Annotated in this window: 60 protein-coding genes and 2 pseudogenes (1 of these 62 cut by a window edge); 52 read left to right on the top strand and 10 right to left on the bottom strand. The window is 62.8% G+C overall.

The features are described from left to right. The 4 genes from AC27KI_RS01690 to AC27KI_RS01675 all read left to right on the top strand — a co-directional run. A protein-coding gene (locus tag AC27KI_RS01690; RefSeq protein ID WP_487087668.1) for a M20/M25/M40 family metallo-hydrolase crosses the window boundary here: on the top strand, positions 1-475 show its 3' end. The gene continues 839 nt to the left of window position 1, outside the view; only the last 475 of its 1,314 coding nucleotides appear in the window; its start codon lies off the left edge, out of view; its stop codon occupies positions 473-475. 862 nt (positions 476-1,337) lie between these two features. After that, positions 1,338-1,640 (top strand): hypothetical protein, encoded by a 303-nt coding sequence (locus AC27KI_RS01685; protein ID WP_487087670.1) that lies wholly within the window; start codon positions 1,338-1,340, stop codon positions 1,638-1,640. A 42-nt stretch (positions 1,641-1,682) separates the two neighbouring features. Further along, positions 1,683-3,353, top strand: a complete 1,671-nt coding sequence (locus tag AC27KI_RS01680) for a hypothetical protein (RefSeq protein WP_487112266.1) — start codon at positions 1,683-1,685, stop codon at positions 3,351-3,353. A gap of 255 nt (positions 3,354-3,608) precedes the next feature. Beyond that, positions 3,609-4,637 carry an OmpA family protein gene (locus AC27KI_RS01675; RefSeq protein WP_487087674.1) on the top strand — a complete coding sequence of 343 codons (1,029 nt, stop codon included), beginning with the start codon at positions 3,609-3,611 and terminating at the stop codon, positions 4,635-4,637. Between the two features lie 330 nt (positions 4,638-4,967). Here AC27KI_RS01675 and AC27KI_RS01670 read toward each other — a convergent pair whose 3' ends face one another. Both AC27KI_RS01670 and AC27KI_RS01665 read right to left on the bottom strand, forming a co-directional pair. Next, on the bottom strand, positions 4,968-6,008 hold the full coding sequence (locus AC27KI_RS01670) for a tyrosine-type recombinase/integrase (protein WP_487112264.1): 1,041 nt from the start codon (positions 6,006-6,008) through the stop codon (positions 4,968-4,970). Between the two features lie 13 nt (positions 6,009-6,021). Beyond that, positions 6,022-6,213 (bottom strand): annotated as a pseudogene (locus AC27KI_RS01665) (Arm DNA-binding domain-containing protein); the annotation flags it as partial. A gap of 460 nt (positions 6,214-6,673) precedes the next feature. On the opposite strand from AC27KI_RS01665, the gene AC27KI_RS01660 reads away from it, so the two are divergent. Next, entirely contained in the window at positions 6,674-7,771 is a 1,098-nt protein-coding gene (locus tag AC27KI_RS01660; protein ID WP_487087678.1) for a hypothetical protein, read from the top strand. A gap of 312 nt (positions 7,772-8,083) precedes the next feature. Here AC27KI_RS01660 and AC27KI_RS01655 read toward each other — a convergent pair whose 3' ends face one another. Then, positions 8,084-8,728: a hypothetical protein gene (locus tag AC27KI_RS01655; RefSeq protein WP_284424970.1), complete on the bottom strand. Its 645-nt coding sequence runs from the start codon at positions 8,726-8,728 to the stop codon at positions 8,084-8,086. A 452-nt stretch (positions 8,729-9,180) separates the two neighbouring features. Between AC27KI_RS01655 and AC27KI_RS01650 the strand changes: the two genes are divergently transcribed. Then, positions 9,181-10,068, top strand: coding sequence for a LysR family transcriptional regulator (locus tag AC27KI_RS01650; RefSeq protein WP_487112262.1), 888 nt, complete (start codon positions 9,181-9,183; stop codon positions 10,066-10,068). Between the two features lie 17 nt (positions 10,069-10,085). Here AC27KI_RS01650 and AC27KI_RS01645 read toward each other — a convergent pair whose 3' ends face one another. After that, positions 10,086-10,301: a hypothetical protein gene (locus AC27KI_RS01645; RefSeq protein ID WP_487112260.1), complete on the bottom strand. Its 216-nt coding sequence runs from the start codon at positions 10,299-10,301 to the stop codon at positions 10,086-10,088. A 93-nt stretch (positions 10,302-10,394) separates the two neighbouring features. Between AC27KI_RS01645 and AC27KI_RS01640 the strand changes: the two genes are divergently transcribed. From AC27KI_RS01640 to AC27KI_RS01585, 12 genes are all read left to right on the top strand, one after another. Further along, complete coding sequence (locus AC27KI_RS01640; protein ID WP_272548365.1) at positions 10,395-10,544, top strand: hypothetical protein; 150 nt, start codon at positions 10,395-10,397, stop codon at positions 10,542-10,544. Positions 10,545-10,549: 5 nt separating this feature from the next. Further along, entirely contained in the window at positions 10,550-10,762 is a 213-nt protein-coding gene (locus AC27KI_RS01635) for an AlpA family transcriptional regulator (protein WP_272548366.1), read from the top strand. Between the two features lie 37 nt (positions 10,763-10,799). Further along, entirely contained in the window at positions 10,800-11,663 is an 864-nt protein-coding gene (locus tag AC27KI_RS01630) for a ParA family protein (RefSeq protein ID WP_487087774.1), read from the top strand. Then, positions 11,647-11,907 carry a type II toxin-antitoxin system HicA family toxin gene (locus tag AC27KI_RS01625; protein WP_284424974.1) on the top strand — a complete coding sequence of 87 codons (261 nt, stop codon included), beginning with the start codon at positions 11,647-11,649 and terminating at the stop codon, positions 11,905-11,907. The genes AC27KI_RS01630 and AC27KI_RS01625 overlap by 17 nt, the downstream gene beginning before the upstream one ends. After that, positions 11,900-13,612, top strand: coding sequence for a ParB family protein (locus AC27KI_RS01620; protein ID WP_487087683.1), 1,713 nt, complete (start codon positions 11,900-11,902; stop codon positions 13,610-13,612). Before AC27KI_RS01625 ends, AC27KI_RS01620 begins: the two co-directional genes overlap by 8 nt. 11 nt (positions 13,613-13,623) lie before the next feature. Then, entirely contained in the window at positions 13,624-14,184 is a 561-nt protein-coding gene (locus AC27KI_RS01615) for a DUF2857 domain-containing protein (protein ID WP_272548370.1), read from the top strand. 2 nt (positions 14,185-14,186) lie between these two features. Next, a complete protein-coding gene (locus AC27KI_RS01610; RefSeq protein ID WP_487087776.1) occupies positions 14,187-15,383 on the top strand; it encodes an STY4528 family pathogenicity island replication protein in 1,197 nt (398 codons plus the stop codon). Positions 15,384-15,790: 407 nt separating this feature from the next. Next, entirely contained in the window at positions 15,791-16,609 is an 819-nt protein-coding gene (locus tag AC27KI_RS01605) for a PFL_4669 family integrating conjugative element protein (protein WP_487087778.1), read from the top strand. Then, positions 16,606-17,124 carry a DUF3158 family protein gene (locus tag AC27KI_RS01600; protein WP_487087685.1) on the top strand — a complete coding sequence of 173 codons (519 nt, stop codon included), beginning with the start codon at positions 16,606-16,608 and terminating at the stop codon, positions 17,122-17,124. Before AC27KI_RS01605 ends, AC27KI_RS01600 begins: the two co-directional genes overlap by 4 nt. Further along, the gene (locus tag AC27KI_RS01595; protein ID WP_272548374.1) at positions 17,121-17,519 is read left to right on the top strand and encodes a single-stranded DNA-binding protein; all 399 of its coding nucleotides are present in this window, start codon (positions 17,121-17,123) and stop codon (positions 17,517-17,519) included. Before AC27KI_RS01600 ends, AC27KI_RS01595 begins: the two co-directional genes overlap by 4 nt. A gap of 278 nt (positions 17,520-17,797) precedes the next feature. Beyond that, on the top strand, positions 17,798-19,822 hold the full coding sequence (locus AC27KI_RS01590) for a DNA topoisomerase III (protein WP_487087687.1): 2,025 nt from the start codon (positions 17,798-17,800) through the stop codon (positions 19,820-19,822). 258 nt (positions 19,823-20,080) lie between these two features. After that, positions 20,081-21,847, top strand: a complete 1,767-nt coding sequence (locus AC27KI_RS01585; RefSeq protein ID WP_487112258.1) for a DNA cytosine methyltransferase — start codon at positions 20,081-20,083, stop codon at positions 21,845-21,847. Positions 21,848-22,161: 314 nt separating this feature from the next. Here AC27KI_RS01585 and AC27KI_RS01580 read toward each other — a convergent pair whose 3' ends face one another. Then, a complete protein-coding gene (locus AC27KI_RS01580; protein ID WP_487112256.1) occupies positions 22,162-23,010 on the bottom strand; it encodes a hypothetical protein in 849 nt (282 codons plus the stop codon). A gap of 217 nt (positions 23,011-23,227) precedes the next feature. On the opposite strand from AC27KI_RS01580, the gene AC27KI_RS01575 reads away from it, so the two are divergent. The 24 genes from AC27KI_RS01575 to AC27KI_RS01460 all read left to right on the top strand — a co-directional run bounded on the left by AC27KI_RS01575 (position 23,228) and on the right by AC27KI_RS01460 (position 43,279). Beyond that, a complete protein-coding gene (locus AC27KI_RS01575; protein ID WP_487112254.1) occupies positions 23,228-23,740 on the top strand; it encodes a hypothetical protein in 513 nt (170 codons plus the stop codon). Positions 23,741-24,096: 356 nt separating this feature from the next. Next, the gene (locus AC27KI_RS01570) at positions 24,097-24,375 is read left to right on the top strand and encodes a type II toxin-antitoxin system RelE/ParE family toxin (protein WP_272548378.1); all 279 of its coding nucleotides are present in this window, start codon (positions 24,097-24,099) and stop codon (positions 24,373-24,375) included. Between the two features lie 9 nt (positions 24,376-24,384). Next, positions 24,385-24,669 carry a HigA family addiction module antitoxin gene (locus tag AC27KI_RS01565; RefSeq protein WP_272548379.1) on the top strand — a complete coding sequence of 95 codons (285 nt, stop codon included), beginning with the start codon at positions 24,385-24,387 and terminating at the stop codon, positions 24,667-24,669. Between the two features lie 416 nt (positions 24,670-25,085). After that, positions 25,086-25,337: a hypothetical protein gene (locus AC27KI_RS01560; protein WP_487087694.1), complete on the top strand. Its 252-nt coding sequence runs from the start codon at positions 25,086-25,088 to the stop codon at positions 25,335-25,337. Positions 25,338-25,364: 27 nt separating this feature from the next. Beyond that, complete coding sequence (locus AC27KI_RS01555; RefSeq protein WP_487087696.1) at positions 25,365-25,757, top strand: hypothetical protein; 393 nt, start codon at positions 25,365-25,367, stop codon at positions 25,755-25,757. Positions 25,758-25,855: 98 nt separating this feature from the next. Then, the gene (locus tag AC27KI_RS01550; RefSeq protein ID WP_487087698.1) at positions 25,856-26,566 is read left to right on the top strand and encodes a DUF5983 family protein; all 711 of its coding nucleotides are present in this window, start codon (positions 25,856-25,858) and stop codon (positions 26,564-26,566) included. Between the two features lie 128 nt (positions 26,567-26,694). Further along, positions 26,695-27,711, top strand: coding sequence for a hypothetical protein (locus tag AC27KI_RS01545; protein ID WP_487087700.1), 1,017 nt, complete (start codon positions 26,695-26,697; stop codon positions 27,709-27,711). Positions 27,712-27,991: 280 nt separating this feature from the next. Next, complete coding sequence (locus AC27KI_RS01540) at positions 27,992-28,792, top strand: GTPase (RefSeq protein ID WP_487087702.1); 801 nt, start codon at positions 27,992-27,994, stop codon at positions 28,790-28,792. Between the two features lie 84 nt (positions 28,793-28,876). Next, on the top strand, positions 28,877-29,251 hold the full coding sequence (locus AC27KI_RS01535; protein ID WP_487087704.1) for a DUF3085 domain-containing protein: 375 nt from the start codon (positions 28,877-28,879) through the stop codon (positions 29,249-29,251). Positions 29,252-29,648: 397 nt separating this feature from the next. After that, entirely contained in the window at positions 29,649-30,203 is a 555-nt protein-coding gene (locus AC27KI_RS01530; RefSeq protein WP_487087706.1) for an STY4534 family ICE replication protein, read from the top strand. A 111-nt stretch (positions 30,204-30,314) separates the two neighbouring features. Beyond that, entirely contained in the window at positions 30,315-30,923 is a 609-nt protein-coding gene (locus AC27KI_RS01525; protein ID WP_487087708.1) for a DUF3275 family protein, read from the top strand. A gap of 108 nt (positions 30,924-31,031) precedes the next feature. After that, entirely contained in the window at positions 31,032-31,682 is a 651-nt protein-coding gene (locus AC27KI_RS01520) for a hypothetical protein (protein WP_487087710.1), read from the top strand. A 54-nt stretch (positions 31,683-31,736) separates the two neighbouring features. Next, positions 31,737-32,864, top strand: coding sequence for a DUF6094 domain-containing protein (locus tag AC27KI_RS01515; RefSeq protein ID WP_487087780.1), 1,128 nt, complete (start codon positions 31,737-31,739; stop codon positions 32,862-32,864). Positions 32,865-32,977: 113 nt separating this feature from the next. Next, positions 32,978-33,304 (top strand): methyltransferase, encoded by a 327-nt coding sequence (locus AC27KI_RS01510; protein WP_487087712.1) that lies wholly within the window; start codon positions 32,978-32,980, stop codon positions 33,302-33,304. Between the two features lie 86 nt (positions 33,305-33,390). After that, positions 33,391-33,687, top strand: coding sequence for a hypothetical protein (locus AC27KI_RS01505; protein WP_487087714.1), 297 nt, complete (start codon positions 33,391-33,393; stop codon positions 33,685-33,687). 103 nt (positions 33,688-33,790) lie between these two features. After that, complete coding sequence (locus tag AC27KI_RS01500; protein ID WP_487087716.1) at positions 33,791-36,070, top strand: DEAD/DEAH box helicase family protein; 2,280 nt, start codon at positions 33,791-33,793, stop codon at positions 36,068-36,070. Positions 36,071-36,231: 161 nt separating this feature from the next. Beyond that, entirely contained in the window at positions 36,232-36,852 is a 621-nt protein-coding gene (gene pilL2 / locus AC27KI_RS01495) for a PFGI-1 class ICE element type IV pilus protein PilL2 (RefSeq protein WP_487087718.1), read from the top strand. Beyond that, the gene (locus AC27KI_RS01490; RefSeq protein ID WP_487087720.1) at positions 36,849-37,493 is read left to right on the top strand and encodes a hypothetical protein; all 645 of its coding nucleotides are present in this window, start codon (positions 36,849-36,851) and stop codon (positions 37,491-37,493) included. Before pilL2 ends, AC27KI_RS01490 begins: the two co-directional genes overlap by 4 nt. A gap of 9 nt (positions 37,494-37,502) precedes the next feature. Further along, positions 37,503-38,234: a TIGR03759 family integrating conjugative element protein gene (locus AC27KI_RS01485; protein WP_487087722.1), complete on the top strand. Its 732-nt coding sequence runs from the start codon at positions 37,503-37,505 to the stop codon at positions 38,232-38,234. After that, a complete protein-coding gene (locus AC27KI_RS01480) occupies positions 38,219-38,833 on the top strand; it encodes a transglycosylase SLT domain-containing protein (RefSeq protein WP_487087724.1) in 615 nt (204 codons plus the stop codon). Before AC27KI_RS01485 ends, AC27KI_RS01480 begins: the two co-directional genes overlap by 16 nt. Further along, the gene (locus AC27KI_RS01475; RefSeq protein WP_487087726.1) at positions 38,830-39,789 is read left to right on the top strand and encodes a phosphoadenosine phosphosulfate reductase domain-containing protein; all 960 of its coding nucleotides are present in this window, start codon (positions 38,830-38,832) and stop codon (positions 39,787-39,789) included. The genes AC27KI_RS01480 and AC27KI_RS01475 overlap by 4 nt, the downstream gene beginning before the upstream one ends. Positions 39,790-39,808: 19 nt before the next feature. After that, positions 39,809-40,351, top strand: a complete 543-nt coding sequence (locus AC27KI_RS01470) for an integrating conjugative element protein (protein WP_487087728.1) — start codon at positions 39,809-39,811, stop codon at positions 40,349-40,351. Positions 40,352-40,361: 10 nt separating this feature from the next. Further along, positions 40,362-42,533, top strand: coding sequence for a type IV conjugative transfer system coupling protein TraD (traD, locus tag AC27KI_RS01465; RefSeq protein ID WP_487087730.1), 2,172 nt, complete (start codon positions 40,362-40,364; stop codon positions 42,531-42,533). Next, positions 42,530-43,279: a TIGR03747 family integrating conjugative element membrane protein gene (locus tag AC27KI_RS01460; protein WP_487087732.1), complete on the top strand. Its 750-nt coding sequence runs from the start codon at positions 42,530-42,532 to the stop codon at positions 43,277-43,279. Before traD ends, AC27KI_RS01460 begins: the two co-directional genes overlap by 4 nt. A 57-nt stretch (positions 43,280-43,336) precedes the next feature. Here AC27KI_RS01460 and AC27KI_RS01455 read toward each other — a convergent pair whose 3' ends face one another. From AC27KI_RS01455 to AC27KI_RS01440, 4 genes are all read right to left on the bottom strand, one after another. After that, positions 43,337-43,672 (bottom strand): hypothetical protein, encoded by a 336-nt coding sequence (locus AC27KI_RS01455; protein WP_487112252.1) that lies wholly within the window; start codon positions 43,670-43,672, stop codon positions 43,337-43,339. Beyond that, complete coding sequence (locus AC27KI_RS01450) at positions 43,623-44,411, bottom strand: hypothetical protein (protein WP_487087736.1); 789 nt, start codon at positions 44,409-44,411, stop codon at positions 43,623-43,625. The genes AC27KI_RS01455 and AC27KI_RS01450 overlap by 50 nt, the downstream gene beginning before the upstream one ends. Continuing rightward, complete coding sequence (locus AC27KI_RS01445; RefSeq protein WP_487087738.1) at positions 44,392-44,625, bottom strand: hypothetical protein; 234 nt, start codon at positions 44,623-44,625, stop codon at positions 44,392-44,394. The genes AC27KI_RS01450 and AC27KI_RS01445 overlap by 20 nt, the downstream gene beginning before the upstream one ends. 303 nt (positions 44,626-44,928) lie before the next feature. Continuing rightward, positions 44,929-45,948, bottom strand: a complete 1,020-nt coding sequence (locus AC27KI_RS01440) for a secretion protein EspV (protein ID WP_487087740.1) — start codon at positions 45,946-45,948, stop codon at positions 44,929-44,931. 22 nt (positions 45,949-45,970) lie between these two features. Between AC27KI_RS01440 and AC27KI_RS01435 the strand changes: the two genes are divergently transcribed. Then, entirely contained in the window at positions 45,971-46,270 is a 300-nt protein-coding gene (locus tag AC27KI_RS01435) for a hypothetical protein (RefSeq protein ID WP_487087742.1), read from the top strand. On the opposite strand, the gene avrBs1 is transcribed toward AC27KI_RS01435, so the two are convergent. Beyond that, positions 46,239-47,582: an AvrBs1/Avra family type III secretion system effector gene (gene avrBs1 / locus AC27KI_RS01430; RefSeq protein ID WP_487087744.1), complete on the bottom strand. Its 1,344-nt coding sequence runs from the start codon at positions 47,580-47,582 to the stop codon at positions 46,239-46,241. The two genes, AC27KI_RS01435 and avrBs1, sit on opposite strands and share 32 nt — an antisense overlap. Before the next feature lie 606 nt (positions 47,583-48,188). On the opposite strand from avrBs1, the gene AC27KI_RS01425 reads away from it, so the two are divergent. The 9 genes and pseudogenes from AC27KI_RS01425 to AC27KI_RS01385 all read left to right on the top strand — a co-directional run bounded on the left by AC27KI_RS01425 (position 48,189) and on the right by AC27KI_RS01385 (position 55,907). After that, positions 48,189-48,551, top strand: coding sequence for an integrative conjugative element protein, RAQPRD family (locus AC27KI_RS01425; RefSeq protein ID WP_487087746.1), 363 nt, complete (start codon positions 48,189-48,191; stop codon positions 48,549-48,551). Then, positions 48,548-48,781, top strand: coding sequence for a TIGR03758 family integrating conjugative element protein (locus tag AC27KI_RS01420; protein ID WP_272548406.1), 234 nt, complete (start codon positions 48,548-48,550; stop codon positions 48,779-48,781). The genes AC27KI_RS01425 and AC27KI_RS01420 overlap by 4 nt, the downstream gene beginning before the upstream one ends. A gap of 17 nt (positions 48,782-48,798) precedes the next feature. Further along, positions 48,799-49,172: pseudogene (locus tag AC27KI_RS01415) on the top strand (TIGR03745 family integrating conjugative element membrane protein). A gap of 10 nt (positions 49,173-49,182) precedes the next feature. Beyond that, positions 49,183-49,578: a TIGR03750 family conjugal transfer protein gene (locus tag AC27KI_RS01410; RefSeq protein ID WP_487087750.1), complete on the top strand. Its 396-nt coding sequence runs from the start codon at positions 49,183-49,185 to the stop codon at positions 49,576-49,578. Next, complete coding sequence (locus tag AC27KI_RS01405) at positions 49,575-50,267, top strand: PFL_4703 family integrating conjugative element protein (protein ID WP_487087752.1); 693 nt, start codon at positions 49,575-49,577, stop codon at positions 50,265-50,267. Before AC27KI_RS01410 ends, AC27KI_RS01405 begins: the two co-directional genes overlap by 4 nt. Beyond that, the gene (locus AC27KI_RS01400) at positions 50,264-51,172 is read left to right on the top strand and encodes a TIGR03749 family integrating conjugative element protein (RefSeq protein WP_487087754.1); all 909 of its coding nucleotides are present in this window, start codon (positions 50,264-50,266) and stop codon (positions 51,170-51,172) included. Before AC27KI_RS01405 ends, AC27KI_RS01400 begins: the two co-directional genes overlap by 4 nt. Further along, positions 51,162-52,613 (top strand): TIGR03752 family integrating conjugative element protein, encoded by a 1,452-nt coding sequence (locus AC27KI_RS01395; protein WP_487087756.1) that lies wholly within the window; start codon positions 51,162-51,164, stop codon positions 52,611-52,613. The genes AC27KI_RS01400 and AC27KI_RS01395 overlap by 11 nt, the downstream gene beginning before the upstream one ends. Further along, complete coding sequence (locus AC27KI_RS01390) at positions 52,594-53,028, top strand: TIGR03751 family conjugal transfer lipoprotein (protein WP_487087758.1); 435 nt, start codon at positions 52,594-52,596, stop codon at positions 53,026-53,028. The genes AC27KI_RS01395 and AC27KI_RS01390 overlap by 20 nt, the downstream gene beginning before the upstream one ends. After that, positions 53,028-55,907, top strand: coding sequence for a conjugative transfer ATPase (locus tag AC27KI_RS01385; RefSeq protein WP_487087760.1), 2,880 nt, complete (start codon positions 53,028-53,030; stop codon positions 55,905-55,907). The genes AC27KI_RS01390 and AC27KI_RS01385 overlap by 1 nt, the downstream gene beginning before the upstream one ends. Positions 55,908-56,299 lie beyond the last annotated feature (392 nt).

Genomic DNA, 56,299 nt, shown 5'->3' with positions numbered 1-56,299 from the left:
CGGTGGCGGTACCTCCGTCAACTCGATTCCGGTGAGCAGTTGGATGGAAATCGACATGCGCTCGGAATCGGTAGACGAACTCAAGCGTGTGGAAGACCGCATGCTGAAGATCGTGCAAGAAGCCGCCGATGGCGAGAACTTTGCCCGGTCCACTAAAAACGCCAAGATCACGGTGGAGGCCAAGCTCATCGGCGACCGCCCTGCCGGCAATACCGACATGAAGGCCGACATCGTGCAGATTGCCAAGGCAGCCATCGAGGCCGGTGGATACACGCCGGACTTGAACTGGAGTTCGACGGATTCCAATATGCCGATGAACCTGGGTATTCCAGCGCTGACCATCGGCCGTGGCGGCATCGGCAGGAACGGCCGGACCCATTCGCTGGACGAATGGGAAGACGTCGAGAAGGGCCCGATGGTCAAGGCCATGGCCACCTCGCTCAGCATCGTGCTCTCCGCCACCGGTATGGAATGAGAAAGACACCATCATTCTGCCGGAGAATGGAACCAATCAGGACTGATGTCTTCGAGTACATCGAGCGGTGCTGCGACCCGTTAGGAAGCTCGGCCAGCTTGTGACGCCCGACCGTCTTGCCGCAGTTCAGCCCTGCTGGCTGCGGCGCAATGCGGGACTTTTTTACAAGCGCGACGGATGTCATCAGGCCATTCCTCAGATCGGCTAAAACAGCCGGCGTGATCTGGATCTGGAGGCGGTCACGCCGGTGCGGCAGACGCCATCCGTCCAAGAATCGAGACAGCAAAACGGCTCTTCTCCGACATTGGGTTTTTGACGCAGGTCGTCACGAGGCGAAGTGAGATCATTGACGGGAAGTCGCCACTCCCCTGGGCGCTTTGCCCTGCTTGCACGCTCAACAGACGAAGTCAACGAACGTCATTCGTTCACCAAAGCGACGTGCTTCGCCAGGCAGGCGGCGAGCCCGACAACCACCAGCTCAATACATCGGGTTACGAACCTCCTACCACCGTTGGGTATGCAACGAAGCCTTGCGGCCCTTATAACCTGTGCTCCCACGCGTTACGAAGGCAATGCAGTGCACTGCAATGCACTGCAGTGCAGTGCACAGGGTCCATGGAGTCTTCCTTTATGGGGGCGAACCTTTCTCGCCACCATCTTTTGACGCGTGGTGTCTCGTACGCCAAACGTGCAAGCTGTCGTGGTGACGTGTCGCGAATTGCCTTTCATGTCTCGAAATGGCGCTGTGACGGCACGTCCTAGCCTTCAGAAATTCCAAAAAAACCATGAAACGCCATCCCATCTTCAACGCCATATCGGTCCTGCTCTGCGCACTGTCCATGTCCGGCGTAGCACCCGCGGAGTGATCTCCGGCATCCGACCCGCCAACACTGACGTCGAGAACGGTAAGGTCCTGAAGGTCCGCTTTCGCGGGGCCAACAACGGCGACAGCTTGTTGAGCGTGCATGTGCTGCTGGCGCCCGGCGGCATGTGGACCGCCGCGGTGACCGCCGACGCCGGTGGCATCGCGCAACTGACCGCCAGCGATCGCAACTGCACGCGACCACAACTGGCTCGAAACGAGCGACAGCCGGCGAAACAGGTGCTTATCACAGCCGTGATCCGCAACCTGCCATGCGCTCTTTTGCACAAGATTGACATCTGAACCATTCCATTGACTCCTGAACGCCGCCGCCTCTGGGCGGCGGTGGCTCTTTCGCTCTATGCAACGCTTTTCGCGCTGGTGACGGCCGTAGCAGCCTGGCGCACCTTTACGCCCGTACCGAACTGGGACATGTGGGGTGCGCTGGATTTTTACGCCGACGTACGCGACGGCGCCGGCTGGCAAGCCTGGTGGAAGCTTTTCAATGAACACCGCATCGTGCTGGCCAAGGCGCTGTTCTGGATGGAGTACCGCTGGTTCGGCGGTACGCAGGCTTTCCTGATCGGGACCAACTACCTACTGGTGGTAGGCAGCATCGCCACGTTTTGGGCTTTCCTGAAAGCGCACATGGGGCCGATGCCCCGCACCACGTCGGTGTCGGCCGTGGTGCTGCTATCCGTCTGGTTGATGTCGTGGGTGCAGTACGAGAACCTCACCTGGGCATTCCAGAGCCAGTTCTTCCTGGCCCAGTGGCTGCCGCTGGCCGGGCTGTACTGCCTGTACCGCGCCACGCAGGCCCCGAACGGCCTGCGCTGGTTCATCGGTGGCTGCACGCTCGGCGTGCTGAGCATCGGGACCATGGCCAACGGCATCATGGCCCTGCCGATGATGGTGCTCTATGCCACCGTAGCGCGCATGGGCTGGCGCCGCGTGACGGTACTGGCGGTGCTCGCTGCGCTGGGCATCGGTGTCTACATGGCAGACTTCGTCGCGCCGGCAGACCGCCCCGGCTTGCTGACCATGCTTCAGACCCGGCCCTTGGGGGTGTTGCAGTACACACTGCAATATCTGGGCAGCCCGTTTCAGCACTTGGCGCGGCGGATGGAGCCGCTGTGGATCAGCCAGGCCTTCGGCGTGCTGTTTGCTGTGTTGGCGCTGGCGCGGCTGGTGCCTGCGCTAAGGGCCCCGCGGGCCCACGCGGTGGACCTGTCGCTGCTCACCTTCGTCGGTTTCGTGGCGGGCACCGCGTTCGTCACCGCCAGTGGCCGCCTGCAGATCGGCATGGATGGATCGCTGACGAGCCGCTACACCACGCCCTCGATGATGGCCTGGGCGGCCCTTGGCATACTCTACGCGCCACGCGTCATGGCCCTGCGCGGCCTCGCCCGGGCCGGCGTTACGCTGCTGCTGGTGGCGGTACTGGCGCAGATGTTGTCGGTGCAAGCCCGCCAAACCAAACGCAGCGATGGTCCCCACCTTCGCATGACCGGAGCTCTCGCGCTGGCGATGGGCGTGCATGATGAGCAGCGTATCGGCATGCTGATCTGGGACCGGGCCCTGGCCGAGCGCATCATGGCCAAGACAAGGCCCCATGGTTTCTCGGTCTTTGGCCAGCCCCCGCTCTCCGACGCCGCAACGGCTCTCGGCTCGCAACTGGAGATGCCGCCCGCTCGCTGCACGGCCTTCGTGGACTCGGTGCAGCGCGTGCCCGGGGACCCGCGCTTCGTATTGCTGAGCGGCGCGCTGCTGCCCGAGGGCGAAGGTCCCTCGCCCCAATCGATGCGCCTCGTCGCGCCCGACGGCACCGTGGTGGGCATGGGTGTGCCCCACCGCTGGCGCAAGCTGAGCGCGCCAGGTGGCGTCCGCGCGCCCGCGCGTTACCTGACCTTTACCGCCTATCTGAAGGCAACGCCCGAGACACTGCCGGCCGATTTGACGCTGACCGCGCCTGGCACCGCCTGCTCGGTGGCCGTGAGAGTGCCGCAGCCGCAATGAGATAGTCGTCGAAGGCCACGAACAACCTCTCCAAGCCTGCACTACGCACCGAGTCTCGCCGGGTGGTGAGCACGGCTTAATGCACAGCTGCGGCGATCGCATAGATCAGATACGCCATGTCAGAGTCGCCCAGCGCTAAAGCGTGCTTCGCCGTGCACCACTCGTCACACCAGTCGTTTTCTGCATCGTTTCGCAACATGACCAGCGAGGCTGGCAGCTACACTATTTTTTTGTCCCTTGGCAAGGAATATCTCTGTGCACAAAACAGTAGCAACGACGTTGCTTATAGCCATTTCCTTAGGTCTTGGCGCATGCAAAAAGCAAGACCAAACGGCGCCAAACATTCACGCAACTCCACCCGCGGCTGCCGCCGCCAGCACGCAAGACTCGAACCCTGCGAAAGCATCTGCCAGTAAAGCGTTCGAGCCCTCCAGCCTGCCTGTGTCGAGCGCACCGCTGGGGGCCTTTCCCTACATCGCACTTCCCAGCGGATATGTCACTGGCAGCACGCCGGACGTCACCGGCTTCGATCAGGTGCCCTTCTGGACAGGCGATCACTTGGAGCCTGTAGAAGGCCAGGTATGGTCGGCGCACATCAGCGCCGCCGAGGGCCAGACATTCTCGGACTTGGAACTCCAGCGCAACATCGAATCGGTCGTTTCTTCGCTGGGAGGCAAGAAGATCTTTGACGGCAAGATTCCGGAAGAGGCTGCACAGAAAATCAAAGAATGGCCACGCGACTTAGCACTCAAGTACAACAGTGGCTTGGGCGATATCTGGAACAACGCTACGCAAGTATTTGTTGTGCGACGGGCTGATCGCAATATCTGGATTCACCTGTGCAGCTACCAGTTCGGCGGCGGACTTCTCATCGCCGAAACCAAGCCGCTGAAAGTTACCGCTGGCTTATTGCCGGCCAGCGAACTGAAGTCCCAGATCGACAAGACTGGCAAGGTGGCGTTGCACGTCAACTTTGCCACGGACAAGACCGAAATCCTCCCCGACTCGCGGCCACAGATCGAGCAGGTCGTGCAGTTGCTCAAGCAGGATGCATCACTGAAGTTGGCCGTTAATGGCTACACCGACAACACGGGCGATCCAGCGCACAACAAAACGCTGTCAGAGGGCCGCGCCAAGGCTGTCGTCGTCGCCCTTACTGCACAGGGAATTGATGCGGCGAGATTGTCGTCTGCCGGTTTTGGTGATGCCGATCCGTTGGCCAACAACGCTACCGAAGATGGCAGGTCGCAAAACCGCAGGGTCGAACTGGTGAAGCAGCAATAGGCCTTCCCAGTGATAGGTAAACTGCAGGGTGACTCCGTTTCCACGTGGGCCAGCCGAAAATTCACGTTTTCCGGAGTTCGCCAGCAGGCTCAACGCAACCATCGCGGCGACGCGAAAACAACGGACAGAGAACCGGCCCACTGCATCGCATTCGTTTGTTTATGAGCGCGCACGCACGGCCACATTCCCAACATCACCTGTTTGCGCAAAAAGTTGTCCCAGCATTTGCAATGCATCGTCTTTAGGCCGCAGTTGCCCCGAGGCAAGCGCCTTCAGAAGGCCTCGATCACTTCCAGGCTTTCTGGTGCTACCGGCGATGCGCCCGCTTCCTCAACCTGCTCTCCCGCCTCCCAGCGATCCAGGCGATTGGCCCAGTCCTGCATCATCAGGCGCCGTTGCTCCACGTAGGCCGCATGGTTGGTTGTAGGCGGCCCGGATCTGGTTGGGATCGGCGTGCGACAGCTGCGCATCGATCCATTCCACACGGTAGCCTAGCTCATTGAGAACAGTGGAGATCGTGCCCCGGATGCCGTGGCCAGTCAGCTGCTCTTCGTAGCCCATGCAACGCAGCGCGCCATTGAGCGTGTTCTCGCTGATGGGCTTTTTGAGGTCGTCCCGATTGGGCAGCAGATAGCGCTGCGCCGGCCGCCTTGCCTGGGCATCGAGCAGGTCGCGGACGATGGCAATGGCCTGGGTCGACAGCGGCATCACGTAGGGCGGCACAGTCTTGCCTTCCTTGCGCATCTTTAAATGCAATTGCTTGACGATCACAGCGGAGATAGTCCAAAGGCCTCGTTCCAGATCGAACTGCTCCGGCACCGCCGAGCGCAAATCGCCCGTTCGAACGCCGGTCAGGAACAACAATTGAATGCCCTGGCGAGTGGTCTTTAAGCCACGGTACTTGCGCAACCTCCGCAGAAACGCGGGCAGTTCCTCCTTGCGCAGGAACGGGTTATGGCTCACCGGCGGATTGGGCACTGCCACGATGTCCAGATCGCTGGCAGGTTTCGCAGGCAGACCCTTCTCCACCATCGCGGAGCGGAACATCTGGTTGAACCAGGTGCGCACCTTCTCCGCAGTGGTCAGCGCATGGCGGCGCTCGATCTTGCGCAACACTTCCAACAGATGCGCCGGCGTCACGTCAAAGATGGACACCGTGCCAAGCCAAGGGAGCACGTCCTTGTCGAAGATGCGATTGATCTGCGACAGTGTGCTCTGGCGGCCGGTTTTCAGGCTCAATGCCTTGAAATCCCGCCACGACTGGAACACGGCTTGGAAAGCATGGGTCGGCGCCGCCAACGCCTTTTGTTCGGCTTGGCGAAGAATGGACACGCGGATCGACCCCATTGGCAAGCTGCGCCCGAAATTCATCCCGGCGGGCTCTCGCCTCCTTGAGGCTGATCTCCGGGTACGGACCGATGGCGATGCGAGGCTGCTGGCCCGGCCATGAGAAACGGAAGTGCCACTTCTTCTTGCCTTTGGCACTCACGAAGAGCAGCAAGCCGTGCGCGTCGTTGAGGGTGTAGTCCTTGCCAGTGGTCCTGGCCTGCCGCACGGCAGTATCTATCAAAGCCATCGAACTCTCCTTCAGGATGAGGAGAGGTGTACCGACGTCGATGGAAGCAGCACAGCCAAAAACCGGACAACCCAGCGCCCGAATTTTCAGTACTAATTTATGTACTAAAAATGCGTGGATGGGGGTGAATTTCAGCAGACTTTGCTGGATGCTCCACAGACAGAAACCACTGTGGGATCAAGAAGCTATGGACTTCACTGGAAGTCCATAGCATGAAAATTGGAGCGGGTGAAGGGACTAGAACCTAGCCTTTAACCGCTTGATTTCTAACAACTTTCTCATATCCCAGGCTTTGGGATGGACACGATTATAGACTTGTTTTTACCCATAGGCAAACGTATTGCTCGAAAGAGCCGAAAGGTCGTAGCCTTCAGGATGGTGGACGGATCATGAGGCCACCGACATCTGCTCGACACGGACGACCAGATCTAGCCCAGCGACAACTACCGAAAGCCAAAAAATGACATTGACGCTCGGTCGTGGACGCCCCACTCCCATGGTGTTCAGTGGCCTCTTCCTGCCATCGGTGGAATGGGAAATGAAGGCAGAAGGATTTCCATGGCACGAGATGGAGTCCGAGCCCGGTGATTTCGGCACCCTCGCACGAAATCTGCGTCGAAGGGACGTCTCACCGCAACGGCTCATGAAGCAGGCCATTGAGGCCTTGAAGGCACTGGGGCAGGACAACGAAAGGGCGATCACATTCGCAAACGCACTGGAAGCCGGCTTACATGCCGGCGCGCTTGAGTCGAACGAAATTGCTGATCGCATTTCGGGCGAGCTTCCCGGCTTGTGGGGATGCTTCATCGCTGGCATCCGTGAAGAGCCGACCTACCCTACTGCTTTCATGAGGGCCTATGTCGAGATCGAACTCGCCTCCAAAAGGGCTGATGCCGCGTTGGTGGTGGGCGACTTTCGCAACGCCGCCGCGCTTGTTCGTGCCGACCCAATGCTGAACCTCTTCTGGCGCAACCATGATTTGGACGTTCTTGCCACAGCCCAAACCGAGAGAGAGACACTTCGACCTCGACTGCATGCTTGGCTGCAACTCCAACTCAGTGTCGTAGCAAGACAAGCAGTTCGTCACCCAGGTGCGATACAAGCGCAGGAACTGTGTGGAAAGTACAGCGATCTACTCACAGGCCATCAAATTCAACCCGGCGTCTCCTGGCTCAGGATGGCTAAAAGACTCGCAGGCGCAGCAAGTCTCGCGCAGTTGCGCGAACAATTGCTGCTGAATAGTACCGATCCGGCTTCGCTGCCCAGCGAAGCGACGTTCAAGCGATGGAATCGGGGCATCATATTTCCCCAACGGACCGATCAACTACGGACATTCATCGAGAGGGTGGCAGCAAGAGGACACATCTACAGGCCAGTGTTGGCGGCAAACAAAATCTGTGATGCACTGGTAAGGATGTATGTCACAGCCCACCGTCTCAACCATGTGGGCTTTTTCGCATCGCTTCTCTGGCAAGAACCTGCGACGCACGTGCAAAGATCCTTCGATGAGTGGTGCGATCACCATCGCGGCACGCCGCGCGCAGAGCGCGGCGCTTGAGCGTCACTTTTGACGCGGCCGATTGACGCTTCTCTTTTTCCCGGACGGTCCCTTGTCGGGGCCTGCTGGCCAACCGCCCGCGTTTCCGGGACCCAAGCCTTTTCCGAGTCCGGGACGGGGAGCGTCTGTACGAATTGCAGGATCTCGGGGCTTCTGCGCAATCGCTTTAGGAGTTGATTTCATATCGATCTTCAATGACGCGGCAATGGCACCGCAGAAGAAATTCTGAAATCAAAAGCTGCCTTGCGCGGGATCATCTTTTCGGCAACTGTCGTGTTTTCACGCGAGCGTCATGCGTGAGCAAGCGACTGCTCAGGCCTTCTTGTCCGTAATTGCATTGATTCCTTTAATTGCAAATTTTTTGGAATAGAGCGGAGACGTGTAGTAAGAGCCTTTTTTCGTCGCGAGAGTTATCAGATTTTTCATCGCGCCCTCAAGGCCTTCTTCGGCATATGCGATAGATTGGGTGTTTCCGAATGGCTTGTCTGGCTCATAAGTCGTGCAAGGCACTGTTGGATGGCCTATCTCTTTGAGATACTCATCAAAGGCATTCTGACTTATGGCCAAGCCGAAAACACGCCAAGCGTACTTCTTCCCCCAATAGTAGCCAGTCACTTTACCCTTGGGCGTTACTCGCCGGTCATTATTGGCTTTTTCAATCGCGTAATTTTCAGCAGATACTTTCTGCGCCACCGCATGGCTAATCGCTGGGTCCACCTCGGAAATCTCCGAAATAAACGCCGTATCAACAATATTCAGTCCATTCCGATCCGGCCTGAAACCGATATTGTAATGTTTCCCATCCACGACCCTTGGCGTTGATGCTCCTTCAAATTGGTACACAGTCGCCGTTGTTGCAGGTGTAAATTTGTGCAGGTAGCTTCCGCTCGGTTGCTGAACGATCGTGTAGTTCGTCACAATAAGATTATGAATTGTATGCAGGTCGCGCGGCTTCATAATTGCAAATCCTTTGCAAAAAATTATTCATAAAAGATAGCTTATTGAAATTCAAAGTGGATACAACCAACGTTCATACAAAAATATAAGTTAGCTTGAGGCCTTATTACCGAAAGAGCTTACCCTACGAAACTGAACTTCACGGAGAGTAGCACAGCAGAAACGAGGGCACGAGAGACCACGTTAGCACAATGGGCTCACATAAATATTCGCCTGAAATGACTGGGTGAAATGAGCATCTCATTCCACGCCAATTCTGCAGCCTCTCCCTAATCTGCTGCTTGAAATTTTGGTGCTTAGATCTATGCGCCGTTTACGCGCGGCGGTTGTCCTTCAATCGCCCATTTCAGATGCAGCATCCGCAAGGCTGATTCGAGCGCGAATAATTTCGCGCCCCCTAAAGGGGCACTACTCGAACAACCAAAGGAGGTTTCATCATGAGAATACGCCACTTGAAATATTTCCTGATCGTTGCGCAGGAACAGAGTTTCGTTCGCGCCGCTGCAAGAGCGAATATCGAGCCGTCACCGTTATCGCGGGCAATCAAGGATCTGGAAGAGCAATTGGGCGTGCAACTGCTGAACAGAACGAAGGGCCGGATCACCCTCACCTGGTGCGGAGAGGTATTTCGGGACGAGGCCCGCCGCATAATCGAATACATAGAGAGCGCTAAAACCCGCGTTGCAGCGGCATCCCTCGGATTCAAAGGCCGCTTGCGGGTAGGCATTACCGACAGTCTCGCCCAGCCGCGTCTGACACGACTTCTTTCACAAAACCGGGAGGAAGAACCCAGTACGGAAGTTCGCATTACCGAAATGACCGTCAACGAAATGCAGATCGCGCTTCGATACGACCAGATCGACATCGGCTTCACCATGGATGAGGAACCCATTGATGGCTACCTCAAACACACAGTGTGGACGGAGCGCCCAGCAATAGCGATCCCCAAACATCACCCGATCCTGTCACAGGACAAAGTTTCCATGCGGGAAGTGGTCCGTTACCCACTGATCATGTGCCACCCGGAACGATGGGCGGGTGGCTACAAAGTCATACAGCGCTGGATCACCGATCACGATCTCGCATCACCGACCGTCGCAGAACATGCCGCTTGCCATGAGGCCATGATGATGCTCGTCGCGGCAGGATACGGGTTGGGCATCGGCATGCAGTCCCAAGCCGCCCTGTATGACCACCCGACCGTCATCGTCCGGCCCATGGTGGACGAAATCCCGGATGTCCCTACCTTCATCGTTATCTCCGAAGAAAACACCTCACCGGACACGACTCGATTTATCCAACGTGCAAGAGAAATCGGAATGGCCACGCCGAGCGATTAATGGTCAACATGAAATTTTCATGACATATCCCCTGCATTTTCCATCGGCCTGATGACAAAAAAAGTCACCTGCTTGTATGGCAGGTGCCGTTTTCCATTGTTTTCAAAACGATTGAAGGTTCGTTCAGTTTTTCTGCCAATAGCGGCAAGCCACCTTGAGATCACCTTTTTGTGTAAAGCACCGACATTTTTAAGTCGTTCTGGCGACGTATTGCGGCAGAACATGGTGCTCAAGCGCCTGGCATCCTGACAGGCAATACCAAGCTCTTCATTCGCGCGCGATCGCTACTTAATATGTAGCGCCCTGACCCAAACCGTGAGAGTTGAATGACGAGCGAACTGGCTGGTAATCACGTTTCTGATTGCGACGGAATGAATGCGGTATCCATTGCAACCGCATTGTTTACTGATTTTCGGCAATGGCATCCATTTAATGCGGATCACGCCCAAGAAGTGCCACTGAGCATCAAGGAGTGATCGCAATGTCCGAACAGAGCAGCCCGCCAGATACCGGGCGCAAAATCCTTCGCCGTGCGGAGGTGGAAGCCAAAACGGGTTTCAAACGCGCGCACCTGTACAACCTGATGAAGGATGGCAAGTTTCCGAAAGCCGTCCGGCTAGGGGTGCGTGCCGTGGGCTGGGATTCCACGGAGATCGACCAGTGGATCATCGACCGTCTCAATGACCGCGCATGACCCGGCTCCCATTCGTTGTGAAGCGGAGCGAACCGCCATGCAGGTGATTTCGGTGATTTCGACCAAGGGCGGCGTCGGGAAAACTACCGTCGCGGCCAATCTCGGCGGGTTCATCGCGGACGCGGGTTTGCGCGTGCTGTTGCTGGACCTGGACATGCAACCCACCCTCTCGTCGTACTACGAGCTCACCAGCCGTGCCCCGTCCGGCATTTACGAGTTACTGGCTTTCAACGAGCGCGACCTCACGCGGCTGGTCTCGCACACCGCGATCGAACGCCTGCATGTGGTTTTGTCCAACGACGAGCATCGGCAACTGAATACGCTGCTTTTGAATGCTCCGGATGGACGGCTGCGGTTACGCCATCTGCTCCCGGTATTTCGACCCCACTACGACGTGGTGCTGATAGACACCCAGGGGGCCCGAAGCGTCCTCCTGGAGATGGCGGTGCTCGCGTCGGAATGCGTGGTCTCACCCGTGACGCCGGAAGTGCTCGCAGCCCGAGAGTTGCGGCGCGGGACGCTGCAGCTCATCGAAGATATCGCCCCATACCGGCATCTTGGCATCCCCGTGCCACCGCTGCACCTGCTGATCAATCGGGTGCCTGCGGTTTCGGCCAATGCCCGACTGATCCAGCAGACGCTGCGCCTGGTGTTCGGAGAACATCCCGGCGTCCATGTCCTCGAAACAGAGGTGCCTGCCATCGAGGCGTTTCCGCGCGCCGCCACACGCGGATTGCCCGCCCATCGGGTGGAATATCGCCGCCCCCAGGGACGCCTCACCCCAGCGGCATTCGAGATCGTCCGCGCCCTGGCTTCGGAGTTGTGCCCCCAGTGGAACGAACGTTTTGTCGCGGTGAACGGCAAGCCCGGCGGGAGATTTGCCCATGCCAAACGCCCATGAGCTTGCCCGCGGCCACAAACGATTGCTGCCTCTCATCGAGTTTGCGCTGAAGGAGGGGTGGGAAGTCACACGCACCGCCGGGGGGCACCTCCGGTTTTTCAAAGCCGGGCTGGCTCCCATCTTCACCAGCTCGACCCCGAGCGATCACCGCTCCGCTAGCAATGCACACGCCCGGCTGCGCCGCGCGCAGCGCCAGGCAGACACATCGCGCGATACCGGCAGACACGAGGCACCCCATGGCTGAGATTTCCCCACAGGACATGGCATCGCGGTTGCTGCAGGACCGTTTCACCCGCACCGGGCCTGTGGCAGACGCGCTGACGGACCCGATCGCCGATACGCCGATGATCGTGACACTGGACGAGTTGCGCCCCTACGAGCTCGATCCCCGGATCACGCGCAATCCGCTGTACGACGACATCCTGGCGTCGATCCGCGAGCGTGGTCTGGACACACCGCCGCCGATCACCCGCCGACCTGGCGCGACCCACTACATCATCCGCAATGGTGGCAATACCCGCTTGGCAGTCCTGCGGGAGTTGTGGGCGCAGACCAAGGACGAGCGGTTCTTTCGCATCGGTTGCCTCTTTCGCCCCTGGCCCCAGCGCGGCGAGATCGTCGCGCTGACCGGCCACCTCGCGGAAAACGAACTCCATGGCGGCCTGTCTTTCATCGAGCGGGCGCTCGGCATCGAGAAGGTTCGGGAGCTCTATGAAGAAGAGGATGGCAAGCCGCTGTCGCAATCGGAACTGGCGCGGCGGCTGAAATCAGATGGCTATCCGGTTCCCCAACCCCACATCAGCCGCATGCAGGAGGCGATTCAATACCTGCTGCCTGCCATTCCGAATGTCCTCTACGGCGGTCTCGGTCGGCACCAGGTCGAACAACTCACGGCCCTGCGCAGGACGGGAACGAAGATTTGGGAGGCGCGTGCAGCATCGAGCCGGCTCGACCTGGATTTTCCGACGCTGTTCCAGGATGTGCTGTCGGTCTTCGACGCGAGCCCAGGCCAGTTCAACGTGCAGCGCGTGCAGGACGAACTGGTGGGACAGATGGCCGATCTGCTGGGCGAGAAGTACGATACGCTCGCCTTCGATATCACGGCCTCGGACAAGCGCTGGCAGTTGCTCAGCAGTGAACCGGGCAGCGTGCCGGCCATCCCCGCGATGCCGGCCCCGCCCGAGCTGCCCCCTCCCCCACGCCCATCGCCTGCGACATCTCCCATCGCAGCGCTGCCTGCGCCCCGCACGGAACCATCGACCGAACCTTCCGAGGCGGTCTCGCCACCCGAACCGCTCACAGTTCAAGCGCGCACCGGCGCTTTCGACGAGGCGGACGATCATGCAGCGCGGGTGCGTGGGCATGTGGTTTCCCCGGCACCGACGTCCGATCGATTGCAGTCCATCCAGCGCCTGGTGGCCGACCACCTTGGCGAGGCACCGCCGGACTTCGAGAGCAATGTGCTGCAAGCCATTCCGGTGCAGGCGGGTGGCCTCTATCCGGTGAGCGACATCTGGTACATCGATCCGGGCCTGGACACGCCGGAACGGCTGAGAACCCTCATCGCGCAACTGGCGCTGGAAATCGCCGACGAGGCGGAACTGTCCGCTGAAATCCTTCCCAGCGAAGACGGTATCGGCTTCCATTGCGCCCAGGACAGCGAATCGATCGGCGAGCGCGCCAGTGCGCCCTTCCCGCGCACGATCCTCTCGCTCCTGCATGCCCTGAGCGCACCGTTTGAGCACGCACGGTTCGTTGCCCCGCACATCGACACGGTGCATCTGGCAAACCATCTCGGCCCCCTGCTGCAAGGGCCGAGCCTCAAGGTACAGTTTCCGCGATTGAGCGACAACGGCCTGGTGAAACTGTTTCGGCTGGTGCGCCTAGCGCGGCGGCTGCTGGACATCGAAGCCTCCCTGCATGGCGACAGCGCCATGCCGTCCCCGTAGGACGGGCCGCGATGTCCGGTCCGCATCCGCTGAACCAGGCCGTGATTGCACAGGCCCTGCACGACCTTCGCAACGGCCAGCTGCGCAAAGCCAAATCCATGGGCTTCGATGACCAGGACCTCGATGCCCTGAAGCACCCGGCCATGGCGAGCGTGCTGGCGAATGCAACGGTGTCTTGGTGTTCGGTCGAGGTCAACCGCGATGTGCTGCGCCGCCTGCTGCATCAGGTGAACGACGTGGCCAAGGAGATCGAGGCGGTGGACCGGATGCTGCGCCTGGGTGCCAGTACCGAGATGATCAGCAAGTTCTACGGATTGACGCATCAAGAGGTCGCGCTGCGCAGATCGGTGATCGGCTTGCCCAAGCGCAAGGGTCGGTATCCGGTCCTGACGGAACAGCAGGACGCACAGCTGTGGGAATCCTGGTCGGACCTCATCAAGGAGCGGGGCATCGCGCTGAACAACGACACGGCCATGCTCGCCATCGCGGCGGATTTTTCGGAATCCACGGGGGTGCCGGTCTCGGTGATCTGGAGCGCCATTCGCGGATGGATCGATGAAGGGCTGGTTTGAACATGACAGCACCGCGCAGACCAGGCGGGCCGGTCCTGCTGGGAGAACTGCTCGACCAGGCGCTGCAGCGGATGCAAGTCGAACCCGCAACCCCGCCGGAAAAAGCCGCGCCAGCCCTGCCCCCATCCGATGGCTTCATTTTCAGCGGCAATCGCCATGACAGCGTGCCGAGGGCGCTGCTGCTGGACCGGCGTCTCACGCCCCTGGAGCGCAATGCCTGGCAGGTGTTTCGCCTGCTGCTCAACGACGATGGCATCACGGCCTTTCCGACCTATGACCAACTGTGCCCTTATCTGGCCTCCATGCCCTGCGCTGCCAAGGCATCGCATGAGACCGTTGCACGCGCGCTGACCCTCTTGCGCCTGACCCGCTGGGTCAGCCTGGTCCGGCGGCGGCGCGATGCCAGGACCGGGCGAATGCTGGGCAATCTCTACGTCCTTCACGACGAACCGCTCACGCCCTATGAAGGCATCCAGCTCGACCCCGACTACCTGGGGCTGGTCAGCCATGCGCTCGATCACGCCAGCAAGTCCATCCAGCGGGTCGGCGTGCACACGCTCAAGGAGATGGCCGAGGACCCGATGCTCAACGGGCGGATACTGCCGAGCCGTCTGCAGGTGCTGACCCAACGCCTCGCCGCCCAGGGGTGGGGGGAGACGATCGGTTATCCACAGGCTGGGGACAGTCACGATTCCGAAGACGGGTCGAGCGGCCTTCTTCGGAATCGGAAACCACCGGGTTCGGATTCCGAAGTGGGTCAAAAAGCCCGCCAAACCGGCACGCTTCGGAATCCGAACGAGGACCGTACTGTACGTAAAGAAGAGATAGAAAAAGAAATACGTACAGTACCCCGCACGCGAGGCGCCCTGCTCCTGCCCGAGCGCTTCAAGGCCCTGAAGTCGGAACAGCAGAACGGGGCGCTCGCCGCCCTGCAGTCGGTCGATCCCGCGTTGCACCAGGCCGTGCTGGATGAGTGGGATGCACGCTGCCGCGAAAGCACGGTGCGCAATCCCGCAGGCTATCTCTTTGCCCTCATCCAGCGCGCGTTGCGCGGGGATTTCAAAGCCTGGGCCGCATCGAAGGCACCTCCCGCCGCCACCGCTCCCACCGCGGCCGAGCCGGCCCCGTCCCGCCCGGCAGACCCGGAGGTGGCACGGGCGCACATCGCCAAGATCCGGGCCCTGCTGCGGATGCCGTGACGCGGTGCAGTCTTGAGGTTCGCAATCGCACGCTGGATCGTCCACTGGGTTCCATGCTGGGCTATACCCCGGGTATAACCCGGCGCGCCACCCTCCATCGACGGCGGGGCATGCGCCCACATCGGCGGACTGATCGAGCGGCGCGCGCTTTGCGGCGCGCACCCTGTCGCGAGACCTTTAGCGCTCCACGCGCCTGTGCCGGCGTCCACCGAAGGCCAGGCTCGCCTATACCCTGGGTATAGCGCGACATGCAGCCTTCCTGGCTGGAGGATCAATGACGCTCGGGAGGCCGTCGCCCCTGTGCATGCGGGCACAAACAGGCGTTCGAGGGATGCGGTTTGATCACTGACGGCCTTCCCGCGCTCGCAGATGCTGAAACCTCGTCTCCACCAACGAGGGTTGCCAGCATGGCCAACGAAACGGAACCATTGCAGTTGAACCTGGGGTCGCTGCGCAGTGCGATGTCGCTGACGCTGCACACCCACCACGCCTCCCGCATCTGGCATGGCAGGGCCGCCGCGGAAGGCAAGCCCGGCATCATCGGTCTCAACGGCTTCGTCGGCATCATGAACAAGTTGAAGCGTGGATCGGAACAGGACGATCCTTATTCCGACTGGTGGATGCTTCGGATCGAGGACAAGCTCAACGCCACCAAGGAACAGTTGCAGACCCTGCGCGAACAGGTGGACCGTGCCTTGGCCGACGTTCCACCCGCCCTGAGCCTGGGTGAGAACCTCAACGTCCAGCCCGTCAAGCTGCCGCTGTTCGTCGCCTCGCAGTTGGGCTTCATGGCGGTCTATTTGTTGGCGGACTACGACGATCTGGCACGCCGCCTGATCCTGGCCCACCACACCGCGCTGATCGATCGCGGGACATTGGAACGCTGGCTCAACGAAGGCGCCCACGCCTTGCGCAGCCTGTTTTCGCTGGCACAGCAATACCGATACTCCGGGACGACCCGCAACGACTTCTCCACCGGCAACGCCGCCGCGCGCGTGGCGCGGGAGAAATTCGGCGATCTGCCGCAGGACATTCTGGACGGCTCGCGCCGCTCGCGCTTCGCCCCACCGCCCGTGCGCCGGTCCGCGCCGGCGTCTGCCACCACGCGCTCCCGTGAACCGGAAGAGGCACCCATCATGGATACCGATGCAGCGCCCACCGGCACCGACGCGACGCCGCAGGACGAGGACGCCCCCTCCGACAGCGACAGAGAGGAGCCGACATGAGCGCGCTGCATCGCTTTGCTCCGCTGGAACAGCCAGCCTTCCAGGCGCTGGAACATGCAGCCTACCTAAAAGGCCTTTTAAGACCCTTTAAAGGTAAGGGGGCGCTGGAGGACTGGGCCAGCCATTGCGGTGGTCTGCGCGACAGCCTCGTTGCACTGGCCGAGCGCCGTTTGCTGCCACAGGTGCAAGGCTTTCCGTTCGATCGGCTGGCCGCCCATCTGGCCCCGCAGAACACCGGGGCCGGCACGACGTTCCTGCGCTGGCGCAACGTCGATCGCTCCCGCATGGGGGTTGCGTTGTGGGAGGGACTGCTTGCCGATCCCGCGATGCCTGCCGCGCTGATCGATGACCTGTACGCCATCGAGGTTCAGCGCATCGTGCTGAACATGCAGGTCAGCCTCACCCACAGCATCGCGCGGCAGGCCACCGACTGCGCCAACAAGGTGGCCCACGCCGACACGATCTACCAGCGGCGAATCCGCGCCATCGCCCACCCCGAGGAGTCACACCCATGAGCACGCATTTCCATGGCGAGGGCAATATCGGCTCTGCGCCCGAGTACGACGAGTACCCCAACGGCAACGAGGAGCCGCGTCGGGTCCTGCGCCTGAACGTGTATTTCGACAACCCGATTCCGGGCAAGGACGGCTACGAGGACCGTGGCGGATTCTGGAGGCCGGTCGAATGGTGGCACCGCGATGCCGAACACTGGGTCCACCTGTTCCAGAAAGGCATGCGCATCGCCGTCAACGGGCGTGAGGAACGCAACGACTGGACCGATGAGGACAACAATCCGCGCACGACCTATCGCATCAACGCCCGAACGGTAGGCATCCTGCCCTACCGCATCGAGTCGGTGACCCTCAGCGCCCGGCCATCGGGACACGAGACGGAACCGCAGGCCGATTGAACGGGGTCTGCGAGGGCGGCTGCCGCAACCGTTATCCGCCCTCCATGCGCCAGACGTCGGCGATGCCTCAACGATTGCGGCCTGCGCCAGCGGCGGTCGTCCAGACAGATGCGCCAGCTTGTCTATCCGACCATCGGCGAACCCAACCCGCTCCCCCTGCCGCAGCCGCCCAACAAGCGGGGCGCTATCGGCTTCCGCTTCTTTGCTGTCAACGGCAGCCAGTGTGGACATGCTGGTGTCCTATTCAACGAACGCCACGCCATTTCCGGGGAGGCTCCATGGCTTTGTATCTTTGCGAAAAGCACTCGCAGGCCAAGGACATTGCCCGGGTACTGGGTGCCACCCGGCGCGGCGATGGCTGCTACATCGGTCCCCGCGACACCGTGACCTGGTGCATCGGCCATCTGCTGGAGGCAGCACCGCCCGAAGCCTACGGCGATCAGTACAAACGCTGGTCCATCGAGCAACTTCCGATCGTTCCAACGCGCTGGCGCAGCGAGGTCAAGGCCTCCACGGCCAAGCAATACAAGGCGGTCCAGCAATTGATCGCTCGGGCCACCGATCTGGTCATTGCCACGGACGCCGACCGGGAGGGCGAGATGATCGCTCGCGAAATCATCGATCTGTGCGGCTACCGGGGTCCCATCCAGAGGCTGTGGCTGTCGGCCCTGAATGACGCATCCATCCGCAAGGCACTGGGCGCGCTCAAGCCCTCTGGCGAAACGCTGCCGCTGTACCATGCGGCCCTGGCGCGATCGCGTGCGGACTGGCTGATCGGAATGAATTTGAGCCGCCTGTTCACCCTGCTCGGCCAACAAGCCGGCTACCAGGGCGTGCTGTCGGTCGGCCGCGTTCAAACGCCGACGTTGCGCCTGGTGGTGGACCGGGATCGCGAGATCGCGGGTTTCGTTTCCGTGCCCTACTGGGCCGTCGAAGTCCAACTGTCGCATGCCGGCCAGTCGTTCGCCGCGCACTGGGTGCCGCCCGATGGCAGTACCGATGCTGCGGGACGGTGCCTGCGGCCATCCTTGGCCAGGGAAGCCGCCGACCGCATCCGGCAGGACCGTGGGGCGCTGGTGGTCTCGCTGGAGACCGAGCGAGTGAGCGAAGCGCCACCGCTGCCGTTCGACCTGGGAACACTTCAGGAGGTCTGCTCGCGCCAGTTGGGCCTGGACGTGCAGGACACGCTGGACATCGCACAGGCTCTGTACGAAACGCACAAGGCCACCACCTATCCCCGCTCCGATTCCGGCTACCTTCCAGAGAGCATGCTCCCGGAAGTTCCGGCGGTACTCGACGCGGTGCTGGCGACCGATCCCGGCCTGCGGCCATTGATCGAACGCCTCGACCGCACCCAGCGCTCACGCGCATGGAACGACAGCAAGGTCACGGCCCACCACGGCATCATTCCCACGTTGGAGCCAGCGAAACTTGCCGCCATGTCGGACAAGGAACGCGCGGTCTATGGCCTGATCCGCTCCCATTTCCTGGCGCAGTTCCTGCCCCACCACGAATTCGACAGGACGACCGCCCGGTTGTCCGCAGGCAGCCAATCCTTGCAGGCGACCGGCAAACAGATCGTCGTTCCCGGCTGGCGGATCGCGCTGCCCGGCCATGCGGCGAACGGGGCCGAGGACGCGGACGATTCACAGGGACCGCGCAGCCAGGTCTTGCCACCGCTCGCGCAGGCAAGCCGTTGCAGCATCGAACAGGTCGATGTGAAGGCGCTCAAGACGCTGCCTCCCAAGCCCTACACGCAGGGCGAACTGGTCAAGGCGATGAAAGGGGTTGCCAAGCTGGTGACCGATCCGCGCCTCAGGCAGAAGCTGAAAGAGACCACGGGAATCGGCACCGAAGCAACCCGTGCCAGCATCATCAACGGCCTGCTCGGCCGAAACTATCTCCTCAAGAAGGGCCGTTCCATCCGCGCATCCGATGCTGCTTTCACACTGATCGATGCCGTGCCCTCGGCCATCGCCGATCCCGGCACCACCGCGGTCTGGGAGCAGGCGCTGGACATGATCGAGACGGGGCAACTGACCCTGGACGCCTTCATCGACCGGCAATCGGCCTGGGTGGCGCAACTGGTGGAGCAGTACCGCAGCGCGAGCCTGTCCCTCCCCGTACCCCAAGGTCCCGCCTGTCCTCTCTGCGGCAGTCCCACGCGGCAACGCAACGGCAAGTCCGGTGCATTCTGGTCCTGCAGCCGGTATCCCGAATGCAAAGGCACGGCAGCGCTGGGTTCGCCCGGCGGCAAGCCCTCTGCCCCGCGCCAGCGCGGGCCCCGTTCCAAAGCGTCCTGAACCAGTCACGTCGTGCCCCGGCCCGCGTTCCCTGCGGCCGTTGGGCGTGGCCCCGCATCACTGGCGGGGCACACCAAACATGCCCTCGCCTTCTGCAATGGCATGTGCCTCCCCGGCCGTTCGTGTGGCCGGGTGAGAGGAAGGCGTCTTTATCGACCCCGCTCCCCGCGGACCTCTGTTCCGCTTTCTCTACGTTGCACCCGAAGGGTCTCCTGGCACCTCGCGCATGAGGTGCCAGGAGACCCTTCGGGATCGACGGTGTTCGATGCCGGTGCCCGCCGGCGAAAAAAAACGGGCTCCCTTTGTGCGCGGATGTGCGCCGAACGGTTCCGACCCCAGCCACGAAACGGGTCGGGTGCGATCGCTGAGGCAACGGCAGGCTCTACCGATGGCCACGCCCTGCAGCAGCCCACGGGTGGCTTCTTGTTCTCTCGCCGCGGGCGCCCTGCCCGCGGCACCTCTGTCGCCTCGATCCCGACCGCAAGCAGTGCACGGGACCGCCGTACCAGCGGCGCAATCGCTGTGCCCACTCAAGGAGACCACCCCATGACACATCCCCCCATCGAATACGGCAGCGTGTGCAGCGGCATCGAGGCGGCAAGCCTCGCATGGCAACCGCTCGGCTGGCACCCCGCCTGGTTCTCGGAGATCGATCCGTTCCCGATGGCCGTTCTGGCGCACCGGCACCCTGGCGTTCCCAACCTCGGGGACATGGCGCAGATCGCCGCCCGGGTGCTGGCGGGCACCGTTGCGGCCCCCGACATCCTCGTCGGCGGCACGCCATGCCAGGCATTCAGCATCGCAGGATCACGCCAAGGCCTCGCGGACCCGCGCGGCGCCCTCACCCTCAAATACACGGAGCTCGCCAATGCCATCGACCAAGCCCGCCAGGCGCAACGCCGGCAACCCGCGGTCATCGTCTGGGAAAACGTCCCCGGCGTCCTGTCCGACCGTTCCAATGCCTTCGGATGCCTTCTGGGCGCCTTGGCCGGCGAGAGCTGCCCGCTGCAGCCGGCAGGGGGCCGATGGACGCACGCAGGTTGTGTGTCTGGACCCCGCCGCCGCATCGTGTGGCGGGTGCTCGACGCACAATATTTCGGCGTGGCCCAACGCCGCAAGCGCGTGTTTCTTGTCGCAAGTGGTCGTACCGGGTTCGATCCCGCCGCGGTACTTTTTGAGTCCGGTGGCCTGCCTGGGCATCCTTCGCCGGGCAGACCGGCGCGGCAAGAATCTGCCACCGCTGCTGAAATGGGTGCTGAAGGCGCAGGCCGATTCGACCACGAACTGAACAGCGCCTATGGCAAGGTATCGGTGACCGTCTGCTTCGGTGGCGGACATCTGCGGGGCACGATCGACAAGGCGGCATGCCTGACCGCCCGCGGCCACAAATGCGATTTCGAGGTGGAAACCTTCGCGGCGCAATCCGTGGCCGGCAGCATCAGCCACACGCTCGATACGGCCAACCGGGGCAAGGGCTGCGGCGAAGACGGAACGGGCAAAGGCGTTCCCATCGTGGTCGCCTGTGCGCCGCAAGCCCTGGCGTTTGCGCAAAACAGCCGCAGCGAGGTGCGGCTGGAATCGGGACATGGCCAGATCGCGGGCACGCTCTCGACCGGCGGCGGCGTTCCGGGCCAGGGCCGGCCCGTGATCGCCAGCATCACGATTCCAGCCGGACACACGGCGGGTGCCATCGCCGACTTGGGGAGTGACCTGTTTCCGACCTTGCGCTCCAGCCGCGGTGGAGGCGACCTCGGCCACGTCGTGATGCCGAACATCGAGGCGTATTTCCAGTGCACGCTGGAGCCGCCCGAAGGTGGCTGGCTGGACTGGTCGTCATGGCGCGTGCGCCGCCTCATGCCGATCGAGTGCGAGCGGCTGCAGGGGCTGCCCGACGACTACACGCTGGTGCCGTACCGGGGCAAACCGGCTGCGGATGCACCGCGCTACAAGGCCATCGGGAACTCCATGGCCGTGCCCTGCATGGCATGGCTGGGCCAGCGACTCCACGAAGCCTTGCCAATCTAAAGGGCTGCCTACTGGCACCGTTTGTCGAATGACGGCAGGGGCGGCGATGGCCAAGGTGCCGGCGCGCGTCGGCTGATGACCTCAGCGACATGCCAGCAGCCCGGGTTCTCAAGGCTGCGACGTGGATTTTCCACGGAACCCATCCAGTCCGCACCGCATCACGACCGCGGACGCACGCCCTTTCGGCGTCGATGCATTTCGTCCTCGCGCAGCGCCTGCTTACCAAAGCCATGCCGGGCGCGCGACCTGTTCGGTCACCGCCCCGCGCGCTGCGCAACCCCACCCATCCCTGCGCCGTCGCTGCGCACCCACCATCAGGAGGCCCCATGGGCACCATTCGTCTTCACAACCATCAGGATTTCCTCATCGCGGCCCTGCGCCAGCAACTCCATCAGGCATCGGACCTCGGCGCTTTGCTCCAGACCGCGCGGAGCGCGGGTGCCGGCCTCATCCGCATCGTGGCCGACAACGCCTCGATCACCCTCTGCGACGACGGCAAAAGCATCGAAGACATGCAAGCGCTGCTCGATCTGCCCGATCCCATCGGCGAACGCGAAGTGCGGGAACGCAGCAATGCTTCCCTCACGGGCGTGTTGTCCGCGCTGTATTTCGCCACGCATTTGTCGGTCCATTGCGGCCAGCAAGGGTTCAGCACGCCGACGGACGCCATCATCCGGGGCGAACCGATTGCCGTTCATGCCGCCGCTCCCCGGATCGGCAACGAGTTTCGCCTCGATGGGGTGGAGTCTCCCCGCCCGGACATGGATCTGCCGCAATGGGTGCGGTCTCATCTGAGGCATTTGTGCCAGGCGTTTCCGGTTCGCGTGATCTTCAACGGCGTGGAGATACCACGGCCTCTGGCCCATCCATCGCTGGCCTGGCGTGAAACGCCGATCGGCCGTGTGCTTCTCGATCTGGACGCCCCGCCGCACGAATGGCAGTGCTTTCGCAACGGCTTGCCCATCGGCCCTGCGCCGTCCACCCCTCGCTACCAGGCCGTGCTTTTGCACGATGGATCGACCATCCGTCCTCCCGATCCGTGGCACCCTTGCGGTGAAGGAAACGACCATGGGTGCATCCAGGCAACGATCGACCCGGCCTATCGGGCGGCGCTGATCGAAGCCAAGAAGCGGCTTTCCGAAAGCGAGTTCGTCGTCCTGCATTGGGAGGCGTGTCTGGCCTCGTCCCATGCCGATCTTCTCAATGACGTTCCCTTTGCCCCTCGGGCATGGTTTCGTGACTGGGACGCCCATCCGCCGGGCTACCAACGCTTCGGGCAGAGCAAGCACCTCAGCGGTCTTGCGCACCTGGACAGTCTGGACACGGAAGGCGTCTGGCGCATTCATCCCGAGGGCGACGAGGACCACGCCGCCGAAGTCTATGTCTGCGCCCGTGGAGGTCTTTTTGCTGGAAGAACGCCGCCTCGATGCGGGGCACTGGTTGTTCCAGCGGATCAGGTCGATCTCCTCCGAGCAGGTTCGGGTCTATCAGGACGCGGTCCTGCACGAAGACATCCAGGCCACGCTCTACGAGGACGAGATCGAGCTGGTGCTGGTCCGTGCGCTGAATGTCCGCCTCAACGGCGAGCCCGAGCCGTATGCGGTCAACGCCGTGCGCAAGGACGGCAAGCTGGTCCTGACGGAACAGGCCGGCCCGGTCACCCGACTGGTGTCCGACTATGTTTTCGATGGGCACCACGACGAAGCGGCCGAAGCAACCGACGCGCAGACCATTCTCGCGTTCATCGCGGCAGGCAGCACACAAGGCCCCGCCCGGATCGTCAACGCCGTACTACCGCCATCGCTGCGATACCAACCCAATCCTGGCTTGGCCGGAGCAACGGTGCATCTGCGGTTCGGTCCCGATGGACGGCTGCAGGCGATCGACGCCTGATCCGGCCTTTTTTCACAACGCCCCTTCGGGGGCGTTCTTCTTGCCTGAAACGGGTACGGACCCTGTTCGCATTCCAGTGGGACGGGGACGCGCCGCATGCCCATGCTGCACCCATGTGTCGCTGATGCTTTCAGCCCATGCCAGCAGTTCCGGTCTCCCAGACTGCGCCGCGGTTTCCACGCTCCGACCGAACCTGTCCGCTCTCGCATCGCCTCCGCGGACGAACACCTCTCAGGTGTCGATGCTTTTCATCTGCCAGGCCCCTTGCGGGCCCGTTTTCATGAACAGGAGATTTCCATGCGTTCGATCTTTTCGCACTTGAAAACCGTAAGGCCAAGCCTTACACTCCGTGCATCATGATCCGGAGTTTCCAGCACAAGGGACTGCGGATCTTGTACCAGCGTGGTGATGCGTCCGGTGTTCGCGCCGATCACGTCCAACGCCTGCAACGCCTGCTCGCCTCCCTGGAAGTCGCTCGCGCTCCCAACGATATGGATCGCCCCGGCAACCGGCTGCATCCCTTGAAAGGGAGGCTCAACGGCTTCTGGGCGGTCAACGTGTCGGGCAACTGGCGCGTCGTTTTCCGTTTCATCGACTCCGATGTGGAGCTCGTCGATTATCTTGATTATCACTAGGAGGCCCTGATGCCCATGCACAACCCTCCCCATCCGGGAGAAGCCCTGCGCGAAGACGTGATGCCGGCCATCAAAATGAGCGTTTCGGCGCTGGCCCGGCACATCGGCTACTCGCGCGGCCAACTGTCCACGGTCCTGAACGGGCACGCGGCGATTTCCGCCGACCTGGCCCACCGCCTCGAACTCGCCGGCCTCGGCAGCGCACGCCAGTATCTGGCCGAACAGGCGGCCTACGATCTTTGGCAAGCGGAACACCGGGAGCACCCTCCCATCCTGCGCCTGCGGTTCGCCTAAGCCCTCGACACACCCAATATCCCTCCCCCCCTTAGCCCCGCCATCGCGGGGCTTTTTTTCGACCTGGTTTTTTGGCGAACCGGGAAATCAGCCCATGAACCGGGGGCACCGAAGGGCTCGCGTGATGCACCCCGGCACCACGCCAGAAAACGGTGTGCCGCCGTTTCCCATTGCCCGTCGCGATTCGATGCGCCCCGCCGCACATTGCCGCATGCGTTGCCGACCGTCGTCGGTGCCATGCCCAGGCAGTTCGAATCTTCAAGGCTGCTCGGTGGCTCTGCCACCCAGACCCTCCAGTCCGCCCCGCATCGTCCTGCGGACGAGCGCCGCCCCGGCGCAGATGCTTTGTTCCACCCCCCGCGGAAGTTTCACGCCCGCAGGGACGTGGCGCTTTCCGCTCTTTCAAGGAGAAACCCATGTCCCAAGCATTGCTCGACCAGACCTTGAGCATCGCCCAGGCCAAAGCCCAGTCCATCGGGTATCTGGCTTTGACCTATGTGAACAAGCGCCTCCCACTGGAGGTGCGCCACAGCGCCGCCGGCCACTACATCGGCACGGGCGATGCGGACGGCAACGTGTCCATAGAGTCGTCCGGGTACTTCCGGTCCTACGACGCGGCCACGGCGGCCCTCAAGTCGGGCCGCTGGCAACAGCGCACCCATCAATGAACCTTCCCCGACCACAGGAGAATTTCGATGTCCTTGCCACTGGCTACCGATGCCACCGATTACATCTCACTGGAGGATGCCCACTTCATCCAGGCTCCCGAGGCATTTTTTCGGGCCTGGAAGCGTGGCGCACAGATCGCGGGCACAGAATGGTTCGGCGATGGCACCCATGAAGGATGGTTGCGCGCTCACAGCAAATGGGACTTGAAGCCCCGGTTGTTGGTGGTCAACGACGCCCTTGGCGTCCTCAGCGGCGGCGAGAAGATTTTCCTCTCCGCGATGGTGAGCTTCTTCAACGCCCGTGAGGGCGGTGCGATGCTCAAGCGCTCCGGCTTTCTGGGCTTTGCCGACCTGGGCGGCCTCGATCTGGAGCGGCGCAAGGTCATCACCGACCTGGCGCTGAACTACTCCGGCTGGTGAGCCACCGCGCCGCCATCCTTCCTTTCATCTTCATCCCTTCGGGACACGCGTCCCGGATGGGGCCGTGTCCTCGTCTTTTTTCTTCAAAAGGAGCAACCATGGCCCCCCAAGACAATCCCTTCCTGCGCGGTTACCAGAACCTGCGCGTCAGCCGCATCCTGTGCATTACTTGCAGCGATGACCATCCTCCCCTTTGGAGACCCCTTCATCCCAGCCAGGTGCATCTGACCGATGAGCAGGTCATTCAATCCCGCTGTCGTGTGGGCCGCGATTTCGCCATCGTCTTGCAGGGCAACACGACCGACGTGGAGCGGGCATGGCCCGCACTGGAAGGCATCGTGCGTTTCGTGACCTATTCGGTCGTCGGCGACGACTTCGGCCAACCCGTTCACGTGGGCGATGCCTACTCTTTGGAAGCGGCGCGCGAGGTGATGCGGCGCCTGACGTTCGAGACCGGCTTGTACAGCCGGTGCTGGGAAATCAGCTGCGCGCACCTCAGCGAGGCGGCCTACCGGCATCTCGAAGCGCTCGCGGACTCCCGCGAGTCCCGCGATTCGATCATCGCAGCATTTCGCATTCCCGGCAGCCCGGCGATCGGGATCAAACTGATCGCCACCCCATGGACCGATGCCAACCTGCATTCCATTTTCGGCCTGAGCGCGCACCAACTGCGGCAGGAACACATCGCACAAGGCATGCCCCCCTCGCTGGCGGACGTACTCCATCTTGCCGGTCAGGCCGATGTGCGCATGCTGGTCTTCGACGCCGATGCGCGCCGCCTCGATGGCCTCGCCGTCCACGACACCTGACACCTTCCCAAGCCCCTCACGGGGCTTTTTTTTGGCGGAGCGTTGCGATTGCCATCGGGATCGCCATACTGCCGGCTCCCCGCCTTGATGCATCCCGTCCCTTCAAGAAAACAGCCCGATCCCGCCCCATGTCCCAGCCCTACCCACCGGCACAACGCTTGCAGCGTGACGACACCCCACTGCACCAGGCGGTTCGCTCGCTGGTCTCGGCCAAGGACGATCTGGATGCCGCCCTCCGCTCGCCGGTCCTGTCGCCCTTGCTTCCCGCGCAACTGGCCAACGCGGCGGCGTCGGCCATCAGCGTATCGGGGTTCGTCCACGCGGTCGTGCCGTTCCTGGACCACACAAAAGCTGAGGACCGCGAACGCGCACGGGTTCCGATCGACCGGCTGCTGGGGGAATCCTGGCGCTGGCGCGAACCCTATAAAGCCAATCCATCGGCTGAAGAGCTGACACGCCATCTGCTGGACGATGCACGCTCCCACGATGGCGACCCCGACCTCGCCATCGTCTTCGCGGTGGTGCCGCTGGGATTGTTCTTTGCCCATGAAGGCAAGAACCGGGTCCAATTCCTGCGCTCGCGCGGTGCCACCGACATGCCCGCCAGAATCACCCCGCTGGACTACCCCGATGCCCACAGGCTGGCGCTCTACCGCTTGCGGGTCGTTGATCGGATCGAACATTGGTGCGTACTGGACCGGCGGTGGGCACAGGCCCTGCCGCTGGCCCACCTCACCGAGCGCCTGCTGGTCGCCTACGGGGTCGCGCAACCAGCGGCATGGCCTGCCGATCTGCCCGCACCGGACGCCGCCGCACGGGCGATGCTTCGGCTTCGACCTGATAACAACCATCAACCGATCGACCTGGACCTGCTGCGCCAGCGGCTCCATGCGCAGGCCACGCGGGAAGACTTCACGAACGCCAGCCTCGGCGAACTCGCAGTCGTCGGCATGATCCGGCCCCGCTGGCGTTGGATCGGGGCCGCAGGCGCCCTGCTGCTGGCCGCTTACCTGCTGAGCCTGGCGGTGCCCTCGCCATGGGATCAATGGCTGTGCATCGGAGCCACCGCAACGCTTTACGGGGCCTGGGCGACGCTGGCCCTTCCATGGGCGCGAACCCGACGCCGGCATCTGGACCGCCAATGATGTGACCGGGACCACCGCGCTGGCAGGCCAGGCGCGGTGTTTGGGGGCAGAACTCCGATCGCATTGAGGCGGGCCAAAGCGCGTGGCCTCGGCCAAGCTGCCACCGTGTTCGCTGGCGTTGCCGGCAAGCATCCCAGGCAGCCAAGACCCTGAAGGCTGCGGTGCGGTTTCCGCACGGGTTGTCACCGTCCCCAGGCGCTCCGCGCCATGTCACTCAACCCACAAGGGATCACCTCCCTTGCGGGAGGGCGACCCTTGGTTTTCCTCAAGGAGTTCCCCAATGGATCATCAAGCCATCCGTGCTCAACTGCCCTCCCTGGTCGCAGGCCATGTCCCTCGCAACATCCGGTCTTTCAAATTCCGCATCCATGACGACCAGCCACAGACGTCTGGACTGGGCTTTTCCATCGATCCCAAGCCCTTCGAAGGCACGGTGATCGCCACGACCGACAAAGCCATCGTCGTCAAGACAGGACGAGCGGAGTTCGCGGTACTGGATCGCCACCTTGTGACACAGGTGCCGGATGAAGGCATCAAGGTGCATGTGCGGCCCTATGCACGCCATCGGTTCGACGGCCTGCGCGCGGACACCCCCGAGGAGCGAACCGAGTTCACTTCCGACGGCATGCCCTACACCGTGCAAACCCACGTCCTCGGATTGGCACCCGCCAAGTTGCCGATCCCGCAACCCCGTTGCCCCCAACTGCAGGAACTGGTGCATCAAATGGAAGCGCTTCCCGCGCCCGATGGCTTTCGGCGCATCACGCATTTGCTGGTGGACGCCGGAGCCCGGGATTTCCGCTGGGTCGATCCGCTGGCCGCCGACATTATCCGAACGCCGCCTGCGATCAGTTTCAGCGTGGACAACGCCAAGTTCCAAGGCCGGGTCACGGTGCTCTATGAGCGGGCCGATGACCTCTATGCCGTGGAGCTGCACCGCGATGAAGAAATCGTTCAGCGGGTGGACTCGGTGTTCTTCGACACGCTCGGAGAAACGCTGGAGCGACTGATCGACGACGGTGCCTGGCGCCGCATCCAGGTGGACATCCTGCCCGGTGCGCGCAAGCGGGCCCGGCATTGATCCACCGGACGGTATTCCCGCCTCCAAAACGACTTCCCGCCCTCGCGGCGGGAGGTTTCTTTTCAACCCCTGGAGACAACCCCCATGCTGCGATTCAAAGGTGAAGACCTGCGCCCCATCCTGGCCGAGGCCGCAACCCATCGATGCCGTATCGTCCTTGTCAAGGACCACGGTGTGTACTTCCTGGCGGAGAACGGCGAGCAAACGCCGCAGGGCCACCGAAAGCTGCTGGCTTTCGCGGTCGGCTGCAATCCCGACCTCGACCCGTTCGATGCGTGGTGGGAGCGGGCCCGCACCGAACTCGGCGGCGACGACTTCGCCGAATATTTCGACAGGGACAGCACGGTGTTCGCGCGCATCGCCAACAGCCAGGACGACCTGGCCTTGTCGGCCACGGCGACGCACATCACGCTGCAGCCCATCACGGCCGACGCCGACGAGCGCCCCTGCACCCCATGATCCCCAAGCCCTCATCCGAGGGCTTTTTCTTGCGCTGCGAACCCGATGCAGCGTTGCCCGCACATCGCTTGGAGTTGCCCCACCCCATCGCCGCCAAAACGCGCCCAAGAAACGGGAGCCGTGCCAGTGCCGCTTTCCAGTGGCAGAGCGCACCGGCCAACGCCACGATCGCCCCATGTCCCGCTGACCCCGGTCAGCGACATGCCCAGGTAGCCATGGTCTTTGAGGCTACGACACGGCTTCGGCCGTGTGATCGCACCAGTTCGCACCGGCATCCCAGCGCGAACGTCCGCCGAAGGTTTCGGCGGTGATGCCACCCACCACCCACACGGGGATCACACCTCCCCTTGGGGCAGGCGTGTCTCTGCCATCCTGTCCTCAAGTCTGGAGATTCACCATGACCGATTCCAATCCGAAGTCGTATTTCGACCTGCACATCACGGGCCTGGGCTACCTCAATCGCATCCGCGACGTCAAACCCAAGCATGCCGAGGCGTTCCTCGCTTGCGACATCGCGGCGCTCAGCGGCCCCGGCGATGACATTTCCTACGTGCGTTTCGACACCAAGGTGGTCGGATCGGACGCCCAGCATCTGGTTCGCCGTTGTGATGACGCCGTCAAGGCGAAACGCAAAGTGCTCGTCGGATTCCGCCTGGGCGACCTGTGGAGCGACATCTTCCACATCAAGAGTGGCGAGAACGCAGGAAAGCCCTGCGTCAGCCTCAAGGCCCGTCTGCTGTTCATCAGTTGGATCAAGATCGACGGGGTCCTCAAGTACAAGGCCGAGACCGAAGATTCCCGACGGGACACCGCGCAACCGCCCTCGGAGCCGGCTCGGGAAGAAGCGCCCCCTCAAACGACGCAAGCCGAAACGCCTGCGACAACCTCCACTTCGGTGGATCAGGCCGCAGGAACTCAGGCCCCCGCCACGGAGGAGGACCGCCCCTTCTGAACGGCCAGACCCCTCGCACCGGGGCCTTGCCTGGATTCCATCCGCCCCTCTGGCACCGCAGTTCCCCTGCGGGGCCGTGGTGCCGGGTGACCCATTCATCAGGAGCCTTCCATGATCCTTCTTGCCGGTCAGCTGGCCATCAAGACCATCCACGGGCGCAACGGCGATTTCAACGTCGGGCGCCTTACCACTTCCATCGGTGAGTTCGTCGTGAAGAACGCCGAACTCGATCAATACGACGAAGGCAAGTACGAGGGCGAATTCACGCTCGTGGAGATCCGCCCCGCCACCTACTACGCCAACGGTCGCCTGGTCGTCGAGATCCGCGCCTATCTGGGCGGGATGACCGTCTCCAACATCGATCGGCTGAGCCGGGACGAAGCCCAGCAACTGGGTCCCCAGGAGGTCGATCCCATCGACGAGGAGCCGCAGGCCCCGAAGTCCGATCCGAAGGCGACAGCCACGCCGAAGTCGCGCAAGCGTCCGGACCCGCTGATCGACACCACGCCGTTCGGCAGCGAGCCGGCGGATGCACCGTCCTCGGGCGCAAACGCCGAGGAAGACGATGCGGCACTGTTCGGAACGCTCTGGCCTCTGGGCCCGATCGTCAAGCTCGATGCGACCGTCGATCGCCGTGTCATGCGGCAGCAACGCGACCGCCTCGATGCCCTGGGCTACCAGTTCCAGCCGATGTCGCAGGACTGGCATCTCAAGACCTGATCGCACACCCGGCCATCCGCTTCGGATCGCCGCATTCATCCACCCCCTGGGACAGCACCTGCCCCACGGGTTCGGTGGCTGTCCCGCTTTTCCAAAAGGACGCCACCCATGCCCGAACGCCCCTCTTCCTCATCGCTTTTGCGCATCGACGAATGCCCCGACCTCATGGTCGATGGCTATGTCGGGGACGAAAGCGGCCACCTCGTCTTCCTGTCCGTGTGGGCCCGCGACACCGCGATCCAGCAGTTCATCGCCCGGCTCACGCTGGGACACGATGAAGACGGATTGGATCAATTCCACATCCTGACCGATGAAAACGGGTCCGTTCCCGTGTTCGTCGGCAACGTCGATCGCCTGGACAAGCGCTCCACGCGCGTGTTCCGGCGGACGCTGTTCGGCTCGATGGTCAATCTGTGGCTGTTCGATCAGCGCTGCGTGAAGCCCGACAAGGCCAACGCCAGTGCCCTGGCGCTCCTGCGCCGGGATGCGGATCAGCCATTCCAACGGCTGTGGACCCTGGTGCAGGACACCTGCCCCTTGCCGCTGCTCGACCACTGGCGCGACACCGTGCTGGACATGCTGCTCGCGCAATCCATGCTCTCACGCCTTCCCATGGCCCTCGGACCGCTGGAGGGCTACCGGCTCTCGATCGATGTTCCGGCGCTCACCAAGGGACTGGGCGATCTGATCCGCAACGGCACCCTCGGTGCCACCCGCCACGAGCTGGCCAGCGGCGAAGCGCTTCGGCGTGTCGCCTGAATCTCCCATCCTCCCCGGCCCGCGCACCGCGCTCGCCCTCTGCCTGTTCCCCATCTGCCAAAGGAGGTTTCCATGGCGCTCATGTTCCCCCGGCTCGCCCGGAATTTTGCCAAGAACGGGTATTTCCCGACGGATGAACCTACGCTGGAGCGAGCGCTGAAGGCGCTGGCACCGGCACCCGCTCGAATGAGCATCATCGATCCCTGTGCGGGCGAAGGCGTCGCCATCGCCGAAGCCGCACATGCCCTGGGCCGGAGCCAGGTGTCCGCCTATGCCGTCGAGTTCGATGGCGAGCGCGCCAGCCATGCCAGGGGTCTCGTCGATCACTGCCTGCACAGCGATCTCATGGATACGCTGGTGAGCCGGCAGAGCTTCGGGCTGTTGTGGCTCAATCCGCCCTACGGGGATCTGTCCAGGAGCGCCGATGGCGACATCGGCTATCAGGGACAGGGCCGCGCCCGGCTGGAAAAGCTGTTCTATCAACGGTCCCTGCCGCTGCTCCAATACGGCGGCGTGCTGGTGTTCATCATTCCGAGCCATGTGCTCGATGCCGAACTGGTGGGCTGGCTCACACGCCATTTCACCGGGCTGCGCATCTACCGTGCGGTGGAGACGCAGTACAAGCAAGTGGTGATCTTCGGCACCCGCGTGCGCCAACGCGATCTGTTGGCCGATGCGGCCCGGCCCGCGCGCCAACGGCTTCTGCAGATCGGCGCGGGCGATGTCTCAGCGGAGGAACTGCCCCTCGAATGGCCTTTCCTGCCATACACCGTTCCATCGGCGACAGCCGAGCCGGAACATTTCTGCAGGGTGTCCGTGGAGCCCGAGCAATTCGCGCGGGAGGTCCATCGCCTGCAAGGGCTGTGGCCGTCTCTGGATACGCACCTGGGCGCATCGCAGCAATCGCTGCGGCCTCCAGCACGCGCCTTGTCCCAATGGCATCTGGCCCTGGCCCTGGCCGCAGGCGCCATCTCCGGCGTCGTGCGCTCACCCAGCGGCAAGGTCATGGTGGTGAAGGGCGATACCCACAAGGAGAAAACCTCCGCCGTGGAATACACCGAACGTGACGACGGCTCCATCGCCGAGACACGCATCCTCACCGACAAGTTCGTCCCCGTCATCCGCGCATGGGACATGACACCTGGCTCCCCGACAAGGGGCGAGGTGCTCACCATCTGCTGACGTTCTTCCCTGTTCCCCAAAGCGGCTCATCGCCGCCTTCGTTCACCGGAACGATCCGCCCGCTAAAGGGCGTTCGTCCGGCCTTCATCCCTGCCCACCGAAAGGAGTTCACCATGCCACTGCGGCTTTTCACCGGCATGCGCGCAGCGCAGCCTTCCCACCCTCTGTTTTCCACCGGCACCCTGAAGCTCAGCGACAAGGTGCAGTGGCTCGACAGCAAGGGACTTGTCGATCCGCATCGCTACCTGCACCGCCATCTGCGCGGCGACTGGGGCGAACTGGACGATGAAGGGCGCCGTGCCAACGACGCCGCATTCCAGTCCGGCGGCCTTCTGACTTCACGCTATGCGGTGACACGCCGACTGTCGTTGGTGGTGGTCACCAATGGCGATCGCAGCCTCACCGTCATCCAGCTGCCCGAAGAGAACCCGCTTCTCTGACGGTCTTTCCATCTTTCCCAACCACCCAAAGGGGTCACGCACCCCTTCGGGGATGCCGTGGCCCCGCCCTCTCGAAAGGAGCCACCATGGCACTCGCACTCTTGTCTTCCACGCAGTTTCAGGCCGGGCAACTGGTCATGACCCAAGGCGTGAACGATCTGGTCCAGCAGGGCCGCATCGATCCCCTGGTTTGCCTTCGCCGGCATCTCAATGCCGACTGGGGCGATCTCGGCGACAGCGACTGGCAATCCAACGATACCGCGCTGCGCACGGGCCAGGACCGCCTGTTTTCATCCTATGAGCTGTCACCGATCCTGACGCTCTGGATCATCACCGAATGGGATCGCAGCGTCACCACGCTGCTGCTGCCCAGCGAATACTGATCATTTCGGTGGCTGACAAGCCGCCGGATTTCCTTCTCACCCCAACGGGCATGTCCATCGCCCTGCGGGCCGGTGCATGCCCTTTTTCTTTTGGAGCATCACCATGTCCCTCGATCTCGACACCGATACCCTCACCGATGGCACCGCGCAGGACGACCTGTTCGCAACGCCATCGACTCCTCTGACCATCAGCCTCACCGACTTCGTGGGCGAATTCGGCGACGAGCTGCTGGACTCCCTCAATCGCGCGAATCCGCCGGTCTATGCGGGGCAACCCCGTCCCGCCCGGCAGATGGCGCTGTCGCGCCTCAAACGCGCTCCCTTTCCCGCACAGGCCGAGGTCGTCCACGCGGTGACCGAGCTGCTGCTGGACCGTGGCGAGCGTGCCGCGATCATCAATGCGGAGATGGGCACCGGCAAGACGCTCATGGCCATCGCCACCGCGGCGGTCATGAACGCCGAAGGCTGCCGCCGCACCCTGGTCCTGTCGCCGCCCCACCTGGTCTATAAGTGGCGCCGCGAAATCCTCGAAACCGTTCCCGGTGCCAGGGTGTGGGTGCTCAACGGCCCCGATACCCTGGTCAAGCTGCTCAAATTGCGCGAGCAGCTCGGCGTGCCGGCGCAGGCTCAGGAGTTCTTCGTCTTGGGGCGGGTGAGGATGCGGATGGGCTTTCACTGGAGGCCCTCCTTCGTCCAACGCCGCACGCTCAATGGGCCGGTGGGGGCCTGCCCCCATTGCGGGACGGCCATCACCGACCTCGATGGCAAACCCATCTCGACGGCCGAACTGCAGGCCGAGGAATCGCGCCGCAAGTGCGGCCATTGCGCATCCGCGCTGTGGACGCTGATGCGACCGCGATCGCTGTCCGCCACCGACCAGTCGTCGGCCGTCATCAAGGCCCTCAAGCGGATACCGACCATCGGGCAAGCCACGGCGCAGCGTCTGATGAAGACGTTCGGCGAGGCGTTCCTGGTCTCGCTGCTGGGTGACAACCTGTTCGAGTTCATCAACCTGATGGACGAGAAAGGCCAGTTGGTGTTTTCTGACCGGCAGGCCCATCGCATGGAACGCGCGATGGCCTCGATGGAGTTCGGTTTCGGCGAAGGCGGATACCAGCCTTCGGAATTCATCAAGCGCTATCTTCCCCAAGGGTTCTTCGACCTTCTGGTGGTGGACGAAGGCCATGAGTACAAGTCGCCCGGCTCTGCCCAGGGTCAGGCCATGGGCGTGCTCGCCTCCAAGGCGCGCAAGGCCCTGCTTCTCACCGGGACGCTGATGGGCGGCTACGCGGACGACCTGTTCGCGCTGCTGTTCCGGACGTTGCCCGCACGCATGATCGAAGACGGCTACCGGCCCTCCAAGACCGGCAGCATGGCATCTGCGGCCCTCGCCTTCATGCGGGACCATGGCGTGCTCAAGGACATCTATTCCGAGAGCACGGGCACGTCCCACAAGACGGCGCGCGGCAGCAAGGTGTCGGTGCGCACGGTCAAGGCCCCGGGGTTCGGACCCAAGGGCATCCTGCGATGCGTCCTGCCGTTCACGGTGTTCCTCAAGTTGCGCGACATCGGCGGCAACGTCCTGCCGCCCTACGAGGAGGAGTTCCGCGAGGTCGCCATGCAGACCGACCAGGCAAGCGCTTACCGCGAACTCGCGGGCCGCTTGACGGCCGAACTGAAGGCGGCGCTGAGAAAACGCGACACGACGCTGCTGGGGGTGGTCCTCAACGTGCTGCTGGCCTGGCCGGACACATGCTTTCGTTCCGAGGTCGTGACGCACCCACGCACGCGGGAAACCCTCGCGTGCACGCCATCGCAGTTCAGCGACCGACAGGTCATGCCGAAAGAGCGCGAACTGATCGACATCTGCAAGGCAGAGAAAGCCGCCCATCGCAAGGTGCTGGCCTATACCGTCTATACCGGCACGCGGGATACCACGTCCCGGCTCAAGTCGCTGCTGGAGCAGGAAGGTCTGAAAGTCGCGGTGCTGCGCGCGAGCGTGGACACCTCCCGGCGCGAGGACTGGATCGCCGAGCAGTTGGACCGGGGCATCGACGTGCTTCTCACCAACGCCGAGCTGGTCAAGACGGGCCTTGATCTGCTGGAGTTCCCCACGATCGTGTTCATGCAGTCGGGGTGGAACGTGTACACCCTGCAGCAGGCCGCGCGGCGCTCCTGGCGCATCGGCCAGGACCTGCCGGTGAAAGTGATTTACCTGGGCTATGCGGCCACGTCGCAAATGACTTGCCTGGCATTGATGGCGAGGAAGATCCTGGTTTCGCAAAGCACGTCAGGCGACGTGCCGGAATCCGGGTTGGATGCGCTGAACCAGGACGGCGACTCGATCGAGGTCGCGCTGGCAAGGCAACTCGTTGCCGCTTGATCCGCTCCTAAGCCGGCAGCCCTTCCGGGGGCTGCCGGCTTTTTTTATGGGCACCGCGCCCTCGCCCTGCCAAACCGGGTGCTGGCCGGTGCCTTTTGTTTGCTGATCCACCCGGCCCGTTGGGCAATCGTGCGGGTTCGATGTTCCAGAGAACCGCCACCATGCGATCCATTCATCCCTCCCCACGTTTCTTCGCAGGCTGCGGCCTGTGGCTCGCCGCGGCCCTGATCGGCGGCTGCGCCAAGGCACCGCCACCCAACACGTCCGCTGCATCTGCCACATCGGCCACGCCGCTGAACACCCGGTCCCCATCGCACGCTGCAACGCCAGCACCCAAGCCACCGCCCGGCTTCGTGCCAGTGGTGCGCCAGGGACGCTATACGCTGGTCGAGCTTGCCCCGGAATCCGCGCAGAAGGACTTGCTGCAACAGGTGATCGAGGTGTCGGTGCCCGATGCGCGCCAGGCCACGGTCGGGGATGGCCTGCGCCATGTGCTGCTGCACTCGGGCTATCGACTGTGCCAGGCGGGAGAGGTCACGGCTTTCGACACGCTGCCATTGCCGGCCGCGCACTACCGGCTGGGACCTGTGCTGCTGCGCGACGCCCTGCTGACACTCGCGGGTCCCACCTGGGAACTTCGGGTGGACGATGCTGCCCGCAGCGTGTGCTTTTCCCGTGCCGGGTCCCCGCCCGCGCCTGCTGGCGAGAAGGCATCGAAAACACCCGACCGCACCGGCACGTCGGCCAAGGTCCCCACGGCCCGGCAGGGGGCTCGGTCATGAAACTCCCTGCACTGCGCCCGCCCAGCCGCTCGATGCTCCTGCGCGCCACCGCCATCACCGCGCTCGTCCTCACCAGCGTGATCGCCGTGATCGATCACGTTGCATTGTCCCGTCTTTCCGAGCGGACCAGCGCCGGCCCACGGGCCTCTCAGATCGCCTCCCTGGAAAACCGTCTGGCGGAACTGGCGCAGCAGATCGAGAGCGTCCAACAGCAGCCACCTGCACTGACGCAGGCCGATTTCGAGGAGGCGCGCAGCGCCATCGCACAGCGGCTGGCAGACGTCGATCAGGCCATCGCAGAGCGCCCGCCTGCGCCGGACCTGTCACCGCTGCAAAGCCGCATCGAACAATTGGAAGAGCGCCTGAACACCAGCGCGCGCGTGGCGATACAACCGCCCCCATCGCCTGGCGCACCGCCTCCACGGCCCAAGGCATCCGCGCCACCTTTCCAGGTCATCGGCAGCGAGGTGCGTGGCGGCGAACGCTTCCTGAACATCCTGCCGCAGAACGCCTCCGCGCCGTCGCAGGCCCGTGTGCTGCGGCCTGGTGACGTCGAGTCCGGCTGGCGGCTGGAGACCATCGAAAACCGCACGGCGGTGTGGGAACACCAGGGCGAAGTCCGTCGCCTGGCCATGCCATAGGAGGATGCAATGAAACACTGGACCACCCGCATCGCGTTGGCCCTCGGGCTGTCGGCAGGCAGCGTGCTGCCGGTGTTTTCGCAAGATGCCCGCCTGCGGTCCTCTCCCGTGGTGCCCAACCGGGAGCAACCTGCCACCACCGCGCTCAGCGAGGAGCAGCAGGCCCGCACCTGGGGTCTTGGCGTGGAGGACTGGGCGCGTTTTCGGGAGGTGATGCAAGGCCCGCTGGGCACCTACTCTCCGCACCTGGACCCCCTGTCGGCGCTCGGCATCGAGGCCCGCTCGGAAGAAGAGCGCCGCCGCTATGCCGAGTTGCAGGTCGAGGCGGAAGCACGCCGCGTGGAAAAGATGCTGGTCTATCAGCGCGCCTACGATGCCGCCTGGCAGCGCCGGCATCCCGGGGCGCAGCGGGTCAGCCTGCCCGGTGCCAACCCCCATCCCGGCACATCAGGCGCTGCGGCCCGCCTGGCGGTTTTCGTCAAGGGCGATTGCGCGCCCTGCTTGCCCCTGGTGCAGCAACTGCAATCGGCCGGGACGCCCTTCGACCTCTACATGGTCGGAAGCCGGGCCGAGGATGGCCGCATCCGCGAATGGGCCCGCCAGGCCCGCATCGATCCGGGCAAGGTCCGCTCCGGCACGATCACCCTCAACCACGATACGGGCCGCTGGCTGTCGCTGGGACTGCCGGGCGATCTGCCCGCCGTCGTGCGGCAGGTGGACGGCCAATGGCAGCGCCAATGAACCGGCTCGCTGCCATGGCAATCCTGCTCGCCAGTTGGGGGGCTGCCAGCGCTGCGGCGCAGGCGCAGGAGATGCCGCCTCCCGCCTACCAGATCGCCGCCCGGCGCGCCGACATTCCCTCCGCGGTCCTGTACGCGGTCGCGCTGCAGGAAAGCGGGTGGCAACGCGGCGGACGGGTGGTGCCCTGGCCCTGGACCCTGAACGTGGCGGGCGACGCCCGGCGGTTCGACAATCGCGGCGACGCCTGCGCCGGTCTTCAAAGGGCGCTGCGTGAGGTTCCGTCCACGCGCGTGGACGCGGGCCTGGGGCAGATCAACCTCGGCTACCAGAAGCACCGTTACGACCGGCCCTGCGATCTGCTCGACCCCTACCGCAATCTGGCGATCGCCGCCGAGATCCTGCGCGAGCAATACGACCCCGGCGAGGACTGGCTGATGGCGATGGGCCGCTATCACCGCCCGGCCGGTGGTGCGCCAGCCGCCCGCTACCGCCGAAGCGTCGGCCAGCACCTGGCGCGCGTCCTGGGTCCCTCCCAAGCCCAAGCGGCCCTGGCGGGCTGGCACCACGGCGCGCGATGGCAGGAAAGGACGCCCCAATGATCCGCCGCCACGGCTCCCGCATCCAGCATCTGGTCAACGTTTCGGGTGGCAAGGACAGCACTGCCACCTACCTGCTGGCGCTCGAATCGGGCCGCGCGTTTCGCGCCGTGTTCGCCGACACGGGCAACGAGCACGAGTGGACCTACGCCTTCATCCAGCAACTCGCCGCGCGCACGGGTGGCCCGGAAATCGAGATCGTGCGCGCCGACTTCACGGCGCAAATGGCACGGCACCGCGCGTTCGTGCTGCGGGAATGGCCCCGCATGGGCGTGGCCGATCACATCGTCCGGGAAGCCGCGGCATTGCATGAGCCCACCGGCATCCCGTTTCTCGACCTTTGCATCTCCAAAGGACGGTTTCCGAGCCGGATGGCGCAGTTCTGCACCTTCGAGCTGAAAGCGCAGCCCATCACTGTGCAGGTGGTGTTTCCCATGCTGCGCAACGGCCCGGTCCTGCAGTGGCTGGGCATCCGCGCACAGGAGAGCGCCCACCGGGCCCAGCAACCGCGCTGGAACCGCCATGAGACCGGATGCATGGTGTGGCGCCCGATTTTCCGTTGGTCGGTCGATGACGTATGGGCGCTGCACCGCCGACACGGGCTGGAGCCCAACCCGCTCTACGCCCACGGCATGGGTCGTGTGGGCTGCATGCCCTGCGTCAACTGCCGCAAGGGCGAGCTTCGATCCATTGCCGAGCGGTTTCCAGCTCACATCGACCGCATCGAGCGATGGGAGGCCATCGTGGCCGCAGCGAACAAGCGCCGGGCCGCGACGTTTTTTCCCGCCGTGAAAGACCCCATGGACGTGGAGCGGCCGGGCACCTACGCCGGCATCCGCACCGTGGTGCAGTGGAGCCGTACCAGCCGTGGCGGTCGGCAGTACGACATGTTCTTCGATGACCAGGGCGGGGGCGGTTGCCAATCCGATCTGGCGCTTTGCGAGCGCAGCGACCCATGAATGCGACAAGGAGCCTCCGATGAAACACTCATACACCGCCCGGTCAGGATTGGCCTGCCTGCTATGTTGCAGTGCGTGGCCGGTTCTGGCCCAGTCCCCGTTGACCGTGGTGGAGGACCATGGCGGCGCTTCGGCACTGCCCTACTACGAAGCATTGAGCCCGCCGCCCAAACAGCAGGCTTCGCCATCACCATCCAGCGCGGCCGTGCCCGCCGCACCGGCCCGGCTGTTTTCCGAAGCGGACATGCTGCCGGTGCGTTCGCAGCGCCTGTCGCCGGGCACCGAGCCACGCCGTGTGATCCAGGCGCCAGGGCTCATGCCGATGTTCGTGATCGGCGACGACGACCGCTCGCGGGCCTGGCTGGCCGAACGCGGCGCAACCCTGCGCGAGATGAATGCGACGGGTCTGGTGGTCAACGTCGAATCGGCGTGGGCCCTGGCCGCTTTGCGTCGGGAGGCCCAAGGTCTGACGCTTTCCCCAGTGTCCGGGGACGATCTTGCCGGGCGTCTCGGCCTGCGCCACTATCCCGTGCTGATCACCGCGACCGGCATCGAGCAGTGAGTCCGTCGCCATGGCCCAGCCCCATGCGGTGGAAGTCCTGCTCCGGCCCGCCGTGGAGCTCTACACCGTCGCGGTCTGCGCGGGAGCCGCGCTGCTGTGCGCGATGGCCCCCTGGGCGCTGGCGCTGAGCCCGCGGCTGGGCGCTGGTTCCGCGATGGCCTTTCTCGCCTTCGGGGCGATCCGCCTGCGCGACGCTCTGGCGATCCTGCGCTACCGCCGCAACATCCGCCGCCTTCCCCGCTACGTCATGACCAGCCGTGCGGTTCCGGTGAGTTCGCAGCGGCTCTTCATCGGCCGGGGGTTTCGCTGGGACCAGCGGCACACCCACCGCCTGATGCAGACCTACCGGCCGGAGTTTCGCCGCTACGTCGAGCCCACGGCCCTGTACCGCTTGGGCCGGCGTGCGGAGGCGCGCCTGGAATTCGCGCCGTTTCCGCTGTCGGCCATCGGACGCCTGACCGCATGGGATCACCCGCTCAATCCCGCGCGCCCGTTGCCGCCCGTGGGCGGCATGCCGCGCTTGCACGGGATCGAGCCGCAGGAAACCGACGTGACCCTGCCCCTGGGTGAACGGGTCGGCCATTCGCTGGTGCTGGGCACCACGCGGGTCGGCAAGACGCGCCTGGCCGAACTGTTCATCACGCAGGACATTCGCCGGCGCAATGCCCACGGAGATTTCGAGGTCGTCATCGTCTTCGATCCCAAGGGCGATGCCGATCTGCTCAAGCGCATGTACGTCGAGGCGAAACGCGCAGGCCGCGAGGGCGAGTTCTATGTGTTCCATCTCGGCTGGCCCGACATCAGCGCACGCTACAACGCCGTGGGCCGCTTCGGGCGGATCTCGGAGGTCGCCACCCGCATCGCCGGGCAGTTGTCCGGCGAGGGCAACAGCGCTGCCTTCCGCGAATTCGCCTGGCGGTTCGTCAACATCATCGCGCGTGCGCTGGTGGAACTGGGCCAGCGCCCCGACTACCTGCTGATCCAGCGGCATGTCGTGAACATCGATGCGCTGTTCATCGAGTATGCCCAGCACTACTTCGCCCGGAACGAGCCGAAGGCCTGGGAAATCATCGTCCAGCTCGAAGCGAAGTTGAACGAAAAGAACATTCCCCGCAACATGATCGGTCGGGAAAAACGTGTCGTAGCGCTGGAGCAGTACCTGTCCCAGGTGCGGACCTACGACCCGGTACTCGACGGCCTGCGCAGCGCCGTGCGCTACGACCGCACGTATTTCGACAAGATCGTGGCAAGCCTGCTGCCGCTGCTGGAAAAACTCACCACCGGCAAGATCGCGCAGTTGCTGGCCCCGAACTATTCGGACCTGGCGGACCCGCGGCCGATCTTCGACTGGATGCAGATCATCCGAAAGCGCGCGGTGGTCTATGTGGGCCTGGACGCACTGTCCGATGCGGAGGTCGCCGCCGCCGTCGGCAATTCGATGTTCTCCGACCTGGTGTCGGTCGCAGGGCATCTGTACAAGTTCGGCGTGGACGATGGACTGCCCGGTGCATCCGCGAACGCGAAGATTCCGATCAACGTGCATGCGGACGAGTTCAACGAACTCATGGGCGACGAGTTCATCCCGATGGTCAACAAGGGTGGTGGTGCGGGCATCCAGGTCACCGCCTACACGCAGACGCTCTCCGACATCGAGGCACGCATCGGCAACCGTGCCAAGGCCGGCCAGGTGGTGGGCAACTTCAACAACCTGTTCATGCTGCGGGTGCGCGAGACGGCCACCGCCGAACTGCTCACGAAGCAGTTGCCCAAGGTGGAGGTTTACGCCACGTCCGTCATGAGCGGTGCCACGGACAGCTCAGACATCCATGGCAAGACGGCGTTCACCAGCAACACGCAGGACCGTATCACCACCTCCAGCGTGCCGCTGATCGAGCCGGCGCATGTGGTTGGTCTCCCCAAGGGCCAGGCTTTTGCGTTGCTGGAAGGGGGCAATCTCTGGAAGATCCGGATGCCGTTGCCAGAGCCTGATCCCGACGAAGCGATGCCCAATGACCTCCAGCAACTGGCCGGATACATGCGCCAGCACTACGTGGAGGCCGGCGACTGGTGGGAACACCAGGGATTTGCAGGATTGCAGGACACCCCCCTGCCCGCCGATCTGCTGGACGGCTTTCGCCACATGGCCGCGGACGAGGCACAAGAGAGCGTGGCGGCACCATGAGCGATCCGGCCGCGACCGCCCGGCGCCAGCAGGACCAGCAGCAAGGGTTGGTCGCCCAGGTCATCACGCTGCCGTTTCGCTTCGTCGGGGTCCTCTGCGGCTCGCTGTTGCTGTGCATCGCCATCGAATGCGTGGGCATGCACCTGTTCTGGCCGGAAGAAGGCTGGCGGCACGCATCGAACATGCTGAACGACGAACTGGCCCAGTTGTCGGGGCATTTCACGCGCAGCGCGCTGGTAGAGGAACCGGGGCGCACGGGCCGATGGCTGGTCGAGCAAGGGTACGAGTGGACCTTCGTGCGAAGCGGTTTGGTGGACTGGATGCGCGATGCGTCGGCGCAGGCCAGCGCGCCCAGCCGTGGCAACCATCGGGATTTCCGCTTCTACATCAGCCAGGTGTATGTCTGGACGGAGCGCTATTTGATTGCCAGCGGTTTCATGCTGCTGGTGTTCATCGTCCGACTGCTCGTCCTGGTGCTCAGCCTGCCGCTCTTTCTGATGGCGGCCTTCGTCGGGGTGGTAGATGGATTGGTGCGCCGGGATATCCGGCGCTTCGGTGCAGGGCGGGAGTCCGGTTTCGTCTATCACCGGGCGAAGGCTGCTGTGATGCCGCTCGCCGTATGGCCTTGGGTGGTCTATCTGGCCTTGCCCGTGAGCGTCAGCCCGCTGCTGATCCTGCTGCCCAGCGCGATGCTGTTGGGGTTGGCGGTAAACATCGCGGTGGGCAGCTTCAAGAAATATCTATAGAACCTGCTGGCGGCGTAACGACATCGATTTTTTCGGTGGCGGCTTACGACACGCCAATCAAACGTTCGCCAAGAAGTTCTTATAAGGACTCGTATCAACGGACAAATTCGACGCAGCAGCCACCACTTCCCTGTGATCAATTTTGGCGCGACGCCGATCATATATCTGCGAATTTTTGTCGATTTCTTTCAAAAGCGCTGTCATCCTGGCTGCATCAACCTTGCCAAGAATTGGCGCGATGAAGCGCCCAAACCGTTTGTCCGCATCATCATAATTGACGCAAGCGCCATAGTTTTTTATCGCTATTTCGCATGCAGTTTGCAGCACACCTTCGTTTGCCGATTCATCCAGAAGCAGTGCCCAGCTTTTTTTCGCTGGCATCATCGAATGCATCGGCGGTTTCTGAATGCAATGCGGCAAGATGCGCAGCGAAGCTCGGGTGCTGAAACCAAGACTTGATTCTGAGGTTGATGTCTCCCGCAGCCTGCCCTTGCAGGAGAATATGGGCTGCAGAATTAAGTGATCCATAGAGCGACTGATGCTCCGCCAGGAAATGGATCAACGCTTCGAGCAGTTCTGGATCTGGTCCAACATTGCTGAAATAAATCCGATCGCCGTCCATCGCCGCGCGGAACATGGTGGGATTACGCTCGTAAATTACACCCAGCGCCACAACGTTGATATCACGGTGTGTATCAGTCTCAATATTTCTGAGTTTGAAGCAGAATTTCCAGAGTGACCGAAACAATTCCAGCTCCACTGCCCCGGGCATGTTCGGGAAGTAACGGGCCTCCAAATAGGACTTGAGCTTGCCGGTTGAAATCAGAAGCGCCTTGTTGGTGGCAATATCCGCCACCAAAGCGGGTACTATTTTCTTAGAAAACAACGGCGGTTTGAGAAGCACTGCTTCCAGCGCGGTGCGAATGTTGGCACGCGCTGTCTCCTTGCTCGGCTGAAACAAAAGGTCGCTTCCAGTAAGAACAGGATGCGCCGATAGGTGGCGGAGTTTCTGTAGTCCTTGCAACTGAATATGCTCGGCCGCTTCCAGCAACTTGGTGCGCGAAACGACCTCATTCAGGAGATAGAGCTCCCACTCCGGATTGGACGGATTATCAAGCTGCTTTTTTTTCAACGTCCTTCAGCAGCTTGTCCGCTTGCACATCACCATGCATGTCACGCAAGTTTTGCAATTTATAGACAAGATCGCAGACGACTACGGTCCAAAGCATCACGATGCTGCTGCGATAGCAGCCTGTGGCAAAGCATCGGACAACTTCCTCGAAATTGTTCTGAGATCGTTTTTCGACGATACGTTCTGCGGCTAAATCAATTGAGAAACTTGGCATTGGCAATCCATATCAACGGTATCAGTTAATGGGACCATTCAGCGCTTCTTTGAAGAAACCGACCATCCCAGGCTTGGACGAAAAACCATCGCCTCTTCTATTCTCTGCCGAGTTGGCAGATAGTGGTCTGCTCTACATCGACGAGTTTTTTACATCTACCCAATGCGAGAAATTTCTTTACACGGGCCAGCGATAAAAGTCGGTCAAGGCTCAAGATTTTGATCGGCGAACTGCATCGTCAAGACCGATCGTTCGCAAGTTTTGCCGCATCAAGTTGTCGTTTGGCCTGTCGTGTGTATTCCCTCAGAGCTTGCTCGACAGACCGCTCACGAGTTTTACTCCGTCCAGCCGTCGTTTGGCCTGCAGCGTGTATTCCCTCAGCGCTTGCTCGACGGCAACCGGGTCGCGCGGGTCGATGCCGTCAACTGTCAGCGATACTGCGGCATGGATTTCAGGGTAACTGTGGGCGAAAACCTCGGCAGCGTCTACCTGCTTGTCCGGCAACCCGAGTTGGGCTCGCACCCCATTCATTCCCTTGGCCAGCACCGCAGGCGGGTTCGAGCCTTCGGTGCGAAAGAAATGAAGGGCTAAATCGATCAGGGCTTTCTTTGCCTCTTCCTGAGATAAGCCAGGGGCTGCCCAGGAGCTTTCGGCTTTCTGCGCGCCATATCGCATGGCAATGGCCACATCTGACGATGAGCCCGAGGTCCCGGTCATGACAGGCACCCCAAGCGCGTCTCTCAAGTGCGTGCCGGTGTCATGCGATAGATCGGCTCCATTCAATGTTTTCGTGGGATGAGTCCCAGAGCGAGTGGCATCGTGGCGATTTTCAGCACGGAAAGTTACGCGGTCTTGAAGTTTCAAACGGCCCGCTAACAGTTGGCCCTCCTGTGCCGTTTCAAATCCTGTTTGAGCTTGTGCCCATGTGAATGGGCCGGATTCACCCTTGAGCATCATTGCGAATGCCGCACTGGACGCAGGCGAGGGCGTCCACGCTTTAGGACGCTTGTAAGGGGAGTCGTCGGAGGGAGCGATGTGACCTTGGGCTTCGTCCCCGAGCCGCTGACGATCTCTGCTCTCCAGCGCTTCTTCCGACTCCCAAAGCCCGCGTTCCAAATGACAAAGCCATGCCGACTGCTGAGCAGCAGGAGTTGCGGGGTCTTTCAGGGCGAGGCTAGCGGTATCAATCAATGCCTTCTCCGCTCCGATGTTCGCGAGATAGACCTCTGCCCTGCGATGCAAGTGGGAAATGGAGTAATATCGGTTGTTCGACAATGACCGAGAGAGAAACTGACGAATGGCAGATGGCGTTTGTTCAGTCACGACATAAGGCGATCTGTTTATCGTGGCGCTGCTGAACGTGTCATTAACGGGGCTAGGCGAAGCTATGGCAACACCCATTTTCACCTCTGGCATTGGTATTCTGGGTGCCATAGTGCTGCTTGAACTGGAACGACCTACAACATCGATATGCGAGCTGTGCAGCACGCGGGATTGGGGTGATTGCGGATCACTCGACTGCTCATTCGATCGAGATTTGCTAAAGTTACTCAGCAAGGTCGAATTACTGCTGAGCAATGGTATTGGAGGTTTCATGATAAAGGCTTGGAGAATTAAAGCCTTGAAAGAAAATGACTTCTCGTAGGTAGATGTTGCATTTTAGATGAAAGAAAAAGTTCCAAGCCAGTTAATATTTCGCTGGCTTTGAAATCTCGCAAACTCAAGGCACGTATGGCACTTCCCTCCTCCTGGAATTCATAAGTACAAAGCGATATCCCTTTGCGGAGATTTGAAGTAATATCGGCCAACACCGCCTCTCGCATTTCCTTGGAGATCAGCTTCAGGCTTTCTAGGCTAGATGCCAAGTCTTGCACCTGCCCGGATTCGGTCCATGACACTTGACGCTTCAGGAAATCGATTAGATTTTTCCCTTCTGGCCCTTCTTGTTCCAAATCTCTCGCAAGGGCTGCCATTTCTAAATTGAACTCCAACAAGGTGGCGATTGCCACGCTTGGAGAATTTCCGACTTCCAGTGCCCGGGCATCCCAAACCTCTAATTTGGCGCAATATTCATTGTGTCTTAAAATAGATTCAGGTTGCTTTGACTGAAAAATCTGCATGTTTTGCACCAATTCTTCAATGGAGTGCGAAAAATCAGAATTCTGACGGTGTGGGTCCGTTTTAATGTATTTTTTGACTTTTCGCTCCAGCATTTCTAACTTCTGGGAATGACTCATCGAAGCGCTTTTTCGCGCATATTCGGCATCGAAACCTTCGTTAGACTTGAAAGAATGCACATCACCAAATCCCGGTCTCTTTGAAATCTGTCCGAATAGGGAGGGAGGGGTTCTGTTTTCGGGCATGGAGACAATGGACGGAAGCCCTTTCCACTTTGGCCGATCAGGCTTTTTCATCAGAGAAATCGTGTTGGCCTTTGCCCCAGATACGATTGCCGAAGCAGGGGTCATGACTATATCGCGGCCAGTGATCCGGTTTGTCAGTGTGTCCACTTCACGTTTTGCTGGTGTTTTGCCAGAGGCTCCAAACTCTTTAGTCGCTTCGTTATCTTTATAAAATCTGAGCGTACGTATCAGCGCTGGATGACCCTCTGCAAATCTTTGCGCGATATTCCCATCTTGCCGCGGAGCGAATGCTGATTGTTCGATATATTTGTGAATGTCATTGCCCTGTATTTTCGCTTTCCTTGCGTGCTCCCATAATTTGGCAATTTGCTGGACTTGGATTTTCTTTTCTTGAACCTGTGTTATTTTTCTTAGAGCTTGCGATGTTAAATTTCCGACAGTGCCTTGATGCTCATAGGTGGATGGGCCGGTTCTTGCTCGAAGGGTGTGGTGTGAAATTTCCTTTCTTTCTGGTAGGTCAGATTTTTTGTCGCCAAGAGATGTGATGCTCGATGAAAAAGATGGGTGTAAGGCGGGCGTGTTGATTTTTGGCAATGAGAATTCTCCGTTTCAATGACAATCTGAAAATTAAAGCGCCGGTTCTTTTCCCGCAGGAAGGGGATGACGAAATCCGCCTTGGCGGTTTGCTCTGCGATACGGGCCATGAGCGCTGCGGTTTCTACGCGGCATTGCTAACCGATCTGCGGTACGGAAGACGCAAGGAAGGCCCGATTGGCTTGCGTCTTTTTTTTTGGGCGATTACCTCGATGACGCCGGAATGCAATCCGAGATTGCTCCTGAGTTTGTCGAGTCCTTGCCGAGACGGGGTGGGATGTCGCGAGAAATAGGTTCCTTTGGTTCGTTTGATGGCCGTCAGTCCGCTGCGAATACGCAATACACGAAGGCAAGTGGACTGACTGTGTTGGGAAACAAACGATATTCCAAGCTGTGGAAATCTTGATCGAAGGCAGGCGAATTCACATCAGGATTTGCGAAGCCCGACCGCTTGCGGGGGGGAACAGGCGGTATCGCCCAGGTATCGACAGAAACGTATGTCTGTCGTCGCACAAGAAAGTGGTGACGGCACATTCCCGATAGATCGCGGACTTTTCACGCGCCAGTCCGCAGCATCCAGCCATTCGCATCAGACGGGATGGCACGATGGATCGAACCCACAGATCGACGCTGGCATGGCGACCCGCTTTCGCTGCGGCCCTGTTCGCCTGCTTGCTGTTCACGGGACATCAGGCCGCTGCAGCCGATGACGCGGAGATCGAGCGCGAGCGCCTCGCCGCCATCGTTCGCCAGTTGGACCTGATCGATCGCCTCGTCGGTCAATCCGCCACCGCCGCGCCCGGCGTTCCTGCCCGATACCACTTCGACTACCCGCGCCTGAATGCCGATCTGCGGCGCGTGCGCGCCGGCATCCGCGATTACCTCAGCCCGCAGCGCGCCCAGCCGCGCGACCCGGCTGCTCTCTCCGGCGACTACCGCCAGGACGCCGGGCAGGAGCGCGAGCGATGACGGCCCAGCAACTGTCCGCATTCCAGGCCAATGGGGGCTTCGATGCCTCCGCATCCCTCGGCCTGCTGGTCGGGGCCGTGTTCGCCATCCTGCTGCTGTGGGGCGTGTGGGCATTGCGCACGGCCTATGTCGGCTGGTCGGAGCAACGAATTTCCCAGCGTCAGTTCCTCGGTGTCGCGATGCGTTTCGTCGCGATGTACCTCGTGCTGACTTTCTTCCTTCTCTCTTGACGCAAAGGCAGGACACCATGCATCCGGTCCCCTCCCATCGTTCCTTCCTCCGCTGGCCCGTGCGCCTTTCGGCGCGGGCCAGTATTCCCGCGTTGCTGCTGTCCTCACTCGCGCAGGCCCAGGGGTTGCCACGCTGGAGGACCCCACCCGCGGCGCGGGCAGCGGCATCATGGAAACGCTGCGCAACTACGCCTACGACATCGTGATGCTGGTGGCGCTGCTCGTCGTCGCCTCCATGTTCATCGGTGTCTGCTACCACGCCTACGGCACCTACGCCGAGATCCACAACGGCCGCAAGACCTGGGGCCAGTTCGGATTGAGCGTGGCGGTCGGTGCGGTGCTTTTGGTCGTCGGTATCTGGCTGCTCACCAAGGCCACCGGGATTCTGTGAGGGCATGGGCATGGCCGAGCACGATGTCCGGCCCGATGGCACGGTCGCATTCCTTCCGCACCGGCTCAACCGCCATCCCGTGGTGGTCCGGGGCCTCACGGCGGACGAGCTATGGGTCTGCGCCGGACTGTCGGGCGCGGCGGGGTTTGCGATGGGGGTGCCGCTGGCCCTCCTCGCCGCCTCGATCGCCGTCGTGCCCACCGCCATCGTGCTGGGCATCGCGGTCGGCGTGTTCGTCGGCGGCGGTGTCCTGCGTCGTCACAAGCGCGGTCGGCCCGATACCTGGCTGTACCGGCAGATGCAGTGGTGGATCGCACGCCACCAGCCGGCGCTGGCCTGGCTGTTCGGGGGAGATGGCCTGGTGATCCGCTCGGGCTGGTGGTGCACCCGGAGGACCACGACGTGAGCCGGTTCAAGAACGAAATCACGCAGTTGCGCGCACACATCCAGACCCTGCGCCTGGGCGCTGGCGCGCTGCTGCTCATCGCCTTGGTGATGGGCGCGGGCTGGTGGAGCTCGCCGCGCAACCTGACCATCCATGTGCCACCGGACCTCCGGTCGGGCAGCACCCGCAAATGGTGGGAGGTTCCACCGGAGAGCGTGTACGCGTTCACGTTCTACATCTGGCAGCAGCTCCAGCGCTGGCCGACCAATGGCGACGAGGACTATGCGCGCAATATCCGTGCGCTGTCGCCCTACCTCACGCCGGCCTGCCAGGACTTCCTTTTGCACGACTACGAACTGCGCCGCGCGGCGGGCGAGTTGCGCCAGCGCGTGCGCGGCATCTACGAGATTCCGGGGCGCGGCTATGGCAGCGATCCCGCGCTGCGCGTCAAAACCATGTCCGAACGGGACTGGCTCGTCACGCTGGATGTGACGGCCGACGAGTATTTCGGAGCGGAACAGGTCAAGCGCGCGCTGGTGCGCTACCCGCTCAAGGTCGCGCGCTCGGACATCGATCCCGAACGCAACCCGTTCGGGCTGGCGCTGGATTGCTACAGCACACCGCCACAACGCATCGCCACGCCCGAACCTGCGCCCGCCCCTGGCCGGCCCTCGGGGGTGCTCGGTGGCGCCTTGGGAGAGACACCATGAGACACAACCGTTGGTCCATCGGCCTGCTGCTGACCGCGGCCTATCTGGCCGCCCCGGCACAAGCGCTGGAAATCATGCGCTGGGAGCGGCTTCCCCTGGCGGTGCCGCTGCATGTCGATCAGGAGCGTGTCGTCTTCATCGACCGCAACATCCGCGTAGGCGTGCCGGCATCGCTGGAAGGACGGTTGCGGGTGCAAAGCGCGGGCGGCGCGATCTATCTGCGTGCCAGCGAACCGATCGAGCCCACCCGGCTGCAATTGCAGGACGCCGATACCGGCGCACTCATACTGCTGGATGTCGCCGCCGAAACGGCCGGGGTTGGCCAGCCGGCCTTGGAGCCGGTCCGCATCGTCGAGGCCGATGCCGCCGCCGTGCGCTACGGCGATGCAAAACCTGCGGCAACCATCGAGGATGCCGCCGAAGGGCCGGGATCATCGCCCCGCACGCCGCGCGAGACGCCGATCCCCGTCGTTCTGACCCGGTACGCCGCGCAGAACCTCTATGCCCCCTTGCGCACCGTCGAGCCCTTGAGCGGTATCACGCGCGTGAACCTCCCGCGCCACCTGGCGCTGGAGACCCTCTTGCCGACCGTCCCGGTGCGGGCGCGGGCCCTGGCGGCCTGGCGGCTCGATGACCTGTGGGTCACGGCGGTGCAACTGAGCAATGGCTCCCCGGGCACGTTCAGCCTGGACCCGCGGGACTTGGTGGGCGACTTCGTGACGGCCACCTTTCAGCACGGGACATTGGGGCCCGCCGGCCAGCCGGACGACACCTCGGTCGTCTATCTGGTGACGAAGGGGCATGGCCTCGCGCAATCGCTGCTGCCCGCCATCGGCCGGATCGATGCCGCCGCCAACCTTCCGAAACCGGCCCAGCGCCCGCAGGGAGCCTCCCATGAAAAGTAATGGCCTGCTCAAGTGGTTGATGGTCCCGCTGGCGCTGGTGCTGGTGTTCGCGGGCATCCAGCTGTTCTCCGGCGGCAGCGCGTCGTCGCCCCGCCCGCCCGGCACCCGGCTGACCGCCGAGGAGGCCAAGACCCTGGGCATCGATGCCGACACGCCGCGCGACACCGTGGCGACCCTGGTCGGCCAGGTCAAGCAGTTGCGGACCGAACTGCAGGGTGCCCTGGCGGACAACAAGACCCAGCAGGCCGAGAACGAGCGGCTGCGCCAGCGCGAAGGCGCGATCGACCGGCGCATCCAGAGCGCGCTGGACGCCGAGCGCAACCAGTTGCGCACCGACCGCGATCAGGTCGCGGGCGAGCGCCAGCAGGCGCAAGGCCTGCTGCAGGAGGTGCAGCGCCAGATCGAGGGGCTGGCCGGAAAAAGCGGCGATGCCGACCTTCCAGTGGGTCTCGGACTGGAGCCGGATGCCAAGGGCGCGCCCGGCGCGCAAGGCATGCGCTGGATCGAACCCGACGATGCGCGCCGCGACAAAAAGAGCGGTGTGTCCGATCAAAATTTCAGTTTCCCCACCCGGTTCGGGATGGACAAGGCCAACGGGGCGTCCGCCGATCACACCACGGACGTTAGCGGACAGGCGCCAGAAGTCTCCGCCGCCAAGCCGGTCTATACCGTGCCGACCAACGCCACCCTGATGGGCTCCATCGCGATGACCGCGTTGATCGGGCGTGTGCCGGTGGATGGCACCGTCAACGACCCCTATCCGTTCAAGGTGCTGATCGGGCCGGACAACCTGACGGCCAACGGCATCGACATTCCCGACGTCGCAGGGGCCGTGGTGAGCGGCACGGCCTCCGGCGATTGGACCCTTTCATGCGTGCGCGGCCAGATCCGCTCGGTCACCTTCGTCTTCGCCGATGGCACCATCCGCACCGTGCCGCAGGATCGCGGGCGCGGGTCCGGCAATGGGCAGCAGAGCGGCACGGGTGAAGACAATGGCGATACCGACAGCGGTGGGACGCGGGAAGGCCTGGGCTGGATCAGCGATCCCTACGGCATCCCCTGCGTCAGCGGCGAACGGCGCAGCAATGCACAGCAGTATCTGGGGACGCAATCGCTCATCACCGCAGCGGGCGCCGGTGTCGCCTCCTTGATCAAATCCGACAATGGCAGTGTCGCGGTCGTCGCCAACAACAACGGCTCGCTGGGCACGGTCGGCATCTCCGGCAACGAGGCGATGGGCCGCATCCTCGCCGGCGGCGTGCAGGACATGTCGCAGTGGGTGAACAAGCTCTATGGCCAGGCCTTCGCCGCCGTCTATGTCCGGCCCGGCGCGAAGGTGGCCGTGCACCTCGAACAACCCCTCACCATCGACTACGACCCGAAGGGCCGCAAGGTCGATCATCGCCTCGGAGGAGCCTTGCATGCGCAGGACCTGGATTAACGGCATGGCGGCGCTGTTCGCCGCCCTCGCGCTGGCGGGCTGCTCGACCAGCAAGGAAAAACTCCTTCCCCACGACGACCAGACCATGCTCGACGTCTGGAACGCGGAAACCGGCGGCAGCGCGGGCGCAGGCCGACAGGCCGGGCCGTTGCTCGACGCCCGGCAGTCGCTGCGCCGCCCGCTCACCGAAGCGGACGTGAAGGCAGCGCCCGCGAGCCAGGCGAGTTACACCCGCACGGCACGCAACGAGATCGATCGGCAGTTCCACCGCCTGCCCAATCCCGACCTGGCGATGTACGTGTTCCCCCATCTGGCGGGCACCGATCCCGTGCCGATTCCGGGCTACACCACCGTGTTCCCGCTGTACCAGCGGGTGCAGTACGCGATGCCCGGAGAACGGACCGAGGACTACTGATGCGGTGGCCCTTCCAGCGCCACCGCAACGCCACACCCGACGCTGGCGCGGACGCGCCGCCGCCCTATGCCTGGGAGCGCCACGTCGCTGCGTTGGCGGCGCAAGGCATCGCCGAGCCGGGCAAGCCACGCGGCCGGGCAACGCGCCCTGCGACGGTCGCCGACGAGCAGGCGCTCTACGACGTGACCCCATCGTTTGCCGACATGCTGCCCTGGGCCGAGTACCTGCCCGACTCCCGATGCATGCTGCTGGAGGATGGCACCTCGGTGGCCGCGTTCTTCGAGCTGCAGCCGATCGGCACGGAAGGCCGCGAGGCCGACTGGCTGATGCAGGCGCGCGATGCCGTGGAAAACGCGCTTCAGGACAGTTTCGATGAACTCGACGAATCGCCGTGGGTGGTGCAGTTCTACGTGCAGGACGAGGCGGACTGGAACCACTACCTGCAGACCTTGGAGAACTACGTGCAGCCGCGTGCGCAGGGAACCGCGTTCAGCGCGTTCTACCTGCGGTTCCTGGCCCATCATCTGCGGGCGGTGGCCAAGCCGGGGGGCTTGTTCGAGGACCACACGGTCACGCGCCTGCCCTGGCGCGGGCAGACCCGCCGCGTGCGTCTCGTCGCCTATCGGCGTGTTCACCAGACCGCGGCCCGCAGGGGTCAGTCACCGGAGCAGGCGCTGAACGTGATCTGCGAGCGATTGGTCGGTGGCCTGTCCAATGCCGGCGTGCAATCGCGCCGCCTGGCCGCTGCGGACATCCATGCATGGCTGCTGCGCTGGTTCAACCCTTGCCCGCCCCTGCTGGGGCCGAGCGCCGAGGACCGCGAGCGCTTTTACCGCTTGGCGGCCTATCCCGAATCCACCGATCCCGGTGAGATCGAGATGGCGAGCGGCACGGATTTCGCGCAACGCCTCTTCTTCGGCCAGCCGCGATCGGATGCCGACAACGGTCTTTGGTATTTCGACGCAATGCCGCACCGGACCATCGTGCTGGACCGGCTTCGCCTGCCGCCTGCCACGGGCCACGTCACCGGGGAGACCCGCAAGGGCGGCGATGCCATCAACGCGCTGATGGACCAGATGCCTGAGGACACCGTGATGTGCCTGACGCTGGTCGTGACGCCGCAGGACATTCTGGAATCCCATCTCAACCAGATCGCCCGCAAGGCGGTCGGCGAGACGCTGGCGTCGGAGCAGACGCTCAAGGACGTGCGGCAGGCGCGCGGCCTGATCGGCAGCTCGCACAAGCTCTACCGCGCCTCCATGGCGTTTTACCTGCGAGGACGCGATGTGGCCGAACTCGACGCGCGCGGCGTGCACCTGGGCAACGTGTTGCTCAACGCGGGCCTGCAGCCGGTGCGCGAAGAGGACGAGGTGGCCCCGCTCAACAGCTATCTGCGCTGGCTGCCGTGCGTCTATGACCCGGCCAAGGATCAGCGCCAGTGGTACACGCAGCTGATGTTCGCACAGCACGCGGCGAACCTGGCACCCGTGTGGGGCCGCAGCCAGGGGACGGGCCACCCCGGCATCACCTTCTTCAATCGTGGCGGCGGGACCGTGACGTTCGATCCGTTGAATCGCCTGGATCGGCAGATGAACGCCCACCTGTTCCTGTTCGGGCCGACCGGCTCGGGCAAGAGCGCCACGCTGAACAACATCCTCAACCAGGTCACCGCGATCTACCGGCCACGGCTGTTCATCGTGGAAGCGGGCAACAGCTTCGGCCTGTTCGGCGACTTTTCCAAGCGGCTCGGGTTGACGGTGCATCGCGTCAAGCTGTCTCCGGGCTCGGGCGTGAGCCTGGCTCCGTTTGCCGATGCCTGGCGCCTGGTCGATACGCCCAGCCAGGTGCAGACCCTGGACGCCGATGCACTGGACGAGGACAGGGAAGAGCCAGACCACGCCGCCGATCACGACGAACAACGTGACGTCCTGGGCGAACTGGAGATCACTGCCCGCCTGATGATCACGGGGGGCGAAGACAAGGAGGAGGCCCGCATGACGCGCGCCGACCGCAGCCTGATCCGCCAATGCATTCTGGATGCGGCGCAGCGCTGTACCAGTGAGCGGCGCACCGTACTGACGCGAGACGTGCGCGATGCGCTGCGAGAGCGCAGCCGTGACAGCACCTTGCCGGAAAGCCGACGCTCGCGATTGCTGGAAATGGCCGATGCCATGGACATGTTCTGCCAGGGGGTCGATGGCGAAATGTTCGACCGGCCAGGCACGCCGTGGCCCGAGGCCGACATCACCATCGTGGACCTCGCCACCTTCGCCCGCGAAGGCTACAACGCTCAGCTGTCGATCGCCTACATCTCGCTCATCAACACGGTGAACAACATTGCCGAGCGCGACCAGTTCCTGGGTCGGCCGATCATCAACGTGACCGACGAGGGGCACGCCATCACAAAGAACCCGCTGCTGGCACCCTATGTGGTGAAGATCACCAAGATGTGGCGCAAGCTCGGCGCCTGGTACTGGCTGGCGACGCAAAACCTGGACGATTTGCCCAAGGCGGCGGAACCAATGCTCAACATGATCGAGTGGTGGATCTGCCTGTCCATGCCGCCCGACGAGGTGGAGAAGATCGCACGGTTTCGGGAGTTGAACGCCTCCCAGAAGGCCCTGATGCTGTCGGCGCGCAAGGAGGCGGGCAAGTTCACCGAGGGCGTGATCCTGTCCAAATCGATGGAACTGCTGTTCCGTGCCGTGCCGCCCAGCCTGTACCTCGCATTGGCGATGACCGAGCCGGAGGAAAAAGCCGAACGCTTCCAACTGATGCAGGAGTTCGGTATCAGCGAACTGGAGGCCGCCTTCAAAGTGGCTGAGAAGATCGACCGGGCGCGCGGGATCGAGCCCTTGGCGTTCAATGCCCTGGACTGAACTGGCGGACTGCATCCGTGCAGAGCAACGGGACAAGGCGCGCACCCTTGCGCGCCAGATCGGCCACCGCGATCCGGTCAATTGTGACAATTCATATCAAACTGGCGAAATAGTTACGTTTGGACGCATTTAGACAGGTCTGGTGCAAGGGAGAAATGGCTCGATATTCCATCTGACGGGATATGATCGCCGCCGTTTCAACGCCACCAGGCCCCATTGCGGGTCCGCATACCAATGACCCGCCGCGTCACGATCCAAACGCCCCTGGGAGAGCAATTGCAGTTCCGGCAGTTGCAGGGCAAGGAAGCCATCAGCCAACTGTTCTGTCTTGACCTGGATTTGCTGAGCGACAGCAAAAGCATCGACCCGAAGGCGCTGCTGGGCAAGAACGC

It is taken from the genome of Acidovorax sp. KPB24-03 (genome assembly GCF_057546605.1).
The sequence above is the reverse complement of the archived record's forward strand: the minus strand, read 5'-3'. Positions and strand labels throughout refer to the sequence as shown.

Excerpts from the sequence above, each read along its gene's own strand:
- AC27KI_RS01670 (WP_487112264.1), bottom strand. The coding sequence starts at position 6,008 with ATGAATTTCGGGCGCAGCTTGCCAATGGGGTCGATCCGCGTGTCCATT.
- AC27KI_RS01660 (WP_487087678.1), top strand. The coding sequence starts at position 6,674 with ATGACATTGACGCTCGGTCGTGGACGCCCCACTCCCATGGTGTTCAGT.
- AC27KI_RS01655 (WP_284424970.1), bottom strand. The coding sequence starts at position 8,728 with ATGAAGCCGCGCGACCTGCATACAATTCATAATCTTATTGTGACGAAC.
- AC27KI_RS01640 (WP_272548365.1), top strand. The coding sequence starts at position 10,395 with ATGACGAGCGAACTGGCTGGTAATCACGTTTCTGATTGCGACGGAATG.
- AC27KI_RS01635 (WP_272548366.1), top strand. The coding sequence starts at position 10,550 with ATGTCCGAACAGAGCAGCCCGCCAGATACCGGGCGCAAAATCCTTCGC.
- AC27KI_RS01630 (WP_487087774.1), top strand. The coding sequence starts at position 10,800 with ATGCAGGTGATTTCGGTGATTTCGACCAAGGGCGGCGTCGGGAAAACT.
- AC27KI_RS01625 (WP_284424974.1), top strand. The coding sequence starts at position 11,647 with ATGCCAAACGCCCATGAGCTTGCCCGCGGCCACAAACGATTGCTGCCT.
- AC27KI_RS01620 (WP_487087683.1), top strand. The coding sequence starts at position 11,900 with ATGGCTGAGATTTCCCCACAGGACATGGCATCGCGGTTGCTGCAGGAC.
- AC27KI_RS01615 (WP_272548370.1), top strand. The coding sequence starts at position 13,624 with ATGTCCGGTCCGCATCCGCTGAACCAGGCCGTGATTGCACAGGCCCTG.
- AC27KI_RS01610 (WP_487087776.1), top strand. The coding sequence starts at position 14,187 with ATGACAGCACCGCGCAGACCAGGCGGGCCGGTCCTGCTGGGAGAACTG.
- AC27KI_RS01605 (WP_487087778.1), top strand. The coding sequence starts at position 15,791 with ATGGCCAACGAAACGGAACCATTGCAGTTGAACCTGGGGTCGCTGCGC.
- AC27KI_RS01600 (WP_487087685.1), top strand. The coding sequence starts at position 16,606 with ATGAGCGCGCTGCATCGCTTTGCTCCGCTGGAACAGCCAGCCTTCCAG.
- AC27KI_RS01595 (WP_272548374.1), top strand. The coding sequence starts at position 17,121 with ATGAGCACGCATTTCCATGGCGAGGGCAATATCGGCTCTGCGCCCGAG.
- AC27KI_RS01590 (WP_487087687.1), top strand. The coding sequence starts at position 17,798 with ATGGCTTTGTATCTTTGCGAAAAGCACTCGCAGGCCAAGGACATTGCC.
- AC27KI_RS01580 (WP_487112256.1), bottom strand. The coding sequence starts at position 23,010 with ATGCAGGACGACGAACTCGCTTTCGGAAAGCCGCTTCTTGGCTTCGAT.
- AC27KI_RS01575 (WP_487112254.1), top strand. The coding sequence starts at position 23,228 with ATGTCTGCGCCCGTGGAGGTCTTTTTGCTGGAAGAACGCCGCCTCGAT.
- AC27KI_RS01570 (WP_272548378.1), top strand. The coding sequence starts at position 24,097 with ATGATCCGGAGTTTCCAGCACAAGGGACTGCGGATCTTGTACCAGCGT.
- AC27KI_RS01565 (WP_272548379.1), top strand. The coding sequence starts at position 24,385 with ATGCCCATGCACAACCCTCCCCATCCGGGAGAAGCCCTGCGCGAAGAC.
- AC27KI_RS01560 (WP_487087694.1), top strand. The coding sequence starts at position 25,086 with ATGTCCCAAGCATTGCTCGACCAGACCTTGAGCATCGCCCAGGCCAAA.
- AC27KI_RS01555 (WP_487087696.1), top strand. The coding sequence starts at position 25,365 with ATGTCCTTGCCACTGGCTACCGATGCCACCGATTACATCTCACTGGAG.
- AC27KI_RS01550 (WP_487087698.1), top strand. The coding sequence starts at position 25,856 with ATGGCCCCCCAAGACAATCCCTTCCTGCGCGGTTACCAGAACCTGCGC.
- AC27KI_RS01545 (WP_487087700.1), top strand. The coding sequence starts at position 26,695 with ATGTCCCAGCCCTACCCACCGGCACAACGCTTGCAGCGTGACGACACC.
- AC27KI_RS01540 (WP_487087702.1), top strand. The coding sequence starts at position 27,992 with ATGGATCATCAAGCCATCCGTGCTCAACTGCCCTCCCTGGTCGCAGGC.
- AC27KI_RS01535 (WP_487087704.1), top strand. The coding sequence starts at position 28,877 with ATGCTGCGATTCAAAGGTGAAGACCTGCGCCCCATCCTGGCCGAGGCC.
- AC27KI_RS01530 (WP_487087706.1), top strand. The coding sequence starts at position 29,649 with ATGACCGATTCCAATCCGAAGTCGTATTTCGACCTGCACATCACGGGC.
- AC27KI_RS01525 (WP_487087708.1), top strand. The coding sequence starts at position 30,315 with ATGATCCTTCTTGCCGGTCAGCTGGCCATCAAGACCATCCACGGGCGC.
- AC27KI_RS01520 (WP_487087710.1), top strand. The coding sequence starts at position 31,032 with ATGCCCGAACGCCCCTCTTCCTCATCGCTTTTGCGCATCGACGAATGC.
- AC27KI_RS01510 (WP_487087712.1), top strand. The coding sequence starts at position 32,978 with ATGCCACTGCGGCTTTTCACCGGCATGCGCGCAGCGCAGCCTTCCCAC.
- AC27KI_RS01505 (WP_487087714.1), top strand. The coding sequence starts at position 33,391 with ATGGCACTCGCACTCTTGTCTTCCACGCAGTTTCAGGCCGGGCAACTG.
- AC27KI_RS01500 (WP_487087716.1), top strand. The coding sequence starts at position 33,791 with ATGTCCCTCGATCTCGACACCGATACCCTCACCGATGGCACCGCGCAG.
- pilL2 (WP_487087718.1), top strand. The coding sequence starts at position 36,232 with ATGCGATCCATTCATCCCTCCCCACGTTTCTTCGCAGGCTGCGGCCTG.
- AC27KI_RS01490 (WP_487087720.1), top strand. The coding sequence starts at position 36,849 with ATGAAACTCCCTGCACTGCGCCCGCCCAGCCGCTCGATGCTCCTGCGC.
- AC27KI_RS01485 (WP_487087722.1), top strand. The coding sequence starts at position 37,503 with ATGAAACACTGGACCACCCGCATCGCGTTGGCCCTCGGGCTGTCGGCA.
- AC27KI_RS01480 (WP_487087724.1), top strand. The coding sequence starts at position 38,219 with ATGGCAGCGCCAATGAACCGGCTCGCTGCCATGGCAATCCTGCTCGCC.
- AC27KI_RS01475 (WP_487087726.1), top strand. The coding sequence starts at position 38,830 with ATGATCCGCCGCCACGGCTCCCGCATCCAGCATCTGGTCAACGTTTCG.
- AC27KI_RS01470 (WP_487087728.1), top strand. The coding sequence starts at position 39,809 with ATGAAACACTCATACACCGCCCGGTCAGGATTGGCCTGCCTGCTATGT.
- traD (WP_487087730.1), top strand. The coding sequence starts at position 40,362 with ATGGCCCAGCCCCATGCGGTGGAAGTCCTGCTCCGGCCCGCCGTGGAG.
- AC27KI_RS01460 (WP_487087732.1), top strand. The coding sequence starts at position 42,530 with ATGAGCGATCCGGCCGCGACCGCCCGGCGCCAGCAGGACCAGCAGCAA.
- AC27KI_RS01455 (WP_487112252.1), bottom strand. The coding sequence starts at position 43,672 with ATGCATTCGATGATGCCAGCGAAAAAAAGCTGGGCACTGCTTCTGGAT.
- AC27KI_RS01445 (WP_487087738.1), bottom strand. The coding sequence starts at position 44,625 with ATGCCAAGTTTCTCAATTGATTTAGCCGCAGAACGTATCGTCGAAAAA.
- AC27KI_RS01425 (WP_487087746.1), top strand. The coding sequence starts at position 48,189 with ATGGATCGAACCCACAGATCGACGCTGGCATGGCGACCCGCTTTCGCT.
- AC27KI_RS01420 (WP_272548406.1), top strand. The coding sequence starts at position 48,548 with ATGACGGCCCAGCAACTGTCCGCATTCCAGGCCAATGGGGGCTTCGAT.
- AC27KI_RS01410 (WP_487087750.1), top strand. The coding sequence starts at position 49,183 with ATGGCCGAGCACGATGTCCGGCCCGATGGCACGGTCGCATTCCTTCCG.
- AC27KI_RS01400 (WP_487087754.1), top strand. The coding sequence starts at position 50,264 with ATGAGACACAACCGTTGGTCCATCGGCCTGCTGCTGACCGCGGCCTAT.
- AC27KI_RS01395 (WP_487087756.1), top strand. The coding sequence starts at position 51,162 with ATGAAAAGTAATGGCCTGCTCAAGTGGTTGATGGTCCCGCTGGCGCTG.
- AC27KI_RS01390 (WP_487087758.1), top strand. The coding sequence starts at position 52,594 with ATGCGCAGGACCTGGATTAACGGCATGGCGGCGCTGTTCGCCGCCCTC.
- AC27KI_RS01385 (WP_487087760.1), top strand. The coding sequence starts at position 53,028 with ATGCGGTGGCCCTTCCAGCGCCACCGCAACGCCACACCCGACGCTGGC.